General features: G+C 62.5%; 49 protein-coding genes, 1 tRNA gene and 3 pseudogenes (1 of these 53 running past the window's edge). 26 read left to right on the forward strand and 27 right to left on the reverse strand.

Translation table 11 applies throughout. The features are described 5' to 3' along the window. Nucleotides 1–778, reverse strand: the 5' portion of a protein-coding gene (locus tag BUA69_RS11615) for an N-acetyl sugar amidotransferase (protein ID WP_046136616.1). The gene continues 410 nt to the left of window position 1, outside the view; 778 of the gene's 1,188 nt are visible here — the first part of the coding sequence; it begins with the start codon at nucleotides 776–778; its stop codon lies beyond the left edge, outside the window. Between the two features lie 301 nt (nucleotides 779–1,079). On the opposite strand from BUA69_RS11615, the pseudogene BUA69_RS20760 reads away from it, so the two are divergent. Further along, nucleotides 1,080–1,210 (forward strand): annotated as a pseudogene (locus tag BUA69_RS20760) (IS3 family transposase); the annotation flags it as partial. A 370-nt stretch (nucleotides 1,211–1,580) separates the two neighbouring features. Here BUA69_RS20760 and BUA69_RS11620 read toward each other — a convergent pair. Together BUA69_RS11620 and BUA69_RS21435 are read right to left on the reverse strand one after the other, a co-directional pair. Continuing rightward, nucleotides 1,581–1,804: pseudogene (locus BUA69_RS11620) on the reverse strand (IS3 family transposase); the annotation flags it as partial. A 58-nt stretch (nucleotides 1,805–1,862) separates the two neighbouring features. After that, complete coding sequence (locus BUA69_RS21435; RefSeq protein WP_280136816.1) at nucleotides 1,863–1,985, reverse strand: hypothetical protein; 123 nt, start codon at nucleotides 1,983–1,985, stop codon at nucleotides 1,863–1,865. Between the two features lie 207 nt (nucleotides 1,986–2,192). Between BUA69_RS21435 and BUA69_RS11630 the strand changes: the two genes are divergently transcribed. From BUA69_RS11630 to BUA69_RS11650, 6 genes are all read left to right on the forward strand, one after another. After that, nucleotides 2,193–3,518 carry a hypothetical protein gene (locus BUA69_RS11630; RefSeq protein ID WP_143154493.1) on the forward strand — a complete coding sequence of 442 codons (1,326 nt, stop codon included), beginning with the start codon at nucleotides 2,193–2,195 and terminating at the stop codon, nucleotides 3,516–3,518. Between the two features lie 84 nt (nucleotides 3,519–3,602). After that, complete coding sequence (locus BUA69_RS11635; RefSeq protein WP_046136619.1) at nucleotides 3,603–5,537, forward strand: AAA family ATPase; 1,935 nt, start codon at nucleotides 3,603–3,605, stop codon at nucleotides 5,535–5,537. An 8-nt stretch (nucleotides 5,538–5,545) separates the two neighbouring features. Then, nucleotides 5,546–5,845, forward strand: coding sequence for a DUF6634 family protein (locus tag BUA69_RS21555; RefSeq protein WP_425283959.1), 300 nt, complete (start codon nucleotides 5,546–5,548; stop codon nucleotides 5,843–5,845). A 172-nt stretch (nucleotides 5,846–6,017) separates the two neighbouring features. Further along, a complete protein-coding gene (locus BUA69_RS11640; protein WP_052950717.1) occupies nucleotides 6,018–6,686 on the forward strand; it encodes a ParA family protein in 669 nt (222 codons plus the stop codon). Then, entirely contained in the window at nucleotides 6,679–6,891 is a 213-nt protein-coding gene (locus BUA69_RS11645) for a hypothetical protein (RefSeq protein WP_046136620.1), read from the forward strand. The genes BUA69_RS11640 and BUA69_RS11645 overlap by 8 nt, the downstream gene beginning before the upstream one ends. Nucleotides 6,892–7,032: 141 nt before the next feature. Continuing rightward, on the forward strand, nucleotides 7,033–7,365 hold the full coding sequence (locus tag BUA69_RS11650) for a helix-turn-helix transcriptional regulator (RefSeq protein ID WP_072866548.1): 333 nt from the start codon (nucleotides 7,033–7,035) through the stop codon (nucleotides 7,363–7,365). 304 nt (nucleotides 7,366–7,669) lie between these two features. Here the strand turns inward: BUA69_RS11650 and BUA69_RS11655 are convergent, their stop codons facing one another. From BUA69_RS11655 to BUA69_RS11665, 3 genes are all read right to left on the reverse strand, one after another. Continuing rightward, nucleotides 7,670–8,581 (reverse strand): site-specific integrase, encoded by a 912-nt coding sequence (locus BUA69_RS11655; RefSeq protein ID WP_143154494.1) that lies wholly within the window; start codon nucleotides 8,579–8,581, stop codon nucleotides 7,670–7,672. A gap of 218 nt (nucleotides 8,582–8,799) precedes the next feature. Then, nucleotides 8,800–9,957, reverse strand: coding sequence for a tyrosine-type recombinase/integrase (locus BUA69_RS11660; RefSeq protein ID WP_046136623.1), 1,158 nt, complete (start codon nucleotides 9,955–9,957; stop codon nucleotides 8,800–8,802). A 141-nt stretch (nucleotides 9,958–10,098) separates the two neighbouring features. After that, nucleotides 10,099–10,175: transfer RNA gene (locus tag BUA69_RS11665), tRNA-Arg, on the reverse strand. 629 nt (nucleotides 10,176–10,804) lie between these two features. Here BUA69_RS11665 and BUA69_RS21595 point away from each other — a divergent pair. Next, a pseudogene (locus BUA69_RS21595) lies at nucleotides 10,805–11,146 on the forward strand (transglycosylase SLT domain-containing protein); the annotation flags it as partial. A gap of 103 nt (nucleotides 11,147–11,249) precedes the next feature. On the opposite strand, the gene BUA69_RS11675 reads toward BUA69_RS21595, so the two are convergent. Next, nucleotides 11,250–11,627 (reverse strand): response regulator, encoded by a 378-nt coding sequence (locus BUA69_RS11675; RefSeq protein WP_072866549.1) that lies wholly within the window; start codon nucleotides 11,625–11,627, stop codon nucleotides 11,250–11,252. A gap of 231 nt (nucleotides 11,628–11,858) precedes the next feature. Between BUA69_RS11675 and polA the strand changes: the two genes are divergently transcribed. Next, nucleotides 11,859–14,768 carry a DNA polymerase I gene (gene polA / locus BUA69_RS11680; protein WP_046136625.1) on the forward strand — a complete coding sequence of 970 codons (2,910 nt, stop codon included), beginning with the start codon at nucleotides 11,859–11,861 and terminating at the stop codon, nucleotides 14,766–14,768. 173 nt (nucleotides 14,769–14,941) lie between these two features. Here the strand turns inward: polA and BUA69_RS11685 are convergent, their stop codons facing one another. From BUA69_RS11685 to BUA69_RS11735, 12 genes are all read right to left on the reverse strand, one after another. Further along, nucleotides 14,942–15,331, reverse strand: a complete 390-nt coding sequence (locus tag BUA69_RS11685) for a GIY-YIG nuclease family protein (RefSeq protein ID WP_342021276.1) — start codon at nucleotides 15,329–15,331, stop codon at nucleotides 14,942–14,944. Between the two features lie 697 nt (nucleotides 15,332–16,028). Next, nucleotides 16,029–16,460, reverse strand: a complete 432-nt coding sequence (gene tsaE / locus BUA69_RS11690) for a tRNA (adenosine(37)-N6)-threonylcarbamoyltransferase complex ATPase subunit type 1 TsaE (protein ID WP_046136626.1) — start codon at nucleotides 16,458–16,460, stop codon at nucleotides 16,029–16,031. Beyond that, entirely contained in the window at nucleotides 16,460–18,868 is a 2,409-nt protein-coding gene (locus BUA69_RS11695) for a sensor histidine kinase (protein ID WP_046136627.1), read from the reverse strand. The genes tsaE and BUA69_RS11695 overlap by 1 nt, the downstream gene beginning before the upstream one ends. A gap of 372 nt (nucleotides 18,869–19,240) precedes the next feature. Beyond that, nucleotides 19,241–20,644, reverse strand: a complete 1,404-nt coding sequence (ahcY, locus tag BUA69_RS11700) for an adenosylhomocysteinase (RefSeq protein WP_143154496.1) — start codon at nucleotides 20,642–20,644, stop codon at nucleotides 19,241–19,243. A 102-nt stretch (nucleotides 20,645–20,746) separates the two neighbouring features. Beyond that, nucleotides 20,747–21,250 carry a DUF2937 family protein gene (locus BUA69_RS11705; RefSeq protein ID WP_046136629.1) on the reverse strand — a complete coding sequence of 168 codons (504 nt, stop codon included), beginning with the start codon at nucleotides 21,248–21,250 and terminating at the stop codon, nucleotides 20,747–20,749. A 282-nt stretch (nucleotides 21,251–21,532) separates the two neighbouring features. Continuing rightward, nucleotides 21,533–21,754, reverse strand: coding sequence for a DUF559 domain-containing protein (locus BUA69_RS21560; RefSeq protein WP_160300156.1), 222 nt, complete (start codon nucleotides 21,752–21,754; stop codon nucleotides 21,533–21,535). Then, entirely contained in the window at nucleotides 21,723–21,920 is a 198-nt protein-coding gene (locus BUA69_RS21565; RefSeq protein ID WP_143154498.1) for an endonuclease domain-containing protein, read from the reverse strand. Before BUA69_RS21565 ends, BUA69_RS21560 begins: the two co-directional genes overlap by 32 nt. 148 nt (nucleotides 21,921–22,068) lie before the next feature. Continuing rightward, a complete protein-coding gene (locus tag BUA69_RS11715; RefSeq protein ID WP_046136630.1) occupies nucleotides 22,069–22,380 on the reverse strand; it encodes an HPr family phosphocarrier protein in 312 nt (103 codons plus the stop codon). Between the two features lie 7 nt (nucleotides 22,381–22,387). Further along, the gene (locus BUA69_RS11720) at nucleotides 22,388–22,789 is read right to left on the reverse strand and encodes a PTS sugar transporter subunit IIA (protein ID WP_046136631.1); all 402 of its coding nucleotides are present in this window, start codon (nucleotides 22,787–22,789) and stop codon (nucleotides 22,388–22,390) included. 178 nt (nucleotides 22,790–22,967) lie between these two features. Then, on the reverse strand, nucleotides 22,968–23,438 hold the full coding sequence (locus BUA69_RS11725) for an HPr kinase/phosphorylase (RefSeq protein ID WP_046136632.1): 471 nt from the start codon (nucleotides 23,436–23,438) through the stop codon (nucleotides 22,968–22,970). A 9-nt stretch (nucleotides 23,439–23,447) separates the two neighbouring features. After that, nucleotides 23,448–25,286 (reverse strand): sensor histidine kinase, encoded by a 1,839-nt coding sequence (locus BUA69_RS11730; RefSeq protein ID WP_052950718.1) that lies wholly within the window; start codon nucleotides 25,284–25,286, stop codon nucleotides 23,448–23,450. A gap of 7 nt (nucleotides 25,287–25,293) precedes the next feature. Next, nucleotides 25,294–26,010, reverse strand: coding sequence for a response regulator transcription factor (locus BUA69_RS11735; protein ID WP_046136633.1), 717 nt, complete (start codon nucleotides 26,008–26,010; stop codon nucleotides 25,294–25,296). A gap of 260 nt (nucleotides 26,011–26,270) precedes the next feature. Between BUA69_RS11735 and pckA the strand changes: the two genes are divergently transcribed. Then, a complete protein-coding gene (gene pckA / locus BUA69_RS11740) occupies nucleotides 26,271–27,860 on the forward strand; it encodes a phosphoenolpyruvate carboxykinase (ATP) (RefSeq protein WP_052950719.1) in 1,590 nt (529 codons plus the stop codon). Nucleotides 27,861–28,902: 1,042 nt separating this feature from the next. Here the strand turns inward: pckA and BUA69_RS11745 are convergent. Together BUA69_RS11745 and BUA69_RS11750 are read right to left on the reverse strand one after the other, a co-directional pair. Then, entirely contained in the window at nucleotides 28,903–29,784 is an 882-nt protein-coding gene (locus BUA69_RS11745; protein ID WP_052950299.1) for a cell wall hydrolase, read from the reverse strand. 394 nt (nucleotides 29,785–30,178) lie between these two features. Next, nucleotides 30,179–30,862, reverse strand: coding sequence for an HAD family hydrolase (locus tag BUA69_RS11750; RefSeq protein WP_046133378.1), 684 nt, complete (start codon nucleotides 30,860–30,862; stop codon nucleotides 30,179–30,181). 111 nt (nucleotides 30,863–30,973) lie between these two features. On the opposite strand from BUA69_RS11750, the gene BUA69_RS11755 reads away from it, so the two are divergent. Then, nucleotides 30,974–32,383 (forward strand): protein adenylyltransferase SelO, encoded by a 1,410-nt coding sequence (locus tag BUA69_RS11755; RefSeq protein WP_046133379.1) that lies wholly within the window; start codon nucleotides 30,974–30,976, stop codon nucleotides 32,381–32,383. Nucleotides 32,384–32,393: 10 nt separating this feature from the next. Further along, nucleotides 32,394–32,945, forward strand: a complete 552-nt coding sequence (locus tag BUA69_RS11760; protein WP_046133380.1) for a gamma carbonic anhydrase family protein — start codon at nucleotides 32,394–32,396, stop codon at nucleotides 32,943–32,945. Here BUA69_RS11760 and BUA69_RS11765 read toward each other — a convergent pair. Continuing rightward, the gene (locus BUA69_RS11765; protein WP_046133381.1) at nucleotides 32,942–34,354 is read right to left on the reverse strand and encodes a helix-turn-helix domain-containing protein; all 1,413 of its coding nucleotides are present in this window, start codon (nucleotides 34,352–34,354) and stop codon (nucleotides 32,942–32,944) included. The two genes, BUA69_RS11760 and BUA69_RS11765, sit on opposite strands and share 4 nt — an antisense overlap. Nucleotides 34,355–34,471: 117 nt before the next feature. On the opposite strand from BUA69_RS11765, the gene BUA69_RS11770 reads away from it, so the two are divergent. The 11 genes from BUA69_RS11770 to BUA69_RS11820 all read left to right on the forward strand — a co-directional run bounded on the left by BUA69_RS11770 (nucleotide 34,472) and on the right by BUA69_RS11820 (nucleotide 50,012). Beyond that, nucleotides 34,472–36,004, forward strand: coding sequence for an acyl-CoA carboxylase subunit beta (locus BUA69_RS11770; RefSeq protein ID WP_046133382.1), 1,533 nt, complete (start codon nucleotides 34,472–34,474; stop codon nucleotides 36,002–36,004). Nucleotides 36,005–36,015: 11 nt separating this feature from the next. After that, a complete protein-coding gene (locus tag BUA69_RS11775; protein ID WP_046133383.1) occupies nucleotides 36,016–37,995 on the forward strand; it encodes an acetyl-CoA carboxylase biotin carboxylase subunit in 1,980 nt (659 codons plus the stop codon). 156 nt (nucleotides 37,996–38,151) lie between these two features. Continuing rightward, a complete protein-coding gene (gene scpA, locus BUA69_RS11780; RefSeq protein ID WP_046133384.1) occupies nucleotides 38,152–40,272 on the forward strand; it encodes a methylmalonyl-CoA mutase in 2,121 nt (706 codons plus the stop codon). Continuing rightward, entirely contained in the window at nucleotides 40,269–40,682 is a 414-nt protein-coding gene (gene mce / locus BUA69_RS11785; RefSeq protein WP_046133385.1) for a methylmalonyl-CoA epimerase, read from the forward strand. Before scpA ends, mce begins: the two co-directional genes overlap by 4 nt. A 279-nt stretch (nucleotides 40,683–40,961) precedes the next feature. After that, nucleotides 40,962–42,290, forward strand: a complete 1,329-nt coding sequence (gene ugpB / locus BUA69_RS11790) for a sn-glycerol-3-phosphate ABC transporter substrate-binding protein UgpB (RefSeq protein WP_046133386.1) — start codon at nucleotides 40,962–40,964, stop codon at nucleotides 42,288–42,290. Between the two features lie 177 nt (nucleotides 42,291–42,467). Next, nucleotides 42,468–43,352 carry a sn-glycerol-3-phosphate ABC transporter permease UgpA gene (ugpA, locus tag BUA69_RS11795; protein ID WP_046133387.1) on the forward strand — a complete coding sequence of 295 codons (885 nt, stop codon included), beginning with the start codon at nucleotides 42,468–42,470 and terminating at the stop codon, nucleotides 43,350–43,352. 12 nt (nucleotides 43,353–43,364) lie between these two features. Next, nucleotides 43,365–44,213, forward strand: a complete 849-nt coding sequence (ugpE, locus tag BUA69_RS11800) for a sn-glycerol-3-phosphate ABC transporter permease UgpE (RefSeq protein WP_046133388.1) — start codon at nucleotides 43,365–43,367, stop codon at nucleotides 44,211–44,213. A gap of 6 nt (nucleotides 44,214–44,219) precedes the next feature. Continuing rightward, nucleotides 44,220–45,272: a sn-glycerol-3-phosphate import ATP-binding protein UgpC gene (locus BUA69_RS11805; RefSeq protein WP_046133389.1), complete on the forward strand. Its 1,053-nt coding sequence runs from the start codon at nucleotides 44,220–44,222 to the stop codon at nucleotides 45,270–45,272. Nucleotides 45,273–45,334: 62 nt separating this feature from the next. Then, complete coding sequence (locus BUA69_RS11810) at nucleotides 45,335–46,114, forward strand: DeoR/GlpR family DNA-binding transcription regulator (RefSeq protein ID WP_046133390.1); 780 nt, start codon at nucleotides 45,335–45,337, stop codon at nucleotides 46,112–46,114. A gap of 133 nt (nucleotides 46,115–46,247) precedes the next feature. Then, the gene (locus tag BUA69_RS11815) at nucleotides 46,248–48,917 is read left to right on the forward strand and encodes a bifunctional diguanylate cyclase/phosphodiesterase (RefSeq protein ID WP_244468667.1); all 2,670 of its coding nucleotides are present in this window, start codon (nucleotides 46,248–46,250) and stop codon (nucleotides 48,915–48,917) included. 54 nt (nucleotides 48,918–48,971) lie between these two features. Beyond that, on the forward strand, nucleotides 48,972–50,012 hold the full coding sequence (locus tag BUA69_RS11820; RefSeq protein WP_046133391.1) for a Gfo/Idh/MocA family protein: 1,041 nt from the start codon (nucleotides 48,972–48,974) through the stop codon (nucleotides 50,010–50,012). A 197-nt stretch (nucleotides 50,013–50,209) separates the two neighbouring features. Here BUA69_RS11820 and BUA69_RS11825 read toward each other — a convergent pair whose 3' ends face one another. From BUA69_RS11825 to BUA69_RS11845, 5 genes are all read right to left on the reverse strand, one after another. After that, nucleotides 50,210–51,040, reverse strand: coding sequence for a dipeptide ABC transporter ATP-binding protein (locus BUA69_RS11825; RefSeq protein ID WP_046133392.1), 831 nt, complete (start codon nucleotides 51,038–51,040; stop codon nucleotides 50,210–50,212). Beyond that, entirely contained in the window at nucleotides 51,037–51,885 is an 849-nt protein-coding gene (locus tag BUA69_RS11830) for an ABC transporter ATP-binding protein (RefSeq protein ID WP_052950300.1), read from the reverse strand. The genes BUA69_RS11825 and BUA69_RS11830 overlap by 4 nt, the downstream gene beginning before the upstream one ends. Before the next feature lie 4 nt (nucleotides 51,886–51,889). Further along, nucleotides 51,890–52,795 carry an ABC transporter permease subunit gene (locus tag BUA69_RS11835; RefSeq protein ID WP_046133393.1) on the reverse strand — a complete coding sequence of 302 codons (906 nt, stop codon included), beginning with the start codon at nucleotides 52,793–52,795 and terminating at the stop codon, nucleotides 51,890–51,892. Between the two features lies 1 nt (nucleotide 52,796). Beyond that, nucleotides 52,797–53,804, reverse strand: coding sequence for an ABC transporter permease subunit (locus tag BUA69_RS11840; RefSeq protein WP_046133394.1), 1,008 nt, complete (start codon nucleotides 53,802–53,804; stop codon nucleotides 52,797–52,799). A 188-nt stretch (nucleotides 53,805–53,992) separates the two neighbouring features. Then, entirely contained in the window at nucleotides 53,993–55,588 is a 1,596-nt protein-coding gene (locus BUA69_RS11845; RefSeq protein WP_046133395.1) for an ABC transporter substrate-binding protein, read from the reverse strand. A 210-nt stretch (nucleotides 55,589–55,798) separates the two neighbouring features. Between BUA69_RS11845 and BUA69_RS11850 the strand changes: the two genes are divergently transcribed. Genes BUA69_RS11850 through BUA69_RS11860 form a run of 3 tightly spaced genes read left to right on the forward strand, consistent with a single transcriptional unit; the run spans nucleotide 55,799 to nucleotide 57,645 of the window. Further along, nucleotides 55,799–56,188, forward strand: coding sequence for a VOC family protein (locus BUA69_RS11850; RefSeq protein ID WP_046133396.1), 390 nt, complete (start codon nucleotides 55,799–55,801; stop codon nucleotides 56,186–56,188). Nucleotides 56,189–56,191: 3 nt separating this feature from the next. After that, complete coding sequence (locus BUA69_RS11855) at nucleotides 56,192–56,692, forward strand: hypothetical protein (protein ID WP_046133397.1); 501 nt, start codon at nucleotides 56,192–56,194, stop codon at nucleotides 56,690–56,692. A gap of 26 nt (nucleotides 56,693–56,718) precedes the next feature. Continuing rightward, nucleotides 56,719–57,645, forward strand: coding sequence for an aldo/keto reductase (locus tag BUA69_RS11860; RefSeq protein WP_046133398.1), 927 nt, complete (start codon nucleotides 56,719–56,721; stop codon nucleotides 57,643–57,645). The last annotated feature ends 26 nt before the right edge of the window (nucleotides 57,646–57,671 follow it).

Consider the following 57,671-nt stretch of genomic DNA (forward strand, 5'->3'; position numbering starts at 1 on the left):
TCTGAATCAGAGCCACATTCTTTTTTACGTCCCAGGGAATGTACGACCCAAGGCAGACCGACTGGTACCGTATGCGGTTAAGATCGCGGGCGGCCGGATAGGTATATGGCTTGAGATCGCGCGCATCGAGATCGAAGTCGCCGCTGATCATGCCTTCCATGTCTTCCGCCGTGATCCCCAAATTCACGAACTTGTTGAACCGGGTTTCGTCGACACGTTCGATCTCGTCGTCGGCATAGTCGTAATATTGGGTGTATTCGGAAGACGGCTCGCCCCAGAACACCAGCGGCACGTCGAATTTTACAGCAATGTGCATGGGGTAGGAGAAAATTCCGGTGTGGCAATGCCAACAAAAGTCGCCCTTGCGCCTTAGCGACTCAAGCATCAACCGCTTCACAACGCGCCAGTTCGGCGTGAAGTTGAGAACGTCGACGCCCAGCTTCTTGAATGTCCTAGTATTGTTCTCGATAAGCGTCTCGCGCATGAACCCGTGGTCGAAACGCACAACGAGGGGCTTAATCTTGTACTCCTTCATCAAGTACAAAAGCGTATAGGTAGAGTCTTTTCCACCAGAAAACGGAATAATGCAGTCATAATCGTGTTTCCCACGATACTGTTCGATTAATTGATCGAGCTGCTTCTTCCGACTCGGCCAGTCAATCTTCTCATCCCGAACTTCTTTATTGCGACAGACATTGCACACGCCAGCCGGATCGAACTCAATAGTTTCGTACGTTTCGGGCAGCAGGCAGCTCCCGCATTTTTTCAGCTCAAGCATTTCGGCTCCAATAAGATCTGGTCGAACCTACGTCCCTACCCGGTCAGTCTTCAAGTGCGCTTTCGCGCCAATCGTGCAATTAGCTGCCGTTCCTACCCACAGAGCTTGATCGTGGCATGCCAAGGGCGAGCGCTACGACGTGTGCCTGGCACCTTGTTCGAAGGCCGCACTCGAGGCACCACCAGTGCGTGATTGCGGCCTTGTATCCAGATTTATGCAACTTCTTGTTTACAATCATACCCGAGAACACGCAAATCCTGACACCATCTGACGACTGAACTGGTCACCGATGCGCAGATCATGGCGTCGCGGAGCGCCAGACGGCCTGCTACACCACTCCGACCGGGAACATCAGAGCAGTTCCAGCGGCTGATGGCTGATCACGACATCACCTTCTCGATGATACGGAACGACAATTTCAGGGATAACGCGCGATAGTGTTCTCATTGCTCAAACCGAAGGCTCTGCCGGCCAAGTCTACCGCGCCAGGAGGCCTAGGCTAAGAGTTCGATGCCATACGAAGTGTCCTGCCGTAACTCATCATCATCGCCAAGGAAGAGATGACGAAGAACATGTACACCCCAAAAGTGCCCATGCTCTGGACCACAATGCCTGATCCCCATGCCAGAAAGTGATATGCCGCGATCGATACCGCGCATAGTCCTCTTAGTAGGTCGAGGCCTAAATTCCGATCAGGGGGGATTTTCGAGAGAAGCATTGTCGGTAGGTGTCCATTGTCGGATGATTTGGCACCGCTTGGATTGCGGATTAGCGGAGCGCCAGCCTCGTCGTTGAGTTGATGTTATGCGGTGACCTTGCAGTGCTGCAAGCGCCGAGGCTGGACAGTCTGGCGTTTGATCCCTTCCCTTCGCGCTGTTCGATGATATCTGCGGCCGCACCGAAGTAGGCGTCGACCGGAGTGAAGTCGTTCAGGCACGTATGGTAGCGCTGGTGGTCGTGGTTTTCGACGAAGGCGCTGATCGGGGCCTTGAGATCGGCGCGCAGGACGTAGTTTTCCAGCAGGATGGGTTCGTGAGGGTGCGTTCGTCGGGTGACGAGGTTGACAATCTCGAGCGGCTCGTCCTCACCCGCGATCATTCATTTTGAGTAGACGGTTTTCCAGCATCAGGTCAGCCACGCATTCCTTCAACGCGCTGACATCGCGGCGCAGGTCCTCAACCTCATCGCTGGTGACAGTGCCGGTCACTCCCAGTCGCGCTGGCCATAGCCATTGGCGACGCCTGTGGCAGAGCCCCTGGAATACGATCGCGGGCAGTCCGAAAACGATCACCCACCCAACACCCAGATTCACCCATCATTAACCATGCGATCGAGCAAGGCCTTGCAATATTAGGGATAATTCTCATCTTGATCACGTCGGTGCCAATTGGTCCGATATGGTCGGGACCGCTCTGTGCAAGGAGCGGCCGACAGGGGGTGTGCAAACCCAACTGTCGACCTGGCCATTCAACTCCTGCCTGAACAGGAAAATGAAATGGTTGATTACCGTTCTACCGACGCGCTTGCGTCGGGCAAGTCTTATTCCACTTTTTTGCCCTATCCGCCGCCGGTGCTGATCGCTGGTTTGATCCAGCATGAGCTGGTGTGTGCATCCACGCAGGTGAGTATCCTGCGCATCGTCGATGAGACGGGCAGCGCCAGCGTGGGCGACATTGTCGACGGGCTGGGCGAACATCCTAATCCGACTGGCGCCGTGCTGATCATGGTCGATCTGGGCATCCTCGCGATTACCTTTGCGGATGTAATCGACATGCATGCCTTGGTCAGTCGCGCGTCGCAGTTCCTCGCCCCGGATCACAGCGACATGACACAACCTACTGTATGGCATCCAACGCCACCGGTTTGCGAGGTCGCGCTGCCGGACGGCATTGAAGCTCTGCCGACCTCTCCCTTTGTGCCGGCAGTCACCGTGGCAACGGCTGAAGCCCGCCGTGGGCTTGGCAAGGTGGCGACACTCAACCGTCCTGGAGTTTATGCGCTCATTGGTCATCGCCAGATTTATGTTGGCGCCAGCGCCTCCGTTGGGACCCGTGTCGCATCTGGCCAACAGCCGATCGCCGACATCAAGAAAATTGTGGTGATTACCGACGCGAACAATGTCCTGAGCAATGAGTATGCGCTGGCCGCCGAGCGGATGCTCCACGCGCGCGTACATTCCACGGGCGCCTTTGATGTCATGAACGAGCTACCCATGGGCACAGGCATTGATGCGGAGCTCTATGGCCAGATCGATGCCTTTCTCGGTCAGGCCTGCCTGACCCTTCGCTATCATAACGTGCTGTTCACCGAGGGTACGGCGCGCTCCGTGCTTGCCGGTCCACGCCATGAGGCAGGCCGCGTCGCCCCGATGCGTCCGTTCAGCACAATCCCCGACGGAGAATGCGTCGAGATGTGCTTTGACGATGGCCTGGTCGCTTTGGCCGCCCATCAGCATGACGGTCGCTGGATCCTGTTGCAGGGCTCCGATATTCGCATTGAAACGGCGCCCAGCGCCAATTCATCCGTCCGCTTCCAGCGCGCGGCCTGGCTCCATGCCGGTCTGCTCAAACTCTCGCCCGATGGCCGCAGCTATGTGACGACGCGGGACCTGGTGTTCCGCAGCGGGAGCGGTGCTGCCCAGTTTTGCGTGGGCTCCAAGGGCCGCACGCGCGACAGCTGGCAGCCCATCGATGCCGATGATGGTCTTCATCCACATACGGCTGCGCTGATCGCCGCCTAGGGTCCGCCGCTCTTTCACCCCTTGTACTGTTCACGACGGATCGCCTCATCCTGCAGGCTGTCCGTCGCATGGAGTGCGCCACCTATGGCCGAACATGAAATCGACGACGACTATGATGCTGCCGCCCGCTTTGCACGCGACGTCCTCACCAAGCCGCCGCTCCACGCCGGCGAATGCCTCGCTCTCGAAGCGCTGCGCAAGGCCCTTCCTCGCAAGGCATATGAGATGACCGAGCACGGACCGCGCGTGTTCATCATCCAGGTGCCCGACGCCCATTGGGTCGAAGCCGTATCGAAGGCCGTTTCAACCCTTGCTAAATCCATTGTGGTGAAAACGGCCATCGAACGTAGCTCTGTCAGCAAGGTGGAGGTGCCAGTAGGCGCCGACGATTTACGCCATCTGCAGCGCGGCAGGTCAGTCGCGTTCATCTCACAGGATCCAACCGGCATCCTCGATCCCGCCGTGCTGGCTGCTGCCGATTTGACGGTCACCCTTCGGCCGATAGATGCTGCATTGCTACGCAAGGTCATCCGGCAGGTCAGCGGCAACATTGCTCGCGGGGTCACGGCCGAAATGGCAGCGTTGCCCTTGCGCGCGGTGATCAATGCCATACGCCCCGGCTTGTCTGCGCGCGACTGCGTAGCCAATCTCAGCCGGTCCATTGTTGTTGCGCCCATGAAAGCAGCTCCCTCTTCGGTTCCACTGCTGACCGAATTGCCGCTGACGGTGAACATGCGCCGCTGGGCCGACACGACATTGGCCGATCTTTCGGCAGTATCTGCGGGCCACCTCGGCGCAGAAGCTTTGGTCTATGGCGTGCTGGAGGGTCCCCCTGGAACCGGAAAAACGCTTCTGGCGCAGAGCCTTGCCCAGACATCAGGCTGGAATTTCGTATCCAGTTCGGTGGGCCAGTGGTTCACCACACGGGACGGCGCGCTAGGCGGTGTCGCCCGGAATATCAAAGACTTTATCGATACGGCTTTGGCCAGCGAGCCGGCCGTCGCTTTTTTGGATGAGCTCGACGGCTTGCCCGATCGGGCGCAACTTGACGCCCGTAGCCGGGACTGGTGGACGCCAGTTGTCACTTTATGCCTGACGGAAATCGATCGCCTGCGCGCATCGGGGAAAAGCGTTCTGCTGCTGGGCGGAACGAATTACTTCAATCGCTTGGACACGGCGCTGGTGCGGCCGGGGCGCCTCCAGAACAGGATCTCCGTACTGCCGCCCGCCACTCGCGAAGAGCTGGCCGAGGTGTTCCGCTTCTATCTTGGACCCGACCTGCCCGACACCGATCTTGTGGCCCTGGCACAGTTGGGGCTCGGTGCCACGCCGGCAATGGTACAAGGATGGACCAAGGATGCGCGCGCCGTAGCCCGCGGTGCGGGCCGATCGCTTGCATTGGCAGACCTTATGGCGCAGGTCGTGCCCAGCGACGACCGCCGGCCCGCCGACATCAAGGCCATTGCGCTCCACGAGGCGGGCCATGCACTCGTGGCGCACCGGCTCGGCCACGCCGTCGACATGATCTCCATCATTTCCCAGGGTCGTACCGGTGGATTCGTCAGCAGCAGCTTGCCAACGTCCGTCATGACTCTTGGGCATGTCCATGACGTTGCCACAGTGATGCTGGCGGGTCGTGCAGCCGACCTCACACTGGGTGGTGGCGCCAATACGGGTGCCGAGCACGATATCGAGCAGGCAACGCGCTTGCTGATCAACGCCTATGAAAAGCAGGGGCTGGGTGCCCATTTGCTCTATGCCCCGGCGATGTCTGCAAGGCCACTACCGGCAACGATCGCCACCGTGTCTGAAGACCTGGACCGGCTGCTCGGGCGTGCTGTTGCGATATTGAATGCGGAGCGCGACCTCACCCAACGGATGGCGAAACATCTGGTGGGCGTGCAGGTCATGACCGGTGACGAGGTCTTGGCCTTTCTCGGTTCACACCCCATCGCACCCAGTTTGCCTCTACGCTCGGGGCATGGCGACGACTACGCCGCTTCCCAGGCCTGCGCATAGGTGCAAGCATGGCAAGATTGTCTGACGACGCTGTGCTTAAGGGGTTACGGGCCGCCTTCGCTTTGAGGAACGGCGCCGTTCCGACCGAGACCGAGCTTGCTGAGGCTCCCGTTCTTACGGCGTGGGCCTTGGTCGACGCTGGGGCGGGGCTTCATCGGCTCGTCGGTTCGGTTCGTGGGCATCCCATTCTGGGTACGGGATGGTGTACGACGAGCGTCGTGCTCGCCCTCGACCCGGGGAGTGCTTGGGCAAGAACAGTGAGCCGGATGTATCGACTCGCCGATCCGTTGTTGCCACCCAACCAATAGGCCCGCCCGACAAAGGAAATGGTCCCAGTTGAGTCGTGTTTGGCGCCGGTGCTATCAAGCGAGCAGTCTAGCTCTCTCGCTTGATAGCAAGCTCGCTCCAAATCCCTTTCCATACATCGATTTGTTCCTTGCCAGGCTCGCGCCGACACTGGCGCAGCAAGGAACATCCTCCATGTTGAAATCTTCTCCTCGCATCGGCGTATCGCTTGCGCTTTGGGGCAAAGGCGGCGCCGCCAAGACCACTACCGCGCTCTCACTTGCCGGGTTGGCAACTGCCGAAGGCCTGCGCAGCATTGTGCGCGATGCCGATCCCCAGCGCTCGGCAAGCGCCTGGCATGCCTGCAGCTGCAACCCGAAATTCGCCGTCCACAGCGTGGAGGTGGCCGAGGTCGCAGCCCTCTTGCCCCGTGCCAAGGCGAACTACGACGTCGTCATCATCGACAACCCACCTTCGGGCTACGGCGGGTCGATCGCCATCGCCCGTGGGGCCGATACCTCGCTGGTCATCGCGAGGCCTTTTCAGTTTGACATCACTTTAGCGCTGGAGTGGATCAGCTTTCCGCAGCGTGCGGATGTGACGCCGCTGGTCGCTCTGACTGCGGCGCCCCCAACCCGCCTCGACGCTGATGCAGGCACAGTTCGTATTGCGCGCCGTCGTCTCGGGCAGGCAGGGGCGCAGGTCTGGCGCTACCAGATCAGTCATCGCTTGGCCCATCCCGAGCTTGTCGCACGCGGTATGACTATCACCGACCTTCCTGCAACCGCGCTGGCGCGCAGCGAATATGAAAGGCTTTGGTCTGCCATTTCCACTCGGATGAAAAAGGTGGCCCACATTGGATAGCCCCACCACTCCGACTGGCCGCGTCACGGCGATAGCCGCCGATCTGGCCGAGCCAGCCGAAAAGCTCTCGCAAATCTGCTATCGCCTCTCCCGCGCGAAGCGCAACCATCTGCATCGCTTCGCCCTTGACCGGAACACTAGCCTGCAGACTGTCATCGACGAGGCCATCGACGACTTCTTGGCAAAACACCAGGTCGAGATCTAAAAAAACGCTGTCATGCTGTCTTGCTAACTTGCTAGCAAGACAGCATCGACAGGTATCCCGGCGACGCCATCGGCGAAAAAGCGTTTGTGACTTTCATCATCCGACCGGATGCTAAGATCAGTATCTCCTGGATGACCGACCGTGACGCAGATTTATCTTACTCGCCGCCAAGTGGCTGAACTCTATCCGATTTCGGAGCACACATTGGCCAAGCTCGCGTATGCTGGACGCGGGCCGACGTTCTACAAACCAACGGACAAAATTCTCTATCGCCCCGAAGATATCGACGCCTGGATAGCGGCCTCGGTGGTCCTGCCAACGGACGCCAGCGTGCCACGCCCAGCGTCAAAGAAGCGACTGGCCGGTCGCGGCACATATGCCCGCACGGCGAGCTTTGATGCCCCTCAGCCGCCCGGTGGCGGACGCAAGTCCCTGCCGCCGTCGCCGAAGTCGGTCCTACGCAAGAAGGACTAACCTCCCGCAAGCCGCTGCAACCGTGAAACTTGGGCGGGTCGGAAACAATCAACCGATCTGCAGTGACCCGGCCATCCTCCCTGGAAGTCGTCAGTATGGCCTGATGCCGGGACATGTCATGCAAGGCCAATGCGTTCGCCAGATTCGTCGCAGCGACGCTGGCCAGTTAGGGGGCTACCACGTGACCTCAGCGCAATTGGCCCAGACGCGCTTTACGCGTCCGGGCCTTCAACATGGAGATCATCATGCGCGGCGGGTTTCATGACCAGAGTGTCGCGCCACCTCTGGCACGGAACAAATCCGACTAACGGATTTTCGGTGACGCAGGCTGCAATGGCGTTGCACGCGCATTTACCTTGTCGATCATGTCAACTGTGGCACCAATGGTGGCCGCGTGCTTCCAGCCAGAACTGCGCGGGGCGTAACTCCTGTTGGCCGTGCGCGTCGATCTGTGACCTGCAATCGCTGCGATTTCGGGGGCACTCTTACCGGCGGCTTTGAGATTGGCGATACCCTGATGGCGCGTTGTATAGAGCGCGCATGGCTCGATGCCGAGGCGAATGCAAGCGCGGCGCAGTCGATGCCCGAGGCGATCGATCAACAGATCGAGTTGCTCCTGGCTGGCCGTGGCGAAATCAGCAATCAACTGTTCTATCGAGGCAGTCTCGTCCTCCGAAATGCCTGCGAGATCCAACTCCCGGAAGTCCCCAAGCCCACGCTGGTTGGTCGTCTTGCGACTCCGCACAGTCAACAGGTCCCCCTCGATTGCGGCATCCGAATATTCTGACGGTCGCAGGACCAGCAGGATGCCATGGACCAGCAGGCGCACCAGCAGCCTGTCGTCCAGCTTTCCCCTCTGCCACAGGAAGGTGCATACCTTGCCCAGGTCGTCCTTTGTCACATTCTTGCGCTTCTTGGCCGAGGTGCGCGTCGGAGCGTCGGCCGGGCGCGGGCGGGGTCGGCAGGAAAGCGCCGCGCGATGGACCGCTTCCTGTTCGATACCGAGTTGGCCAAGATCGACCGCCGCGTCCACAGCCCATGTCAGGGCGGCGAAATATTTGCGAAGGCTGGCAGGCTTGTATTCGTCATGCAAGTCGCCGAGATAATTGATGGCTTCCAGCAGCGTCGCCTGACGCCCGAGGGCCTCGTCGGCCCGCCGCATCAGCATCGCCACCCGATCGGCATATTCGCTGACCGTACTCTCCTGCTGGGTCACCACAACGCCCAGCCCATCAACCCGATCCATGCCAATTTCCCCGTTACTCGACGGACTTCTCATCCGCTCGCAACACTGGTCGGGAGCTTGGCAAGGAACAAATCGGACGGCGGCGCTGTGAGGCGGCAACGCACAATCCGCTGCAGGTAACACTTTTCCCGCGCCAAAGGCGTTTGCGGGAAAAGTGTTACTTCGGCGCGAACCTGTGCATCGCCGCATCAAGAAGCGGACTTGCCAGCCTCAATTGCCTTGGCTTGCACAACTCCGGGCAGTGGCAGGAGACGAGAGCCGCCACGCTTCATGGCGCGCAAACGCGCAACGCTGTCATCGACCTTAGGATGGCGATAACGGAGCAAGCTTTTGACGTCGACATGGCCCGAAAAGTCCATCACCTGTTCGCTGGTCCAGCCAGCATCGAAGCAGCGCGAAATGGCTTCATGCCGGAAATCGTGCCAGCGCAGCGTGCCAACAGCGACGAGATCGAGGCGCCCCATGCTCCTGGCCCGCTTGGCGGCGCGTTTGCGGGCAAGTTCAAAGGCCTTTTTGAGCAAATTGCCCGTGACCTTGAAAATCTTGCCGCCCAGCTCACGACCAGGAAGCGCGTCGATGATCCTAACGGCCTTTTCCGTGAGCAGGAGGTAGCGGCCCCTCCCGTTCTTGGCATCGGCCAACCATACGGTTCCCTTGTTTCGCTCGTAGCCCTCCCATTCGATGCGCAGCATCTCGCTACGGCGGCACCCGGTTTCCAAGGCAAACTCGGCGGCAAGCGCGACGATGGGATTTTCCGCCATCACCAGTTCTGCAAACAGCAGAGCCTCTTCATCCTCCAGAATCCGGCGGATGCGCTCATCGATCGAACTGGGCGCTTTGATGCGTTCGAGAGGCGAGTGCCTCAATTCATATTTCCAGGCCGCAGCGGCGAAAATAGGCTTGAGCAGCCGAATGTCGCGGCCAACCGAGTTCGGCTTGACCTCCTCGAGACGATCGGCAATCCAGTCCTCAAACATGTCCTGTGTGGCATCCGACAATGCGGTCGAGCACAGGAGGGGATTCCTGCGGCGGAAGGCGCCCAGCCTATAGAGCTCGGACTGCGCGCCCTTGACCTTGCGTTTGCCGGTCTTGAGCGCAGCAATGGCGTCATCGATCACATCGCCAACAGAGGTGCGACGACTGATCAGACGATCAACTTTGTGCCCGAGGTTCTGGTCGCTGAGGACCGTCCTGACGAACTGGCGCGCGTCTTCGAGGTCATCGAAGGACGCGTTGTGCTGGGGAAAGCCCTTCTTGCGTATTTTGACCTGATAGGATGTCAGGCGTCCATCAGCGGAAATCCGCTCATAGATATAGTGTTCGCCTTCAAGTTTGACGGTCGGCATGGAGCATTTTCTTTCGCGTTATGGCGAAAGGCTCGTGCAAACTCTGGCAAGGAACAAATCGATTCGGGATAATTTTCTGGGGCGTTGTCCCAAAACCTGTCCCAAACTTAATGTGTTACATCAAGAACTTAGGGTAAGGTTTGGCGCACCCGGAGGAATTCGAATCCCCGGCCTCTGCCTTCGGAGGGCAGCGCTCTATCCAGCTGAGCTACGGGTGCATCCGGTGCGCGGAGCAGAACTCCGGCTGAATGGGCGCAACCTAACCAAAGCCGGGCGGGCGCGCAACGGGGTTCGCGGGAATTGTTGGCCGATGTGGCAACAACAGACGCCCGGGGATCGCGGCGGGGCAATCGGCGCCCATGGGCGGCCGGCCCTCCGGCAGGAAGCCGCGACAGGCGGATGCCCTGCTTTCCCACACGCAATCGCCAAATGCGGCCGTTTGCCTCGCTGATCGACAATCGCCCAATCTGGCCGTGACCAAGCCGCCAACAGCCCTTAAGAGAGCCGCATGCGGGCGCGAACGGGGCCTTGGCATCGGGCCAGCCCTGGATTTGCCATCAAGCTGCCCCGTTTCGGGCTTATCGCGCCATAAGGACATGAACAGGCCGCGCTTGGCGCGCCGCTGGCAAATGGGCAGAACATGAGCAAGACAGCGGCACTGGCAGGCCTCGCGGCAATCCTGACACTCAGCGTGTCCGGCTGCGCCATCAGCGGCATCAAGCCGGCGCCCGGTCCTGCGACTGCGGCCATTGCCGCGATGGCGCCCACCCAGCCCGGCCATGTGCCCGATGCGGCTGCGGTGCCGATGTTTTCCGATGCGGCGCTGGGCTATGTCGGCTCGCCCGGCCTTGATGGGCTGATTGCCCATTACGCCACCCAATATGCGGTGCCCGAGCACCTGGTGCGCCGGGTGATCGTGCGGGAAAGCAATTACAATTCGGCGGCGCGCAATGGGCCTTATTGGGGGCTGATGCAGATCAGTCATGCCACCGCCAAGGGCATGGGGTTCAAGGGCGCTGCCGGCGGCCTGCTCGATCCGGAAACCAATCTGCGCTACGCGGTCAAATACCTGGCCGGTGCCTATGTCACCGCCGGGGGTAACGAAGACCAGGCGGTGCGCTTCTACGCCAGCGGCTATTACTACGACGCCAAGCGCCTGGGCCTGCTTGAAAAGAGCGGGCTGCGCTGATCGGGCGTAAGGCGCTGAGGGCGCCGCTCGAGACAGCTGCCAGTTCAGCGCCAGGTCATCTAGTGCCGGGTCATCTAGTGCCGGGTCATCCAGTGCCGGGCCATCATCGCTCCGACAGCAAAGGCTCCAATTGGGCCTTGAGCTGGTGCTGGTCATAGGGCTTGTTCAGCCGCGGCAAGGCGCATTGCACGCCATCGGGCAGGTCGGCATAGCCCGTCGCCAGCAGGACCGGCAGGCCGGGAATAAGCGCCTGCGCCGCATGGGCAAGTTCCACCCCGGTCATGCCGGGCATTGCATAATCGGTGAGCAGCAGGTCGATACGCGCGCCGCTCTGCAGCAGCGTCAGGGCCTGCGCGCCCGAATAGGCCTCGAGCGCTGCGTGCCCCAGGTCCTGCACCATGTCGGTGGTGTTCATATTGATCAGCACGTCGTCATCGACCACAAGTATGGTCCATGGCGGTGCTGGCGTCACGCTCGTCACGTCGTCTCTCCTTGTTGTCACGCCCTGTTGTCACGCAGAGATCGCCCCGCGGCGCCAGCCAGGCTCTGGCACGGCCGGCGCCCTTGGTCACTGCGCTGGCGCGCCCTTATGTGCAACCAATGCGTAAAAACTGCCTTGGTTGCCCGCAGACGCCACAGAAACGCCCGCTGGCCCTTTTGGCAGCTGCCAATGTGCCCTAAAGTCCTCGCTCGCCTTATTGGGAATCGCTTCATGCATCTGCTGCTCGTCGACGGCTCGGGTTATATCTTCCGCGCCTTTCACGCCCTTCCTCAGCTCAATCGCAAGTCCGATGGCCTGCCCGTCGGCTGTGTCCAGGGCTTCTGCAACATGCTGTTCAAGCTGACCGAGGACCTCAAGGGCGAGGATCAGCCGACCCATATGGCCGTCATTTTCGATGCCAAGGGCAAGACCTTCCGCGACGATTTCTACCCCGAATACAAGGCCCACCGCCCGCCGGCGCCCGAAGAGCTGGTGACGCAATTCCCGCTGACCCGCGCCGCGACGCGGGCCTTTTCCATTCCCTCCATCGAAATGGAAGGCTGGGAGGCCGATGACATCATCGCCACCTATGCCTGCAATGCCCGCCAGGCCGGTTACAAGGTCACCATCGTCTCCTCCGACAAGGACCTGATGCAGCTGGTGGAGCCGGATGGCTCGATCCGCCTGCTCGATACCATTCCGCGCCCCGGCCAGCCACCACTGCGCTGGATCGGCATGGACGAGGTGTTCACCAAGTTCGGCGTTACCCCCGACAAGGTCATCGACGTGCAGGCGCTGTGCGGCGACAGCGTCGACAATGTGCCCGGCGTGCCCGGCATTGGTGTCAAGACTGCGGCCGAGCTGATCAACCAATATGGCGATGTCGAAAACCTTTTGGCCCATGCCCACGAGATCAAGCAGCCGGCGCGTCGGCAGAAGCTGATCGACAATGCCGAGATGGCGCGGATTTCCAAACGCCTCGTCACCCTGTCGCAGGACGTGCCGGTCGAGCTGCCGCTCGATGCGCTGGCGCGTGTGCCGATGGCGCCCGAAGCGCTGTTCCCTTTCCTCAAGGCGATGGAATTCGCCACCATCACCAAGCGCCTTGCCGGGCTGCTCGGTGCCGATCCCACTCTCTACGAGGCCGATCCGGAGCTGGCTGCCAGCGGCCGCGATCCGCGCAAGTCGGCCGATCTCTCGGTGGCCCGCGCCAAGCTGGCATCGCCGCAGGTGCCCGGCACCGGCCCGGCCCTGCACGCCCAGGAAGTGCACGCCAAGATCCGCGCCATCCCGGTCAATTACGACGATTACGAGATCGTCACCACGCCCGAGCAGCTCGATGTCTGGCTCAAGCGCATCATCGACAAGGGCCATGTCGCCATCGATACCGAAACCACCGGGCTCGATGCGCAGGCGGCCGATCTCGTCGGCATCTGCCTTGCCACCGAGCCCGGGAATGGCTGCTATATTCCGGTGGGCCATTCGCGCGGTGCCGCCAGCCTTCTGGAGGAAGGCGGGCTGGTCGAAGGCCAGCTGCCGATCCGGCTGGTGATCGATGCGCTCAAGCCGCTGCTCGAAGACAAGTCGATCCTCAAGATCGGCCAGAACACCAAATATGAAATCTCGATCCTGGCCCGCTATGGCATCACCATGGCGCCGATCGATGACACCATGCTGCTCTCCTATGCGCTCGATGGCGTGCAGTATAACGGGCTCAACGTGCTGGCCGATAACTGGCTGGGCCATACCTGCATTGCCTTCTCCGATCTCGCCGGTACCGGCAAGCACCAGAAGACCTTCGACCAGCTCGAAATCGCCCCCGCCGCACGCTATGCCGCCGAGGATGCCGATATTACCCTGCGCCTCTGGCATGTGCTGAAGCCGCGCCTCGCCGCCGAAAATGCCACGACGCTCTATGAAACCCTCGAGCGCCCCCTCGCCCCGGTGCTGTCGCGCATGGAGCAGCGCGGCATTTCGGTCGATCGGCAGATCCTGTCGCGGCTCTCCGGCGAATTCTCGCAGCGCGCCGCCGCCTTCGAGGCCGAGGCCCATGAGCTGGCCGGGCAGAGCTTCAATCTGGGTTCGCCCAAGCAGCTGGGCGAAATCCTCTTCGACAAGATGGGGCTGGAGGGCGGCACCAAGACCAAGACCGGCGCCTGGGCCACCGGCGCCGACGTGCTGGAAGACCTGGCGCTCAAGGGCGTGCCGCTGGCACGCACCATTGTCGACTGGCGCCAGCTGACCAAGCTCAAGGGCACCTATACCGATGCCCTGCCCGCCTATATCAATGCCCGCACCGGGCGCGTCCACACCTCCTATAGCCAGGCTTCGGTGCTGACCGGGCGCCTGTCGTCCAATGATCCCAACCTGCAGAACATTCCGGTGCGCACCGAGGACGGCCGCAAGATCCGCTCGGCCTTCGTCGCCGCCCCCGGCAAGATCCTGATTTCGGCCGATTACAGCCAAATCGAATTGCGGGTGCTGGCCCATATCGCCGATATCCAGGCGCTCAAGGATGCGTTCGAGGAAGGCCTCGACATTCACGCCATGACCGCGTCGGAAATGTTCAACGTGCCGGTCGAAGGCATGCCCTCCGATGTCCGCCGCCGCGCCAAGGCGATCAATTTCGGCATCATCTACGGCATCTCCGCCTTTGGCCTGGCCAATCAGCTGGGCATCGGCCGCGGCGAGGCCGGCGATTACATCAAGACCTATTTCGAGCGCTTCCCCGGCATCAAGGACTATATGGACGAGCAGCGCCGCCGGGTGAAAATCGACGGCCACGTCACCACCATTTTCGGCCGCAAGGTGCAGTTCCCCAATGCCAATTCGGCCAATCCGGCCGAACGCAGCTTTGTCGAACGCGCCTCGATCAATGCCCCCATCCAGGGAAGCGCCGCCGACATCATCCGCCGCGCCATGATCCGCATGGAACCCGCGCTCAAGCAGGCCAACATCGACGCCGACATGCTGCTGCAGGTCCATGACGAACTGATCTTCGAAGTGCCCCTGGGCACCGAAACTGCGGCCATGGCCGCGATCAAGACCGTGATGGAAGGCGCCGCCGAACCGGCCGTGCGCCTGTCCGTCCCGATCCAGGTGGACGCGCATGCGGCCCACAATTGGGACGAGGCGCATTAGGCAGGGCTCGAACGCCGCAGCGTGCGAATACCCACCGGGTCATCAACTCCCACCGGGTCATTCCGGCGCAGGCCGGAATCCATGCTGAGGCCCTGCCCATGCATCCAGTTCCGGGAGAGGCCACAGCATGGATCCCGGCCTCCGCCGGGAGGCATCGGGGATGGGAGTTCCGCTTAGACCTGCATCACCTCAGCCGACAAATCCCGCCAGTCGGGATTCATCTCGGTGATCAGCCGGATTTTCCATTCGCGCTGCCATTCCTTGATGCGTTTCTCGCGCTGGATGGCGGCCAGAGGATCCGCGTGGACCTCGTACCAGACCAGTCGTTCGACCTTGTGGCGGGCGGTGAAGCTCTGGGGAAAGGCATGGGTCTTGTGCTGCCAGATGCGCCCAGCGGGATTGCCGGTGACGCCGGTATAGAGCGTCCCGTTCTTCATGCTCGCCATCATGTAGACGATGAAGATCCTCCCCATGGCACAGTTGAACCACGCCACCACCGCCCCATCAACTCCCACCGGGTCATCACCCCCCACCGGGTCATTCCGGCGGAGGCCGGAATCCATGCTGAGGCCCTGCCCATGCATCCAGTTCCGGGAGAAGCCACGGCATGGATCCCGGCCTCCGCCGGGATGACATCGGGGATGGGGAGGCAGCGACAGTACCAGACGCCTAAGTGCCGGCTTCGCCGTTCCAAAACATCCGCGGCGTGCGCTGCGCCATCAACACCCACCGAGTCATCAATACCCACCGGGTCATTCCGGCGCAGGCCGGAATCCATGCTGAGGCTCAGCCCATGCATCCAGCATCGGGGAGACAACACAGCATGGATCCCGGCCTCCGCCGGGATGACATCGGGGGTGGGCAGCACGCAGCAGCGACAGTACCAGACGCCTGAGTGCCGGCTTCGCCGTTCCAAGACATCCGCGGCTTGCACTGCGCTATCAACCCCACCGGTTCATCAACCCCCACCGGGTCATTCCGGCGAAGGCCGGAATCCATGCTGAGGCTCAGCCCATGCATCCAGTTCCGGGAGAGGCCACGGCATGGATCCCGGCCTCCGCCGGGATGACATCGGGGATGGGATGATCATAATGCCGCGATGATCCAGTTTATCCCCGCCCGCCCCACATGACCGAAGAAATCCCCCTCACCGGCGGCGGCCGCAATGCGGTCAGCCGCTCGCGGCCCGGGCGCGAAAACTCCGCCTGATCGTTTAGGGCAGGCCCCTGCCGCTCCCGCCATCGCCGGTGAACGCCGCGCTCAGCGCCGGGTGATGGCGACCAGCCGGCCTTCGCCTCCGGGCGGAATGGCGAGCGCTACGATCAGCGTCGCCGCTGCCGCCAGTTCGGGGGCGCGCTCGGCCCATTCGACCAGCACGATAGAATCGGGATTGTCGAGCAGGCCCAGTTCATCGACCTCGCGCGGATCGCCCAGCCGGTACAGATCGGCATGCAGGATCTGCCCGATCGCGGCGTCATAGGGCTGTACCAGCGCGAAGGTTGGCGAGGGCACGTCGAGGCGGGGATCGCCGGTCAGCGCCCGGATGATGGCGCGGGCCAGGGCGGTCTTGCCGGCGCCCAGATCGCCTTCGAGCAGCACCAGGTCACCGGGCTTGAGGCTGGCGGCCAGTTCGCCCCCCAGCGCGTCGGTGGCGGCCGGGTCGGGCAGCAGGACGGGGGGTGGCGTGGTCATTATTCGGCGACGGCTGCCATGGCGCTGTCGCGCGGCAGATTGACCGTGATGCGGCTGCCGCGTGGCTCGCGGCGCTCGGCGGTGATGGTGCCGCCATGCAGGTTGACGAAGGTCTTGACGATGGCCAGCCCAAGGCCGGCGCCACGCTGGCGGGCGGTCGGCGCGTCGATACGGGTCAGGATCGCCGCCTTCATTTCATCGGTCAGGCCCGGACCTTCATCCTCGATGACGAACAGCACGCGATCGGCACGATGGGTCACCGATAGCCGGATTTCGCCGCCGGGCGGGGAAAAGCGGGCGGCATTGGACAGGAGATTGTAGAGAACCTGAACGATGCGGGTGCCATCGGCGATGAAGGGCGGCATGCCGCCTTCGACATCAACGACCAGATTGATCGGCTTCTCGCCCGAAATTTCGGGAAAGGTGGCCGAAAGCCCGGCCCGCGCCTTGTCGACCAGCGTGGTCACGTCCTGCAGTTCGGGCCGCAGCTCGGCAATGCCGGCATCGACCGAGGCGAGGTCGAGGATATTGTCGATCAGCACGCCCAGGGTGACGCTGGAGGCGCGGATATAGTCGATATAGGAGCGCTGCCGTTCATTGAGCGTGCCGGCATCGCTGGCCAGCAGGTCGGCAAAGCCGATGATATTGGTCAGGGGCGAGCGCAGCTCATAGGAGACATTCTCGACAAAGGCGTCCTTGAGCAGGTCGGCCGCCACCAGCGCATCATTGCGCTCCTTGAGCACCTTGGAATAGCGGGCGCCCTCGGTGACATCGAGGAAGGTCATCATCGTCTGCCCATCGGGCAGGCGGGTAATGGCATAGTCGAGCAGCTTGTCATCGGCGCGATTGATGCGGCCGGTGGTGTCCGAACGGGTCGGATTGAGATCGATAATGCCGCGCTTGAGTTCGCGCCAGATGCTGGCGCCGTCCTCGGGCATGGCCCGGCCGCAGGATTGGGCGATCTGGTCGATATGCGGGCTGGTCTCCAGCTCGCTCATCGGCACGCGCCACAGCTCGGACAGCCGCGGATTGCACAGGGTCAGCCGCCCATTGGTGCCAAACACCGCCACGGCTTCCGACAGCGCATTGATGGTTTCGCGCTGCACATTGGAGAAGGCCTTGTTGGAGCTCTCCAGCTTGAGGCGCTCGGTAATGTCCTCGAAGACATAGATCACCCCGCCACGCGGGCCGGCCGGGGCCGAGATCACCTTGATGCTGCGCCCGTCGGGCAGATGCCAGGGCTCGTTCTCGCGCGGCACGGTCAGGCTGTAGGAGGTCAGATGCTGCTTGCGCCAGACCTGGTAATCCACCTCGGCCGGCAGCATGCCCTGGGTGCGCAGCTTGTCGAGAATGGCGCGCTCGTCGAGCCCCAGCATCAGATATTTGGGGTCGAGATTCCACAGATTGGCATAGGCCTGGTTGAACTGGATCAGCTCGCGATTGGCATTGAAAATGGCAATCGGGGTGGTCAGCGCATCGATGATGCCGCTGATATGGGCCAGCCCGCTCTCGACCGGCTTGATCAGGTCGTCGACCGGCCTGAGATAGCCGGCGCGACCACCGGCAATGGGAAATTCGACCAGCTCGAAGCCGCCCTGGCCGGGCCAGGCGACCGGCAGGGTCACCGCCTTGCCACTGGCAGCACAATTGGCCAGATGCTGGCGCAATTGGCCATCGTCGAGCAGTTCGGCCGGCTCCAGATCATTGCCGCCCCGGCCCAGGGTCTTGGCCAGCGCCAGATAGGCGGCATTGGCATAGATCAGGCGATCATTGCCGTCGCGGGCAAAGGCCGGTTTGGTCAACAGCCCCAGAATGGTGCGGACGCTGTTGAGGTCGGTCTCGCTGGCCGGCAAGGCGGTGTCGTCGTCCGGCTGCAGGAATGCGGGGCGCAGGCGCAGCGCCGTGCCGCCGCCCAGCACCCAGCCATTGGCGCGGATGACCCGGCCATCCAGCGCATTGAGACTGACGGCGAAGGCATGGCCGTCGACGCGCAGCTCCTCGAGCATGGCGGCGAGGCGCTCGGCATCGGCCGGCGCCAGCCAGGTGCGGAATTGCAGAACGCTTTCGGGCTGGCGCCCCGGGGGCAGCACCGCTGCGGCCTGGCCCAAAAACTTCACCGCGCCGCCACCATTCTCGGTCCACAGCACCGTGACTTCACGGGTGCCCGAGAGCAGGGCTTCATATTCATCGACAAGCGCGCGGAGGCCGGCAATCTGCTCAGCCGATTTGAGCCGGGCCGACTTGCTGTCAGCCTGGCGATGGCGCAGCACGGCCATGGCGATCAGAGCAAAGCCACCCGCGCCCAGGGCAACGGCCAGCGGGGCGGCGCTGATAATGGGATGGGCGGCAATGCCGTCCTGCGCCAGGGCCGGAACCGCCGACACCAGGGCCAGCGGGGCGGAAACCAACCCTGCGAATCCCCAAGTCTTCCGGAAACCAACCGGCGCCATGCGCTGCCTCTTAATCATTTGTGTTTTGCCGCAAAACCGGCCGCAACAACCGGTACGCTCGCACTGGAAAGGTGGCGCACGCCGGACCAGGTGGTCCGATCGCCCCCATTCGTCAGCCCGAACCCCCAGGCCTCCCGAATCAGTTAACCATAGCGGCCGAGTGAATCGGCTAAAAGAGTCTTAATGGCAGTGCGTTCCCGGCAAATCACCCATTAGCCCACTTGACCCGGGAACGAAGCAGCAACAATCCGGTTACGCAAAAGCCCGCCGGCGGGTGCCGACGGGCTTTGCTTATGCCAGAGCTGCCCGGCAGGCCGGGCGGCGCCGCGCCTAGTAGCGGTATTCGCCGGACTTGAACGGCCCGTTCTGGCTGACGCCGATATAATCGGCCTGCGTCTTGGTCAGCTTGGTCAGCTTGGCGCCCAGCTTGGCCAGGTGCAGTTCGGCAACCTTCTCATCGAGATGCTTGGGCAGCACGTGCACCTTCTTCTCGAGCTTTTCGCCATTGGTCCACAATTCGATCTGGGCCAGGGTCTGGTTGGCAAACGAGGCCGACATCACAAAGCTCGGGTGACCGGTGGCATTGCCCAGATTGACCAGGCGCCCTTCGGACAGCAGGATCAGGCGCTTGCCATTGGGCTGCTCGATCAAATCGACCTGCGGCTTCACATTGGTCCACTTGAAGTTGCGCAGGCCCAGCACGTCGATTTCGTTATCGAAATGGCCGATATTGCAGACAATGGCCATGTCCTTGAGGTTGCGCATGTCGTCAACCATCAGCACGTCGCGGTTGCCGGTGGCGGTGACGACGATGTCGGCGCGGTGGGCAGCCTCTTCCAGCGTCACCACCTCGAAGCCTTCCATGGCGGCCTGCAGGGCGCAGATCGGATCGACTTCGGTCACCAGCACGCGGGCACCGGCGCCGCGCAGCGATTCAGCCGAGCCCTTGCCCACATCGCCATAGCCGCAGACGATGGCGACCTTGCCGGCCAGCATGACGTCGGTGCCGCGGCGGATGGCGTCGACCAGCGATTCACGGGTGCCGTACTTGTTGTCGAATTTCGACTTGGTGACGCTGTCATTGACGTTGATGGCCGGGAACGGCAGCTCGCCCTTGGCGTGCAGTTGATAGAGACGCATCACGCCCGTGGTGGTCTCTTCGGAAACGCCGCGGATGGCGTCCTTGATCCTGGAGAAGAAGCCCGGGGTCTGGGCCAGGCGCTTCCGAATCGTGGCGAAGAAGATTTCCTCTTCCTCATTGCCCGGCTTGTCGAGAATGGAAATGTCCTGCTCGGCCTTGGCGCCATTGAGGATATACATGGTGGCGTCGCCGCCATCATCGAGGATCATGTTGGGGGTGAGACCATTGCCCCAGTCCATCATGCGGTCGGTGAAGGCCCAGTATTCTTCAAGGCTCTCGCCCTTATGGGCGAAGACCGGGATGCCGGCGGCAGCAATCGCAGCAGCGGCGTGATCCTGGGTCGAAAAGATATTGCACGACACCCAGCGCACATCGGCACCGAGCGCGACCAGCGTCTCGATCAGGACGGCGGTCTGGATGGTCATGTGCAGCGAGCCGGCAATGCGCGCACCCTTGAGCGGCTGGGCCGCAGCATATTCCTCGCGGATCGACATCAGGCCGGGCATTTCGATTTCGGCGATGGTGATTTCCTTGCGGCCGAATTCGGCGAGGGAAATATCCTTGACCGCATAATCGGTGTTCTGGGTGGTCATGTCGGCTGCTCCGCGCATTAAATGTGTTGGCAGGGGTATACGCGGGGGCAGGCCCGGGATCAACTGAGATATAAAGAGAAGTTTATATCCCTTAGCGAGCCGTTAGCGATAAGCGTAACGCCGCCGCCGGAATGGCAGGGCCAGAAACCGCCACAGCCCCGACATCACCAGATAGCCGACAAGGAAGCCGCCACCGGCATAGAGCACGCCTTCCATGGTCACCGGCACGGCAGGCCGATAATTCTCGATGGTGCGCAGACCGATATCGGTATCCATATAGGCTGGCAGCAGCTGGAAGCGTTCGACCGGTCCGGCACTCTGGATGCGGGCCAGGGTGTCGCGCAGTTGCTGGTAACGGGTAAACGTGCCTGCCATGCTGTCGCCGCGCCCGGCGAGGAACGTGTCGCTGGAGGCGCCATAGCGCGCCAGCGCCTGCTCCCGGTCCAGCCCACCCATTGCTGCGGCGCGGTCGAAGTCCTCGGTAATCACCCGCAATTCATCCACCGCACCACCCAGGCGCTGGGAATATTGCTGCGCATATTCAGGGAATTGACTGAGGGTAATGGCCAGGCTCAGACCACCAATGCACGCCACGATCCGCCGCATGAAGACCTCTTGTTCGCGTCCCCGGAGATAGGAACACCGCCGCCCAGTCGCAACCAGGGGAGCCTGACACGCCATCAATGTCGGTTTTGCTAACGCGGTTCCGTGTTGCACCCGCTATTGATGCCGTCGCGTCCTCGCCGTCGGCACACCCACCGGCCGTCATTCCGGCGAAAGCCGGGATCCAGTGTCAAACCCACAGAATACTGGATCCCGGCTTTCGCCGGGATAACACCGTGGATGTGGAGAGTGTCGGGCGACGATGAGGGCGAATAGGGTACCACCTCAGCCTGCAACCCCTCCACCACCACCGGCCAGACTTCCCTCCCCCTTGTGGGGAGGGATTGAGGGTGGGGGTTCTTCCAGCAGTCCAAGAACCACGGTGATCACGCCTGCAATGTTCGCCATGACGTCACTATTGCTCACACGCAGAACACGATACCCCTCCTGCTTCAGGAACGCATCGCGCCAGCCATCATGTGCAAGCGCAGCAGCACCTGCCCTCAATGACCAGACACGAACGGTGGCAAACGAAATCAGCGTAGTAGGGACCGAGCGGCACCTGCCGGCGGAAATGATATCCCAGCGGCCTAAGCTCCCGCAGAGCATTCCAGAGTTTGGCCTCCGGCGTCGACATGATTTTCCGAAGCTGGCGCGCTCGCTGGACGCTCATAGACCCCCACCCTCAATCCCTCCCCACAAGGGGGAGGGAGGCGCATGACCGACCTCAGGGACAACTCAGGTTCGCAGCACCCACCGGCCAGACTTCCCTCCCCCTTGTGGGGAGGGATTGAGGGTGGGGGGCATCTGCCTGGAACGCCCTAACCCGCGATGCCGTCGCTGTCTTCGTCAAAGCCGTTATTGACCAGCTCGACAATGGCCTCCAGCGCCTCGCGGGCCTGCTTGCCGCTGGCCTGCACGAGGATGGTCGAGCCGGGACCGGCGCCCAGCATCATCAGCCCCATGATCGAATTGCCCGCCACCGACGTGCCGTCCTTGACGACCTGGATGGTGGCGTCGAAGCACTCGGCGGTGCGCACGAAGCGGGCCGAGGCGCGGGCATGCAGCCCCTTGCGGTTGACGATGGTCAATTGCTGCGCGACGGCCCGGCCGGTATTTGCGGCTGTATCCATCGCCGCCTCACCCAGCGCCGAGGATGGAATTGGCAACATTGATGTATTTGCGGCCGGCTTCCTGGGCCAGGTTGACCGCATCCTTGATATTCATGTCGCCGCGCACGCGCGCCAGCTTGACCAGCATCGGCAGATTGACGCCGGCAATCACCTCGACGGTACGGTTCTGCATCACCGAAATGGCCAGGTTCGACGGCGTGCCGCCAAACATGTCGGTCAGGATGATGACGCCAGCCCCATCATCGGCCCGGTCGATGGCCTCCAGGATGTCATTGCGGCGGTTTTCCATATTGTCGTCGGGACCAATGGCGATGGTTTCGCAGAAATCCTGCGGGCCGACGACATGCTCCAGCGCGGACTTAAATTCATTGGCGAGCGCGCCGTGCGTCACCAGAACCATGCCTATCATGCAATTTCCCCAGACCGCCGACCTGCACCTGCGTCAAGGCGTCGACGGCATGTCAGATTAACCAGCCCCCTGCCCCGGCATCTGCCGGTTCCGGCAGGAAACGAGACGACGCCGGCCACCCCCGGCCGGACGGGCGACAGTCTTGTCCTAGTGACCCGACGATTCAAGTGGTATTTTGTCACGCATCCACCGCTGTCGGGGCTAGCGCCCGCACCGCTTCCACCACCAGCAGCACCTGATGGCCCAAAGCGATGACGCCGGCCTGGGGCACCGGGGCCCGTGGCAGGCCGATTTCGAGGAGTTCGGTGCGCAGGGCATCCTCCTCCAGCATGCGGATGAAATCGGGAACGAGATCGATGACCAGATGCAGCGGCGCCGTGGCCTGCTGCGGCCGGCTGACAATGCCGCGACCGCGCAATTCGATCAGGCCGGCCAGCTGGGGCGGGGCCCGCATGGTCAGCGCCGAACCATCCACCAGCAGATCGACGCGATCGTCGGCAACCAGGAAAGCGGGCAATCCGCGGCCTTCCCAGCGATCCAGCAAGGCCAGCGCCAAAACCGACTTGCCGGCACCCGAGGGGCCGCGCAGCAAGACGCCGGCATCCCCCAATACCAGACCTGTGCCATGCACATTCTTCGGCTTGTCCATTGGGCCAGTCTATTTGCGGGCCCGCGGCAATACAACCGTGAACACCGCGCCGGGACCATCCTGGCGGTTGGCGGCCCGGATCGTGCCCTTGTGGGCCTCCACGATCTGCTTGGAAATCGACAGGCCCAGCCCCGAGTGATTGCCGAAATTCTCGGTATCGGGGCGGTCGGTATAAAAGCGCTGGAAAATCCGGGTCGCGTCGCCGGTAATGCCCGGGCCCTCGTCGCTCACGGTAATGGTGATGTATTCGGGGTCGGTCGCCATGGCCACGCGCACCGTGCTGCCCTCGGGCGAGAACGAGACGGCATTGTCGATCAGATTGGCAAAGACCTGCGCCAGCCGGCTCTCATGGCCGTTGGCGATGGCGGTGTTGCGCCCGGTGCGCTTGACCAGTTCGACCGCCACCTTGCGGTCCGCAGCCATGTCGGCATGCATCGAGACCATGGCCTCGGCCAGTTGGGCCACATCGACGCGCTCGGCGCTCTCGCGCGCCAGTTCGGCATCCAGCCGGCTGGCATTGGAAATGTCCGAGATCAGCCGGTCGAGCCGGCGCACATCGTGCTGGATGATGGCATTGAGCCGTTCGCGATCCTCCTCGCGCCTGGCGCGGGGCAGGGTTTCGACCGCCGAACGCAGCGAGGTCAGCGGATTCTTGAGCTCATGGGCCACATCGGCGGCGAAACGTTCGATCGCCTCGATGCGGTTGTAGAGCGCGTCGGTCATCTGCCGCAATGCCCCCGACAGGTGCCCGATCTCGTCGGGCCGGTCGGTGAAATCGGGGATTTCGGCGCGCGCATTGCCCGCCGTCTGCACCCGTTCGGCCGCTTCCGAGAGACGCCGCATCGGCCCGGCAATCGTACCGGCCAGCAACAGGGACAGCGCCACCTGCACGCCGGCGGCAATCAGCGCGATCCGCAGGATGCCCCAGCGTTCCTGTGAGACCACCGAATCGATATCGCCCGGGGCGGTCGAGAGCAGAATCACCCCGACAATGGCGCGCAGGCGCTGCACCGGCACGGCCACCGAGACGACAAGGCGCCCCTGTGCATCGACGCGCACAAAATCGGCGGGCGCCCCCTGCAGGGCGGAATCCACCTCGGGATAGCGCCGGCCTTCATCGATGCCGTAATCCTGATAGAGCGGGAAATTGTCGCCCGGCACCCAGGACAGGATGGCATTCCACCAGTCCCAGAGGAAGAAACTCGGACTCTTGTTGGGGTCCGCCGCGGCGCGGATCACTTCGCCCCGGCCATAGATGTTCTCGCTATCGAGGATCATCAGCCCGCCCTGGTCATAGATGCGGGCGCGGGTGCCGGTGGGCGTGATCAGATTGCGCAGGAGCGGGGCCACCCGCTCGGGATTGATCGGGAATTCCAGTGTCGGGTCGAAATAGGACAGCGGCGAAAACGCCCCGCCGCTCTGCAATTCGAGCAACCGGTCGGGATTGATCGAGATGACGTCGCTGTCGACGGTGGCCGAAGCGGCGATGGCGGCGGCGATGATTTCGCCCTGCACGCGCAGCGATTGCACGCGCGCGTCGATCAGGCCGGCACGCCACTGGTTGAGATAGAGAATTCCCACCACCAGCACCAGCAGGCCCGCCAGGTTGAGCGCAATGATGCGGCGGGTCAGGCTGGAGAAGATGGTAAAGCTCAGAAACCGGCCAATGGCGTGCCCGAGCTTGTAAAAGGGCGTGACCAGGGCGCGCCAGAACCGGCCGAGACGGACCGGCCGGGGCCCCGCCGCCGCGGCAGTGGCGCGATCAGGCTGGGGCGCAGCAGTGACATCGTCAGGCTGGGGCGCGTCAGCGCCCGCCTTGCCCTCGAGGTCCGGTTCAACAATAGCCACGGTCCGCTTATTGCTCCTTGAAGCGATAGCCGACGCCATAGAGCGTTTCGATCATCTCGAAGTCGTCATCGGTCGCCTTGAACTTCTTGCGCAGCCGCTTGATGTGGCTGTCGATGGTGCGATCGTCGACATAGACCTGATCGTCATAGGCAGCGTCCATCAGGGCATTGCGCGACTTGACCACGCCGGGGCGCAGCGCCAGGGCCTGCAGGATCAGGAATTCGGTGACGGTCAGGGTCACGCGCTGGCCCTTCCAGGTGCAGGTATGGCGTTCTTCGTCCATCACCAGCGAGCCGCGTTCGATCAGCGCCTTGCCCGGTCCCTGCTCCCCCGGGGCGCCGGCGGGTGCCGATGGATCGCGCGGGGCGGAGCGGCGCAGGATCGCTTTGACCCGTTCGACCAGCAGGCGCTGGCTGAACGGCTTGGTGATGAAATCGTCGGCGCCCATCTTGAGGCCGAACAATTCATCGATTTCCTCATCCTTGGAGGTGAGGAAGATCACCGGCACGTCCGATTTCTGGCGCAGGCGGCGCAGCAGTTCCATGCCGTCCATGCGCGGCATCTTGATATCGAGGATGGCCAGGTCCGGTTTGTCGGTGGTGAGGCCCTCCAGGCCCGACGCACCGTCGGTGTATGTGGCAACCTGATATCCTTCGGCCTCGAGCGTCAGCGACACCGAGGTCAGAATATTGCGGTCGTCATCCACCAGGGCGATCTTGGGCATATGGCTGCCTTTCTGTTTTGTTCTTCGGCCGGGCAAGCATTGCGGCGATCCGCTGCTTGCCGGCTGCGTGTTTGCAGGCGACAATTACGTGTTAAATAAGGCGTGGCCATGGGTTGTACCAGTGCCGCCGCGTCGATCTGCCCGATGCAACTTCCGTCTTACGACCGATTTCGGGATGGTTGGAGGCCACCCCAAGCGCCTATTTTGCACCCAGTTGAGCGCCAGGCAAAGCGGTTTGGCTTCACATCGGGAGTAATGAGATGAGCGTGTTCGACCACCAGGCACTGAGAAATCGGATTGCCGCCGGAGCCGGATCGACGTCGGTCAACGAGATCGCACCCATTCTGGTTGCGCGGGCCCTGGGCAAGGGCGATGCCGAGCTGACCGCCGATGGCGCCCTCAGCGTGCGCACCGGCGCCTTCACCGGGCGCTCGCCCAAGGATAAATTCATCGTCCGCGACGCGCTGACCGAGCAGAGCGTGTGGTGGGACAATTCGGGCGCGATGAGCCCGGCCCATTTCGACGTGCTGCTGGCCGATGCCGAGGCCGCGCTGGCCGGGCAGGACCTCTACCGGCAGGACCTCCTGGCCGGCGCCGATCCGCGCCACCAATATGGCGTGACCGTGCTGACCCCCAGCGCCTGGCATGCCCTGTTCATCCGCAACCTGTTGATCCGCCCCGGCGAAATGGTGGCCTCATCGGACAATCCGGTTGCCGTCACCATCGTGCACGTCCCCCATTTCAAGGCCGATCCGGCCCGCCATGGCAGCCGCACCGATACGGTGATTGCGCTCGACATGACGCGCAATATCGTCGTCATCGCCGGCACGCTCTATGCCGGCGAGATCAAGAAGTCGGTGTTCTCGCTGTTCAATTTCCATGCCCCGCGCCAGGGCGTGCTGCCGATGCACTGCTCGGCCAATCTCAGCGCCAATGGCGAAACCGCCCTGTTCTTCGGCCTGTCGGGCACCGGCAAGACCACGCTCAGCAATGACCCCAATCGCCCGCTGATCGGCGATGACGAGCATGGCTGGAGCGCCGATGGCGTGTTCAACCTCGAAGGCGGTTGCTACGCCAAGACCGTCAAGCTCAGCCCCAGCGCCGAGCCCGAAATCTTCGCCGCCACCAGGCGCTTCGGCACCGTGCTGGAAAACGTCGTTCTCGATGCGCACAAGGTCCCCGATTTCGACGATGTCTCGCTGACCGAAAACACCCGCGCGGCCTATCCGATCCATGTGCTGCCCTCAATCGCCAGGGGCAGCGTCGGCGGCACGCCGCGCACCGTGGTATTCCTCACCGCCGATGCCTTTGGCGTCCTGCCCCCGATTGCCCGGCTCACGCCCGAGCAGGCCGTCTACCACTTCCTGTCAGGCTATACCGCCAAGGTGGCCGGCACCGAGCGCGGCGTGACCGAGCCGCAGGCCACCTTCTCGGCCTGCTTCGGCGCCCCGTTCATGCCGCTGCATCCCAGCGTCTATGGCGAGATGCTGGCCGAGAAACTGCGCAGCAGCGGCGCTTCGGCCTGGCTGATCAATACCGGCTGGACCGGTGGTGGCTATGGTGTCGGCAAGCGCATCGACATCGCCTCCACCCGCCGCCTGCTCAACGCCGCCATCGATGGCACGCTGGATGGCGCGGCGACGCGCGTGGACGAGCTGTTCGGCTTTGAAGTGCCTCTGGCCGTGGAGGGCGTCGCGCCCCAGCTGCTGACGCCGCGCACCACCTGGGCCGATGCCGAGGCCTATGACCGCCAGGCCATCCACCTGGCCGGCCTGTTCCGGGCCAATTTCGAAAAGTTCGGCGACGCCAACGCCGCCGCCGGCCCCCGCCTGGCCCAGGCCGCCGAATAACGCCTGTCCTCCCAAGACGGTGACAGGGGCGCTCCCGAGCGCCCCTTTTGCTTTTGGCTGGTGGTTGCAGCCGCTGCCTCCGGGCTTGCCCCGAGGGCAGCCCGGTCGGTGCTGCGGGATGGGGGCAACAAGCTCCCCACCCCCACCAGCCGTCATCCCGCGAAAGCCGGGCCGCACCCCCAAACTGGACCCCGGCTTTCGCCGGGGTGACGCGGTGTGTGTGGATGCGCCGCCCCCTCAGTCATCGTCCCCTCCCCCTTCGAGGGGGAGGGTCAGGGTGGGGGTGCTGCGGTTGTCGCGCGGCCCGAGCGTGTGGAGCGCGCAGAACCCCCACCCTTGATCCCTCCCCTCAAGGGGGAGGGAGACGACTGCAAATTCGTCGTCAATCCGTCGGCCGGCCTCACACCCCATTGTGGGGGTGGGTCACCAAACCAGGCCCTCAACGCCGTCATCCCGGCGAAAGCCGGGATCCAGTTTCCTTATGCGCATCCCCAAACTGGACCCCGGCTTTCGCCGGGGTGACGCCGTGTTTGCGGATGCGCCGCCCCCACAGTCTGCGTCCCCTCCCCCTCGAGGGGGAGGGTTAGGGTGGGGGTGCTGCGGTTCCAGTACGCTCGACGATTGAAAAGACCGCGCGTGCGCCTCACCAACATCCCCCAAACAAAACTTATCCCCCTCCTTCCACACCTCCCGCATACTCACCCCATTCCCGCACTTCTACTGCGCGGTCGCGACGAACGGTCGGTGCGGGGAATGCCGGTGGGGTGGGAGTCGTCCTGCCCCGGTGGGCGACACCGTCAGTATCGGCTGAAAAACCGCCGCCCCTGGTTCGGTCCCGCAAAAAATACCGGCGCGATGGCGAGGCTCTTGCCTCATTTCATTGCGGACTACCCGCTCGGGGCAAAAGCCTCGCCATCCCCGCACTTCGGATACGAAGTGCCCCGCAGTCGCGGGCCAGGACCAAAGCAATTCAACCACCCGGCTGCTGGCCGGGCGGGACTTCTGCCTGTCGAAAATGGAGAGGAGCTTGGCGGCGCGAACCTTAGTTCGGCGAATAGAAGATGTGCGAGCCGATCTGGGCGACCTGATTGTAGATATTGGACCAGGACGGGCTGACATTGGTGGTGTGATAGAACAGCGCCGTGCGCGGCAGCATGTCGAGCTTCTGGCCGGTCGCATATTGGGCATAGACAGCTTCGGCGAGGGCCGTGGAGCGGGCCCAGGCACGGCGTTCACCCGGCACATCGGCGCGGCCGTCGCAGGCAAAGGTAAACTGGCAGCGATAGCGGCCCTTGTCGGCATTCTGGTAGATCACGCCGCACAGGGTTTCGGGATATTTGTCCGAGAGTGCGCGGTTGACGATGACGTTGGCCACGGCCATCTGGCCGGCTTCGCTTTCGCCGCGCGCTTCATGATAGATCGCCTGGGCCAGGCAGCCGCGTTCGGTATTGGCCTGCTCGACGCGCTTGGTGGTGGGCATGAAGCCATTGTCGACATAACGCGCCAGCAGCTGGGGATTGAGTTCGCCTTCGACCGAGCGTTCGAGCGGGCTGGTGAAGCTGGCAATGGCCGAAAGCGCACCATTGCCGCCACCGAGCGAACCGCGGGCAATGTAGCTCATCAAGGTCCGGCTGTTCAGTTCGCCCGACGCGTCGGTGCCAAACACATTGGCACTGCGCAGCGCCTTCTGGCGTTCAACGTAATTGTGCAGCAGTGCTTCGCTCAGCACCTGCTCGCCGGGTGCCGGCGCCACGACGGTGGGACCGATGGCCGGCTGGGCGCGCACGGCGATCAGATCGGCCGGCACCTGCATCGGCAGGACACTGGCAACACGAACGGATTGGGCATGGGCAGGGGCAAGCGTAATGATCAGCACGAGCGCAACGGCACACAGGCCAAGGACATGCGAAACCGCACGCGCCATGGTGGCTTGCCAAGATTGACTCAATGCCCCGTCCTTACCCCTGGGCCGCGTCCGGTCGTATCCGGCGGGCCTTCTTGTCGAGTTCTGTGCAGAACCCCCGTCTCATCGGCCGGCACACTAGCCGAGAGTGTCACCGCGGGAAACCCAAAATTTACGGCTGGTTAACTATGGCCGTTAGCTTCTTAAAGTACGGTTAACCGAGGCGAGGCCGCGTGAAAACCCATAGATTGCAAAGCCTTGCAGGGTGGCAAAGGGGGGCTTAACCGGATCGATACAAGTTTAAGGAGTTAACACATGCCCGATGCACTTCTTGGGGACAGTGTTGCGGCGGCGAAACAAAAAGCCCCGGAACAGGTCCGGGGCTCATCAATTCTTAACACTCAAGCGGCGCGCTTCACGGCGCGCGGAAGGCTGCCAGGCGCACGTGATCGAGGCTTTCCATGATGGCGATGCCGAGTGCGCGGATCTCGTCGCTGGGATGAACCAGGTCGGGGACCATCACCGTCTGCATGCCGGCGGCATGGGCGGCGCGCACGCCAGCATGACTGTCCTCCAGCGCCAGGCAATGCAGCGGATCGACGCCCAGCCGGCGCGCCGCCGTCAGATAGGGCTCGGGATGTGGCTTGGGATTGACCACGTCATCGCGGGTCACGATGGTGGCAAACATGTCGATCAGCCCGGCTGTGCCGAGATGGCTATGGGCATGGGGCTGGCGCGACGAGGTAGCAATTGCCGTGGGAATCTTGCGGTCGCGCAGTTCGGCCAGGATTTCGCGCGCCCCGGTCTTGACCGGCACTCCGGAATGCATGCGCTCGCGCATGATCACCCGGCACTTCTCATCGAACAGCGTATAGGGAAACGCCACGCCATAGGCCTCGACCAGCAATCTGTTGGTGGCCTCGTGGCTGGAGCCGACCATCGACATATGGACCGCATCGGTCATTTCGAAGCCGAGATCGGTACAAACCTCGAACACGATGGTGCGGAACACGCTTTCGGTATCGAGAATGGTGCCGTCCATGTCGAAGATGACGGCCTGGAAGGGCTGCAGACGCAGGGAGTCGAGATCGGTTTTCATCCTGTTCGATATAGGGCGATTTGCCCGCTGACGCCAGCGTCCCCATGGAAAGGCAGCCTTGCACCCGCCATCCGCTGGCGCGGCGGCAGAGCAGTTGATAGCCTGCGCCCCATGTTCGCATTCAAGCCAGCCAAGCAGCACGAAATTCTGGGCGACGCCTTCTATGACCGCGTCGCGCCAGCTATTTTTCCGCAGACCATCCTGCGCCATCGCGACCAGCGCTGGGCGCGCCGGGTCGGGCTGGACGGGTTCGGCGACGAACAATGGATCGAGCATTTCGGTCGCTTCAAGCCATTGCCGGGTTCGCTCGAAGCGCCGCTGGCGCTGCGCTATCATGGCCATCAGTTCCGCAGCTACAATGCCGATCTCGGCGATGGCCGCGGCTTCCTGTTTGCGCAGGGCTATGACCTTACCGATGGTCGCCTGCTCGATTTCGGCACCAAGGGCTCCGGCCGCACCCCCTGGTCGCGCGGTGGCGATGGTCGCCTGACGCTCAAGGGCGGGGTGCGTGAAATCCTCGCCACCGAAATGCTCGAGGCGCTGGGCGTCGATACCTCCAAGAGCCTGTCGCTGATCGAGACCGGCGAAGAACTCTATCGTGGGGACGAGCCATCGCCGACCCGCGCCGCAGTGCTGGTCCGGCTCAGCCATAGCCATATCCGCATCGGCACCTTCCAGCGCCTGGCCTATCTCGATGATGCCGAGGGCATTGCCCAACTGCTCGATTACACCATCGCGCACTATTACCCCGAACTCGCCACTGCCGCCGACAAGCCAGCGGCGTTCCTCGAAGCCGTGGTGCGCAATGTCGCCCGGCTGGGTGCGCAATGGATCGCCGCCGGCTTCGTGCATGGCGTGCTCAATACCGACAATATCAACGTTACCGGCGAGAGCTTCGACTACGGTCCCTGGCGGTTCGTCCCCACCTATGACCCCAATTTCACCGCCGCCTATTTCGACGAGACCGGGCTCTATAGCTTCGGCCGCCAGCCCGATACGCTGGCCTGGAACCTGACACGGCTGGCCGAATGCCTGCTGCCAATCTCGAGCATCGAAGCGCTGGAGCCGGCGCTCAATCAGGTCTGGCCCGAATTCCGCGCCGCCCTGCCCCAGGCCATGCTGGCGCGACTGGGCCTACGCCCATGCAATGTCGACGCCGATAGCGACTTCGTCACCACGCTGTTCGGGTTCCTCTCGGCCACGCAGGCGCCGTATGAACAATTCTTCTTCGATTGGCGCGGGGGCGCGCTGAGCGCCGAACGCGCGGCGCGCAGTCCATCGGCCCATCATTACGCCAGCGAAGCCTTCCGCCCCCTGGCTGACGCGCTTGAGGCCTATCAGCCGAGCGCGACGGTCAATCTCGATCACGCCTATTTTGCCCGGACGACGCCCCGCACCATGCTGATCGATGAGGTCGAGGCGATCTGGGCACCGATCGCAGCAGCCGATGATTGGTCATTATTCCAAAGCACACTGGCCGAGATCGCTGTAATGCGCGATGCCTATGGCCTTGCGGACTGAGGAGACCAAAATGCCCATTTACGCCCTTGATGGCATCGCGCCCGAGATTGACGCCGACATCGCCTGGATCGCTCCCAGTGCGGTTCTGGTCGGCAAGGTCGTGATCGCTGCCGATGTCGGCATCTGGTTCGGCGTGGTGGCGCGGGGCGACAATGAACCCATCACCATCGGCGCCCGCTCCAATGTGCAGGAAAACGCCGTGCTCCATACCGATATGGGCTCGCCCCTGAGCATCGGGGAAGGCTGCACCATTGGCCACAAGGCCATGCTGCATGGCTGCACCATTGGCGATAACACGCTGATCGGCATGGGCGCCACCGTGCTCAACGACGCGAAAATTGGCAGCAATTGCCTGATCGGCGCCGGTGCGCTGATCACCGAAGGCAAGGTCATCCCCGACAATTCCCTCGTCATCGGTGCCCCCGGAAAGATCATCCGCAGCCTCGACGACGCCGCTATCGCGGGCCTGCGCCGTTCCGCCGACGGCTATGTCCGAAATGCCCGACGGTTTGCCGCCGGACTCGAGGAAGTCACCTGGCCGGCAGCGTTCGATCCGGCCTAGCCGATATCATAGGGCACGATCGAGCGACGATCCGTGTTGACGGTGATGCTGGCGGCCAGGGGCGGGACGGCGCGTTGCGGGCAGGCGCGGCGTTCGCAGATGCGGCAGGAGATGCCGATGGGATCGAAGCTGGCGCGGGCCAGATCGAGATCTTGGGCATAGACCAAGCGGCTGGCATGGCTGGCTTCGCAGCCCAGCGCATAGGCATAGCGGCGCGTGGTGCCGTGATAGCCGCCACTGCGCTTTTCGGTGGACCAGGCCAGGCACAGATAGCGATTGCCATCGGGCGTCTCGGCCAATTGCCTTATGATCTGACCATGCGCCTCGAAGGCCCGATGCACGTTCCATAATGGGCAGGCACCGCCGAAGCGAGCGAATTGCAGGGCAGTCGCCGAATGGCGCTTGGTGATGGTCCCGGCCGCGTCGACCCGGGCAAAGAAGAACGGCACACCACGCTCGCGGGGACGCTGCATGGTAGAAAGGCGATGCGCGACCTGTTCCAGACTGGCGCCAAACTGGTGCGCCAGTTCCTCGATGTCATAGCGTTGGGCTTCTGCCGCCTTGAGGAAGGCCCCATAGGGCATTTGCAAGGCCCCGGCAAAATAGTTCGACAACCCCATGCGGCAGATCGAGCGCGCTTCGGCCGTCTTGAAATTGGCGCCATCCAGAAGGAGCGACAGCAGTGTGGTCTGCTCCATGCCCGCCAGATGACCGGCGATCTGGAAGAACTGGGTCGAGGGCTCCAACCGGGCATTGATCGCCAGTGTGCGCGTCGCACGGTCGAAATCACGGATCAGATCGGGCCGGGTCGGCACTATCAGCGCCACGCGCAAATCGTGGGCTTCGGCGCAATAGGCGATCAACCGGCGCAGGCGATCGGGACCGCACTCGCCGATCTCGTCCGCCAGCGCCTCGGCAGCGCGGTCAAGTGGATCGATGTAATTGTCGGCATAGTGGAAAAAGTCGCGGACCTCTTCATAGGCCGTCTGAATACCGCTCTGGGGATCGCGGGTGAGCACGGCATCAACGCTGGCGAGGCGCTCATTGGTTTTGCGATAGCTCTCGTAGAGCTGCAGCATCGCCCGCGCCATATCCGGCGCATTGGCAGCGACGGTCTTGAGCTCCTGCAGATTGGGCACTGCCTCGCCAAATACCGGATCGGCCAGCGCCTCGCGCAGATCGGCCAGCAAACGATCGGACGCGTCGGTCATCAGGCTCGACAGATCGAGATTGAAACCATCGGCCAGCGCCAGCATCACCGCCGCCGTCAGTGGGCGCTGGTTGGACTCGAGCTGATTGACATAGGAGGTAGAAATCTCCAGCCGCGCCGCCAGTTCGCCCTGAGTCAGCTTGTGCTGAATGCGCAGCGCCCGCAGACGTGCCCCGGCAAAGACCTTGCGTGCCGCCATTTCACAAATCCACAAAATCACAATCGATGACTTGTGCGATTGTAACAGCAACGCCTTTTGCTGTCTTGGGCGATGGCCCGCAACGCGCTAGGGTCGCGCACGACAGACGGAGTGCCCATGCAAAAGATCATTGCCGAACTGGAAGACAAGCGCGCCCAGGCGCGGCTGGGTGGCGGACAGCGGCGCATCGACACGCAGCACTCCAAGGGCAAGCTGACCGCCCGCGAACGGCTCGACGTCTTGCTCGATCCCGGCTCGTTTGAAGAATACGACATGTTCGTCACCCATCGGGCGACCGATTTCGGCATGGCCGAGACCATCATTCCTGGCGATGGCGTGGTCACCGGCTGGGGCACGATCGAGGGCCGTCTGGTCTATGTGTTCAGTCAGGATTTTACCGTGTTCGGCGGCTCGCTGAGCGAGACTCATGCCAAGAAAATCTGCAAGATCATGGACCTGGCGCTGCAAAACGGCGCGCCGGTCATTGGGCTCAATGATTCCGGTGGCGCGCGCATTCAGGAGGGTGTGGCCTCGCTGGGCGGTTATGCCGATGTGTTCTGGCGCAATGTGCAGGCCTCGGGTGCGGTGCCGCAGATTTCGGTGATCATGGGCCCCTGCGCCGGTGGCGCGGTCTATTCGCCGGCAATGACGGACTTCATCTATATGGTGCGAGACACGAGCTACATGTTCGTGACCGGGCCGGATGTGGTGAAAACCGTCACCAATGAAACAGTGACCCAGGAAGAGCTGGGTGGCGCCTCCACCCACACCAAGATCTCCTCGGTGGCCGATGCGGCCTTCGAGAACGACATCGAAACCTTGCTGGAAGTGCGCCGCCTATTCAGCTTCCTGCCGCTGGCCGCCGGGCAGAAACCACCGCGCCGGCCGACGCACGAGCCCATCGTGCGCGACGATGCCAGCCTCGACACCATCATCCCCGACAGCGCCAACAAGCCCTATGACATGCGCGAAGTGATCGAGAAGGTCGCCGATGAAGGTGATTTTCTGGAACTCCAGAAGGATCATGCCGGCAATATCCTCATCGGCTTCATCCGGCTCGACGGCGAAACCGTGGGTGTCGTCGCCAATCAGCCGCTGGTGCTGGCGGGGTGTCTCGATATCAATGCCTCCAAGAAAGCCGCGCGCTTCATCCGCTTCTGCGACAGCTTTGAAATTCCCATCCTGACCCTGGTCGACGTGCCGGGTTTCCTGCCCGGCGTGGCGCAGGAGTATGGCGGCATCATCAAGCATGGCGCCAAGCTGCTGTTCGCCTATGCAGAAGCCACCGTGCCTCTGGTCACCGTCATCACCCGCAAGGCCTATGGCGGCGCCTATGACGTGATGGCGAGTAAGCACATCAAGGCTGACGTCAATTACGCCTGGCCCTCCGCCGAAATCGCGGTGATGGGCGCCAAGGGGGCGACGGAAATCCTCTACCGCTCCGAACTCGGCGACAAGGACAAGATCGCGCAACGCACCGCCGACTACGAGGCGCGGTTTGCCAATCCCTTCGTCGCGGCCGAGCGCGGCTTTATCGACGACGTGATCATGCCCCACGGCACGCGACGGCGGGTGATCCGCGCCTTCTCGACGCTGCGCCACAAGACGCACAGCATGCCGAAGAAGAAGCACGACAATATTCCGCTGTGAGGAGCCAAGAGATGATCACCAAACTCCTCATCGCCAATCGGGGCGAGATTGCCTGCCGGGTTATCAAGACGGCTAAGAAGATGGGCATCGCGACGGTGGCGGTTTATTCCGATGCCGACCGCGAGGCGCTGCATGTGCGGATGGCGGATGAGGCGGTCCATATCGGTCCGTCGCCGGCCAAGGACAGCTATCTGCAGATCGACAAGATCATTGCTGCCTGCAAGCAGACCGGCGCGCAGGCGGTGCATCCGGGTTATGGATTTCTGTCGGAGAACCCAAGATTTGCCGAGGCATTGGAAGCGGCTGGACTGATTTTTGTCGGGCCACCGGTGAAGGCGATCGAGGCGATGGGGGACAAGATCACCTCCAAGAAGCTCGCGGCGGCTGCTGGGGTTTCGACCGTACCGGGCCATATGGGCCTGATCGATGATGCCGAACATGCGGTGACGATTGCGCAGTCCATCGGCTATCCGGTGATGATCAAGGCCTCGGCTGGCGGCGGCGGCAAGGGCATGCGCATTGCCTGGAACGATGCCGAGGCACGCGAGGGTTTCGAGCGTTCCAAATCGGAAGCCGCGTCCTCGTTTGGGGATGATCGCATCTTCATCGAGAAGTTCGTCACCGAGCCGCGCCATATCGAGATCCAGCTGATCGGCGACCAACACGGCAATGTGCTCTATCTCAATGAGCGCGAATGCTCGATCCAGCGGCGCAACCAGAAGGTCATCGAGGAGGCCCCCTCGCCTTTCCTCGACGAGGCCACGCGCCAGGCGATGGGCGAGCAATCGGTCGCGCTGGCCAAGGCCGTTGGCTATACCAGCGCCGGCACGGTCGAATTCATCGTTGACCGGGATCGCAAGTTCTATTTCCTCGAGATGAATACCCGTCTGCAGGTGGAGCATCCGGTGACCGAACTGATCACCGGGCTCGATCTGGTGGAGCTGATGCTGCGCGTCGCCAATGGCGAAAAGCTGCCGCTAAGCCAGGAGCAGGTGCAGCGCAATGGCTGGGCCATTGAAAGCCGGCTCTATGCCGAAGACCCCTATCGCAATTTCTTGCCGTCGACGGGTCGGCTGGTGCGGTATCGGCCGCCGGCGGATCCCGGTGGCGCGGCTCCAAACGTTCGAAATGACACCGGCGTCTATGAAGGCGGGGAAATCTCTACTTTCTACGACCCGATGATCGCCAAGCTCTGCACGTGGGCCCCCACCCGCATCGAAGCCATTGATCTGATGGCCGAGGCGCTCAACACATTTGAGGTTGAGGGTGTCGGCAATAACCTGCCGTTCCTGTCGACCGTGATGGATCAGCAGCGGTTCCGCGCGGGGCAATTGACCACCGGCTACATTGCCGAGGCGTTCCCCGAGGGCTTTCACGGCGCTACTTTGTCCGATGAACACCTGCAGGACGTCGTCGCTGCGGCTGCCATGATGACAGCGATCACCCAGACCAGAATAGGCATGCCCGCCGATGACGTTGTGGTGGTGGTTGACGGTCACCAGTTTCCTGTCCGGACGCTTGGGCCAGATGCAGACAACTTGTGGGAACTTGGCCTGTTCGGCGCTGCGCCACAGCTGACATTTGCTTGGCAACCGGGTGAAACCATCGCTCGGGTCCAATGGTCGGGCGGCAGATCGGAAACGCTGAAGGTCAACCCAACCACCTCCGGGTTCCGCATCCGTTATCGCGGGGCCGACCACAAAGTGCTGGTGCTGCGCCCCCATGTCGCCGCCCTTCTCAAGCATATGCCGATCAAAGTACCGCCCGACATGAGCAAATTCCTGCTCTGCCCCATGCCGGGACAAGTGGTGCGCCTCGATGTCGCTGAAGGCGATATCGTCGAGGATGGGCAGACGCTCGCCATTGTCGAGGCGATGAAGATGGAAAATGTGCTGAAGGCCGAGAAACGCGCCAGAGTGAGCAAAATCCACGCTGTTGCAGGCGCGGTGCTGGCGGTGGATCAGGTGATTTTGGAATTCGAGGCGGTGTGATGGGGTTTGATATCTCCGCACATGCTGAATGGCTCCTCGCCCTTCGAGGGGGAGAAGGGCTGCGAGAGCCCCGATATCCGGGGCTGTCCGACCCCCACCCCGGCTCCCCCTTGCAGGGGGAGGAGCCGGTCGGTGTTGGCGAAACGGCGGTGGCCCATGTCTGAAAAACCCAACTTCGCCCACTGGGCCACCCTCGCCCAGAAGGAACTCCGCGATACGCCGCTGTCGTCGCTCGACCGCGACTATGGTGGCATCCCGGTGCGGCCGGTCTATTTCGGCGATGCGCCGGAGATCCCGGGCGTCGAGCCGTTTACCCGCGGCGTTCGGGCGACGATGTATGCCAACCGGCCATGGACGATCCGGCAATATGCCGGCTTCTCCACGGCGCGGGAAAGCAATGCGTTCTATCGGCAGGCGTTGGAGAAGGGGCAGAAGGGGCTGTCGGTTGCCTTCGATCTGGCCACCCATCGTGGCTATGACAGCGATCATCCGCGTGTCGTCGGCGATGTCGGCAAGGCTGGGGTGGCCATCGACAGCGTCGAGGACATGAAGATCCTGTTCGATGCCATTCCGCTCGATCAGATGAGCGTGTCGATGACCATGAATGGCGCGGTGATCCCGGTGCTGGCCATGTTCATTGTGGCGGCCGAGGAACAGGGCGTGCCGCAGGCCAAGCTCGACGGGACCATCCAGAACGACATCCTCAAGGAGTTCATGGTCCGCAATACCTATATCTATCCGCCCGAGCCTTCGATGCGGATCGTTGGCGACATCATCGCGCATACGGCGCGGCATATGCCGAAATTCAACTCGATCTCGATCTCGGGCTATCACATGCATGAAGCCGGGGCGACGGCCGTGCAGGAGCTGGCCTATACGCTCGCCGATGGCATGGACTATGTCCGCGCGGCGCAGGCCAAGGGGCTCGATATCGATGCCTTTGCCGGACGGCTGAGCTTCTTTTTCGGCATCGGCATGAACTTCTTCCTCGAGGTCTCCAAGCTGCGCGCGGCGCGGCAATTGTGGAGCGAGATCATGACCGGGCTGGGGGCCAAGGACCCGCGCTCCAAGATGCTGCGTACCCATTGCCAGACCTCGGGCGTCTCGCTGACCGAACAGGATCCGCATAACAATATCGTCCGCACCACCATTGAAGCTCTGGCGGCGACGCTGGGCGGCACGCAGAGCCTGCACACCAATTCGTTCGATGAGGCCATCGCGCTGCCGACCGAATTTTCGAGCCGGATTGCGCGCAACACCCAGCTGATCCTGCAGCATGAAAGCCGAATTACCGATGTGGTCGACCCGCTGGGCGGCTCCTATTATGTCGAGGCGCTGACGGCGCAACTGGTCGAGGGGGCCAGGGCGCTGATCGGCGAGGCCGAGGCCCAGGGCGGCATGACCAAGGCGGTGCAGGCCGGCGGGCCAAAGCTCGCCATCGAAACCGCCGCCGCGCAACGCCAGGCCCGGGTGGATCGTGGTGAGGATGTCATTGTCGGCGTCAATCGCTACCGGCTCGATAGCGAAGCCGGCATCGAGGTGCGCGAGATCGACAATGCCAAGGTGCGCGACGAACAGATCGCCCGGCTCAATGAAATCCGGCGCAACCGTGACGAGGCCCGCTGCCAGTCCATGCTCGCGGCGATCCGCGAATACGCGGCCAAGGACGAGGGCAATCTGCTGGAGGCAGCGATCGAAGCGGCACGGGCCCGCGCCACGCTTGGCGAAATCAGCGCAGCGATGGAAGACGTCTTCGGACGGCATGCGGCCGTTACCCGCGTCATCTCGGGCGTCTATGCCGGCGGCTATGCCGGCGATCCCGAATATGCCGCTATTGCTGGTCGGATAGCGGAATTCAAGGTGGCGCGTGGGCGCTCCCCGTCGATCTTCATCGCCAAGATGGGCCAGGATGGCCATGATCGCGGCGCCAAGGTGATTGCCTCGGCCTTTGCCGACCTGGGGTTCGATGTGCATCTGGGATCGCTGTTCGAAACCGCCCACGAAGTTGCGGCGCATGTGGACGAATTGCAGGTTGATGCCGTTGGCGTCTCCTCCCTCGCGGCGGGACACAAGACGCTGGTGCCCGAACTGATCGGCGCGCTCCGCGATCGCGATCTAGGGGACGTCATCGTGGTGGTGGGCGGGGTCATTCCGGAGCCCGATTATGAGTTTCTCTACGACAAGGGCGTCGCGGAGATCTTCGGGCCCGGCACCAATGTGCTGTCAGCTGCCTTCTCGGTACTGAGCCAGATCGAAGGAAGGTTGAGCAATCGATGATCGGTCGTCTCAATCATATCGCCATCGCCGTCCCCGATCTCGCGGCGGCATCGGCAAAATATCGCGACCTGCTCGGCGCCAAGGTCGGAGCGCCCCAGGCGCTGCCCGGGCATGGTGTCACCGCCGTGTTTGTCGACACCGGCAATACCAAGGTGGAATTGCTCGAGCCCCTGGGCGAACTGTCCCCGATCGCTGCGTTTCTCATCAAGAACCCTTCGGGTGGCATGCATCACATCTGCTTTGAGGTGGCCGATCTCGCGGAGGCTGCTGCAAAACTTGTGGAAGGCGGCGCGCGCATTTTGGGCGATGGCACGCCCCGGATCGGGGCGCATGGACTGCCGGTGCTGTTTCTGCACCCCAAGGATTTCGATGGAACGCTGATCGAACTGGAACAGCTGCAGAGCCCCTAAACGCCGGGCCTACTGTCATAAAACCGTCATCTAGCCTTCACACGAACGTCAACCGCCCCCACTAGACGAAACCGGCGATCGGGCTCGCACATAGCGTGTGAACCGATAAACGCGTATACTAGGTTTCGGATTGCTGTCGGTTTGGTTTCGTCTGATTTCGTCTTGACCCAGAAAATCATATCTGACTAGCTGTCATAAACCTGATCGAGCCCATTCCAAGAGGTCTGGCAGGTACGCGGATTTCTTGTTGTGGGAAGTCCGATTCAAAGGGAGACATCAATGCTACGCATCACCGCCGCGGCAGGGCTTGCAGCCTTGGCCGTCACGCTGACTAGTTCGGTTGCCATGGCGCAGACCGAAATCGCCTGGTGGCACGCCATGGGCGCCGAATTGGGCGAAAAGCTCGAATCGATTGCTCAGGGCTTCAATGAGAGCCAGTCCGACTACAAGATCGTGCCGGTCTTCAAGGGGACCTATCCCGAGACGCTGACTGCCGCCATTGCCGCATTCCGCGCCAACGAACAGCCTGCCATCGTGCAGGTCTTCGAAGTGGGCACCGGCACCATGATGGCTGCCAAGGGCGCCGTCTATCCTGTCTACCAGCTGATGGCAGACCAGGGCGAGCCGTGGGATGTCTCGGGCTTCCTGACCCCCGTCACCGGCTATTACTCCGACACCGATGGCAACATCCTGTCGATGCCGTTCAATTCCTCGACCCCGATCATGTACTACAACAAGGACGTGTTCGAAAAAGCCGGTCTTGACCCGGAAGTGGCCCCCAAGACCTGGGCCGAAGTCGAGCAGTTCTCGCAGAAGATCGTTGATTCCGGCGCAGCCAAATGCGGTTTCACCACCGCCTGGGTGTCCTGGATCCAGACCGAGAACCTCTCGGCCATCCATGACCAGCCGTTCGGCACGCTCGAAAACGGCTTTGGCGGCCTGGGCACCGAGTTCACCTTCAATGGCGACGTTCAGGTCAAGCACTGGGACAACCTCAAGAAGTGGGCGGATTCCGGTCTGTTCCAGTATGGCGGCCCCGTTGGCGGCTCGGATGCTCCACCGAAGTTCTATGCGCAGGAATGCGCGATGTTCATGAACTCTTCGGCTGGCCGTGCCGGCGTTATCCTGAACTCCAAGGACTTCACGCCGGGCTTTGCTCCGCTGCCCTATTATGACGACGTGACCACCGATCCGAAGAACTCGATCATTGGTGGCGCGACGCTGTGGACCCTCAATGGCCGCAGCCCGGAAGAATATGCTGGCGTTGCCAAGTTCTTCACCTATCTCAGCCAGCCTGAAATTCAGGCCGACTGGCACCAGTTCAGCGGCTATCTGCCGATCACCAATGCTGCCTATGACCTGGGCAAGGAACAGGGCTATTACGCCGCCAATCCAGGTTCTGACATTGCGATCAACCAGATCACCCGTGGCACGCCCACAGCGAATTCCAAGGGCATCCGTTTCGGCAACCTGACCCAGGTCCGCGACGTGGTCGACAGCGAATTCGAAGCTCTGCTGTCTGGCCAGAAGAACGCCCAGGAAGCCCTGGATGCTGCCGTCGAACGCGGCAACCAGATCCTGCGCGATTTCGAAGCTGCCAACAGCTAAGGCTCGTCAATGGGGACCCGGGTTCGCCCGGGTCCCTCACCTTCAACCCTGCGAAACTTCTCCCTAGCCCTCCCGTATCCCGGGAGGCATGAGCCGACACTGGTGCCCTGCACCGGATTGCGGGCGTTGACCCTCCCTTTGGGAGGGCTTGGGAGCAGGTTCGAGCGAGGCGGCTCGATGCAAACCAAGCGAACTATCTTTCCAAACAAACTGCTGCCCTATCTGCTGCTGACGCCGCAACTGGCCATTACCATCATCTTCTTCCTGTGGCCGGCCGGCCAGGCCCTCAAGTCATCCTTCGAGCGTGAGGACCCATTCGGGTTCAAGACCACCTTTGTATGGTTCCATAATTACGCCCGCCTGTTTTCCGATCCCGAATATCTCAACTCCGTGTGGCGGACCGCGATCTTTGCGGTGTCGGTGACGGCAATCTCGATGAGCGTGTCGCTGCTCCTGGCGGTGGCGGTCAACCGGCTGCTGCGCTCGGGCAAGTTCTACACGACACTGCTGGTCTGGCCGTATGCCGTGGCTCCGGTGGTTGCGGGTATCCTGTGGTGGTTCATGTTCAATCCCACCATCGGCATCCTGCCCTATCTGCTCGACCAGTTCGGCATCAACTGGAACCATCGCATCAATGGCTCCCAGGCGATGATCCTGGTGGTGATCGCGGCCGCCTGGAAGCAGATTTCCTACAATTTCCTGTTCTTCGTCGCCGGGCTGCAATCGGTGCCCCAATCGCTGACCGAGGCGGCGGCCATCGATGGCGCCGGTCCGTTCAAACGGTTCTGGACCATTGTCTTCCCGCTGCTGTCGCCGACGACGTTCTTCCTGATGATCGTCAACATCAACTACGCCATGTTCGACACCTTCGGCACCATCGACGCCACCACGCAGGGTGGCCCTGCCGGGGCGACCAATACGCTGGTCTACAAGGTTTATGCGGATGGCTTCCTGGGGCTCAATATCGGCTCTTCGTCGGCCCAGTCCGTCATGTTGATGCTGATCGTCATTGCCCTGACCGTGATCCAGTTCCGCTGGGTCGAGCGGCGCGTACAGTACTAGGAGCGCTCAATCATGGTTGAAAACCGGCCTTTCCTGACGTTCCTGACCCATATGGTGCTGATCGTCGGCGTCGTCGTGGTGGTATTCCCGGTCTATCTGGCCTTCATCGCCTCGACCCATGGTTCGGGGGATTTTCTGAGCGGCGTGCCACCGCTGCTGCCCGGCCCGCATCTGATTGACAATTATTACAAGATGCTGACCACCGGCCTGTCCTCGGCCGGGGCACCGCCGGTGTGGATGATGATGATGAACTCGCTGGTGATGGCCCTGACCATCGCCGTGGGCAAGATCGCCATTTCGATCATCTCGGCCTATGCCATCGTCTACTTCAAGTTCCCTTTCCGGCTGCTGGCATTCTGGGCGATTTTCCTGACCCTGATGCTGCCGGTGGAAGTGCGCATTATCCCCACCTTCAAGGTGGTGGCGGATCTGGGCATGCTCAATTCCTATGCGGGCCTCGCCATTCCCCTGATCGCCTCGGCGACCGCGACCTTCCTGTTCCGCCAGTTCTTCCTGACGGTGCCGGATGAATTGATGGAAGCCGCCCGTGTCGACGGTGCGGGGCCGATCAAGTTCTTCCGCGATATCCTGTTGCCGCTCAGCCGGACCAATATCGCCGCGCTGTTCGTCATCCTCTTCATCTATGGCTGGGTGCAGTATCTGTGGCCGCTGCTGGTGACCACCGATCCGAAATATTACACCATCGTCATGGGCATCAAACGGCTTGCCGCCGTGGCCGACAGCGACCCGCTGTGGAATCTGGTCATGGCTGCCGTGATCCTGGCCATGCTGCCCCCCGTCCTCGTCGTCATCTTCATGCAGCGCCTATTCGTCAAAGGCCTCGTGGAAACGGAGAAATAAGATAAAATGGCAACTCTGGACCTCAAGGGCGTCAAGAAAACCTATCCAGGCGGTGTCGCCGCCGTGCATGGCGTGGACCTGGAAATCGCCGATGGTGAATTGGTGGTACTGGTCGGCCCGTCGGGCTGTGGCAAGTCAACGCTGCTGCGGATGATCGCCGGCCTGGAATCCATCACCGAGGGCACGATCTCGATCGCCGGTGATGTGGTCAACCGCAAGGAACCGGCGGAGCGCGACATCGCCATGGTGTTCCAGAACTATGCGCTGTATCCGCATATGAGCGTGCGCGGCAATCTGGAATATGGCCTCAAGAATCGTGGCACACCCCGCGAAGACATCGACCAGCGCGTGGCGGAAGCGGCGCGGATCCTGGAGATTACGCCCTTCCTTGATCGCAAGCCGCGCCAATTGTCGGGTGGCCAGCGCCAGCGCGTCGCCATGGGGCGGGCCATTGTGCGCAAGCCCAAGGCGTTCCTGTTCGACGAACCGCTATCCAACCTCGACGCCAAGCTGCGCGGTCAAATGCGCATTGAAATCAGGCGCTTGCAGCGCACGCTGGGCACGACCAGCGTCTATGTGACCCACGACCAGCTCGAAGCCATGACCCTGGCCGACCGGCTGGTGGTGATGAATGCGGGACGCATCGAGCAGGTTGGCAAGCCGATCGAGCTTTACGATCGGCCAGCTTCGCTGTTTGTTGCTGGTTTTATCGGCTCGCCGCCGATGAATCTGTTCGAGATCGACAAGTTGCGGTCACTGCCCGGCGCCGAGGCGCTGCAGACCCTGCCAGCGGGCACCGGCATTGTCGGGGTGCGCCCCGATACGGTCGCCCTAAGCCAGGCAAACGGCCCCAGCATCAAGCTGACCGGCACGATTGAGCTGATCGAGCCTGTGGGTGGCGAGAGCCATCTCTATGTGCGCTGCGAGGGGATCAATCAGATCGTGACCATCGTCGCACAGGGCCGTACCGGGCTGACAGAAACCAGCATGCTGGACTTCTGGCTGCCGCAAGCTGGTTTCCATCCCTTCAACATTGAAACCGGCAAGCGGCTCGCCTGAGCCCCTGCTAGAAGCTTTCGTTTTGATCGTCCAAAGAGCAAAGCGAAGGCAGAGGCAATACGATGGCGGGATTGAGCGAACGACATCGACGGATCCTGGAACTGGCCCAGCGCCAGGACCGGGTGACCGTTGACGACCTGTCGAGCCATTTCGGCGTCTCGGTGCAGACCATCCGCAAGGATCTCAATGAACTGTGCGACCAGCGGTTGCTGAAGCGCGTGCATGGGGGCGCGGAACTGCCCTCGGGGATCGAGAACCTGCAATATGAACAGCGCCGCCAGATTGCGGCAGTGGAAAAGGACGCAATCGGTCATGCCGCGGCGGCACTGATCCCCAATGACGCGTCGCTGTTCATCAATATCGGCACCACCACCGAGGCCGTCAGCCAGGCGCTGCTGGATCATTCCGGGCTGCTGGTGGTGACCAACAATATCAATGTCGCCAACCGGATGCGGGTCTATCCGCAATTCGAAGTGATCATTGCGGGCGGCGTGGTGCGCGCTTCGGACGGCGGCATTGTCGGCGAGGCGGCGGCGGCGTTCTTCTCCCAGTTCAAGGTGGACTATGCCGTTATCGGCGCTTCGGCGCTGGACCAGGATGGTGCCCTGCTCGATTACGATTATCGTGAGGTGAAGGTGGCGCAGGCCATCATCGCCAATGCACGACATGTGATCCTGGTCGCCGATGCCGGCAAGTTCGCCCGCTCGGCGCCGGTGCGCATCGCCCGCCTCGATCAGATCGGCACCTTCGTCACCGATCGCAGCCCGTCAGCGGCGTTTACCGCGCTCTGCGCTGCGGCAGGGGTAAAGCTGGTGGAAGCCGGCAGCGACCCAGCCCCATAGGAACGGGTGGCCGGCGTTTTCTGCGCGTTTACCACGTGACCAGCTTAAATTCCGCTTAAGCCAATAATAAACCGGCGGCGCCTAGATTTCGACCAGTTCGGGCCGTGGGGGCCCATGGCCGGAACGCGACACGGTGACCAACAAGACCTCAGCTTCCCAGGACAGTCCGCTCAACTGGCTCCGGCCGACATTGCTGCCGGCCATCCTCGCGCTTGGCGTGATCGTGGCGGCGGGCTTGTATATCGATCAGCAGAGCGGGGTCTTGACCGAGCAGCGGATGCGCAGCAGCGCGATGGACAAGCTATCGCTGATCCGCGCCAAGCTCGAAGGCAATATCAACGGCAATATCCAGCTGGTCCGCGGGCTGGTCTCCACCATTTCCACCGAGCCCGACATGGACCAGGAGCGTTTTTCAGCGCTGGTTTCCAACCTGTTCGAGGAGCGGACGCAGTTGCGATCGGTGGCTGCAGCACCCGACCTGGTGGTTTCTGCCACCTATCCGATTGCCGGCAATGAAAAGGCCATCGGCCTGGATTACCGGCTCAACGACAATCAACGGGACGCGGCATTGCGGGCGCGCGACACCGGCCGGCTGGTGCTGGCAGGTCCGGTCGACCTGGTTCAGGGCGGGCGCGGTTTTGTCGGCCGCTTCCCGGTGTTCGTCGATCAGGGATCGCGCCGCTTCTGGGGCGTGGTATCGGCGGTGATCGACGTTGAGCGGCTTTATGCCGATAGCGGCCTGCTCGACCCGGATTTGCCGATCGAGATCAGCATAACCGGCAAGGACGCGACCGGGGGCGGCGGCACCCGGTTCTATGGCCCCGACCTCAGCAACAGCAACCCGGTCTGGGCCAATGTGGTCCTGCCATCGGGGTCGTGGGAAATTGCCGCAATTCCCAAGGACGGCTGGGACAGTATGCAGAACAGCATCTGGTGGCAACGCCTGGCCATGCTGGCGGCGGGCGCGCTGATCCTGTTTCCCATCATCATCACCAGCCGCCTGGTGGCGGAGCGCCAGCAGCATTTCCGCGACCTCAAGCAGCGCGAGGCCGAGCTGGCGCGCCTGTCCCGCCGGCTGGGCCTGGCGCTGGACACATCCAAGGTCGGTGTCTGGGAAATGGATATCGTCAGCCGGGAGCTGGTGTGGGACGACCGCATGAACGAGCTCTATGGCCTGCCGTCAGATGGCGGCGAGCGGGGCTATCTCGACTGGACAACAGCGCTGCACCCCGAAGACCTCGCCAAGGCGGAAGAGGATTTCGCCCGGGGCCTGCGCACTGGCCGCTATTACTCGGAATTCCGCGCCGTGCAAAAGGATGGCACGGTGCGCAGCATTCGCGCCATCGGGGCGGTCTACGCCGATGCGGGCGCCTCGGCCAAGATCGTCGGCGTCAACTGGGACGTGACCGCCGACGTGGCGCTGAACGAGGCGCTGAAGCGGGCAAAGCTGCAGACAGAAGCGCGCAATAGCGAACTTGAGATCGCGCGCGTGCGCATCGAGCACAATGCCCTGCATGACAGTCTGACCGGCCTGCCGAACCGACGTTATCTCGATGATGTCCTCAGGCGCCATGCGATATCGGGCTATCTGGCAAGTGGCAGCGTGGCGCTGCTGCATATGGATCTCGACCGGTTCAAGCAGATCAATGACACGCTCGGCCATGCAGCGGGCGATGCCATGCTGATCCACGCGGCAACGGTGCTGCGGGCCAATTGCGGGCCGGACGAATTTGTGGCGCGCATTGGCGGCGACGAATTCGTCGTGGTGCTCTCGGCTGCGGATGGCGATGCGGCGCTGGCAAGCATGGCGGAGCGCATCGTGCGGCAGATGCACCGGCCGGTGCTCTATGAGGGGCATGAGTGCCGGTTCGGTGTCAGCATCGGCATCGCCGTGGAGGAAGGCGCGGATATCGACGTCAAGCGCCTGCTGATCAACGCCGATATCGCGCTCTACCGGGCCAAGGCGCGCGGACGCAACCGCTTCGAGTTCTTCAGCGAGGCGCTGCAGGCCGAAGTGGTCAATACCAAGCGCGTCGCCGACGAGATTCTCAACGGGCTGGAGCGCAATGAGTTCGTGGCGCATTACCAGCCCCAGTTCGACGCCCATACGCTGGATCTGGTGGGGGTCGAAGCGCTGGTCCGCTGGAACCACCCGACGCGCGGCATCCTGGCACCCGACGCGTTTCTGGCGATCGCAGAAGAACTCAACGTGGTGGCGACGATCGACCGGCTGATGCTCAACCAGGCTCTGGCCGATCTGCGCGTCTGGGACGAGGCGGGGATCGAGGTGCCGCGGGTCTCGGTCAATGTATCGCTGCGGCGCCTGCATGACGAGGACCTGATCGCAGGCCTGCAACTATTGGGCATCACCCCGGGGCGGATTGCGTTCGAACTGGTGGAATCGATCTATCTCGATGACGGCGACGCCATCGTCGGCTGGAATATCGACCAGATCAAGGATCTGGGAATCGATGTGGAGATCGACGATTTCGGCACCGGCTATGCCTCGATCGTGTCGCTGCTCAAGCTCAATCCCAAGCGGCTCAAGATCGACCGGCAGTTCATCGCCCCGATCATCAGCGAACTCGGGCAGCGGCGGCTATTGTCCTCGATCATCGATATCGGCAAGTCCATGGGCATCGAAGTGGTGGCCGAGGGAGTCGAAACCATGGAGCATGCGCGGGTGCTGCGCGATCTGGGTTGCGACATCGTGCAAGGCTATGCCTTTGCCCGACCGATGGGCGCCGAGGCCCTCACCAACTTCATCGCCGAACAGAAGTGGCGGCACGCATCGCAAGCCTGACCCATTTGTGCTAATGGCTTGATCGGACAGCTTTATCCGATGGAGGGGGATGGCATGGACAAGCGTTTCGGCCTGGGGATCGTGGGCGCGGGCATGGGGGCCAAGCCGCATGCACTGGCGCTGCAGGCCCTGCGGGACAGCGTCGAGGTGCGCGGTGCCTATCGCCGCGACAGCGCCAAACGCGATGCATTCTGTGCCGAATATGGCTTCCCGGCCGCCGAGAGCTATGCGGCAATGCTGGCCGATCCGGAAATCGAGGCGATCCTCGTGGTCACCCCGCCCAACGCGCGCGCCGATATCGTTGCGGCGGCGGCGCAGGCCGGCAAGCACGTGCTGATGGAAAAGCCGGTGGAGCGCAGCACCGCAGCGGCAGAGCGGATTGTCGCACATGCCGAGGCGGCGGGGATCACCCTGGGCGTGGTGTTCCAGCACCGGTTCCGGGCTGCCTCGATGGCGCTGGGCGAGCGGATTGCCTCGGGGGCCTTCGGCAAGCTGCAGGTGGTGCATCTGGTGGTGCCGTGGTGGCGGCCGCAGCTGGGCTATTACGACCAGCCCGGACGCGGCACCCTGGCCCAGGACGGCGGTGGCGTGCTGATCACCCAGGCGATCCATTCGCTGGACCTGATGCTGAGCCTTGCCGGCCCGGTGGCGGACGTGACGGCGCTGGCCGCGACCACGGGCCTGCACCAGATGGAGACGGAAGACTTCGTTTCGGCGGGACTGTCATTTGCCAATGGCGCGGTGGGCGGGCTGATGGCGACGACGGCCAATTATCCCGGCGGCCCCGAGAGCCTGACGCTCAATTTCGACCGGGCCAGCGCCACGCTGGCGGCGGGGACGCTGACCGTGCGCTGGATGGATGGGCGGACCGAGGAAGTGGGCGAGCCCAGCCAGGGCGGCGGCGGAGCCGATCCGATGGCGTTCCCATTTGACTGGCACAAGGCACAGATCGCCGATTTCGCGGCGGCCGTTCGGGAAGGGCGCCAGCCGGCCTCGACGGGGGCAAGTGCGCTGCGCGTACATCGGTTGATCGACGCGATCATGGCTTCGGCGCGGTCGGGGACGCGGGTATCGGTGGCTGCTGAACGCGGATGAACGGCGTTTGAACCGACCCTGCGGGTGCAGACGGTCAAGGAAGGAGAGTCCCGCCGGCGCGGGAATGCCTCCCGGGGGGGGGTGAGCCGTTTGGTGGACCCTGGTCCCGTGGGCGGTGAAGGGCCCTCACCCGATCCCGGAGGGTCGACCTCTCCCCGGCGGGGAGAGGTGCGGTTGGAGCGGCGTTCCCCGCTGGCCTAGGCCAGCGCCGCCTTTTTGGCGAGCCGGGCCTTGATGCTGGGGACATCGGCGCGGGGCGTGGCGGCGAACAGGGTCTGCGTATAGCTGTGCTGCGGGTTGTTGAAGACCGCATCGCGGGTGCCGTATTCGACCACTTCGCCGAAATACATCACCATGACTTCATCAGCGATGTAACGCACCACGCTGAGATCGTGGCTGATGAACACATAGGTCAGACCGAACTCGTCCTGCAGGTCCTTGAGCAGATTGAGGATCTGCGCCTGCACCGACAGATCGAGCGCCGAAACCGGCTCGTCGAGCACGAGGAAGGACGGGTTGAGCATCAGCGCGCGGGCAATGGCGATGCGCTGGCGCTGGCCGCCCGAGAACATGTGCGGATAGCGGTTGAAGTGCTCGGGCCCGAGGCCAACCTTGATCAGCATGTCCATGGCCTTCTGGCGGCGCTGGTCGGCCGACAGATCGGTATTGAGCAGCAGCGGCTCGGCCAGCACTTCACCGATCTTCTGGCGCGGATTGAGCGAGCCATAGGGATTCTGGAAGACGATCTGCACCTTCTGGCGCATCACCTTGGAGACGCCATGGCTGGCATCGACCTTGTCGCCATCGATCAGGATTTCGCCCGAACTCTGCTGGTCGATCAGGGTGATCATGCGCGCCAGGGTGGACTTGCCGCAGCCGCTTTCGCCCACCACGGCCAGGGTCTTGCCCTTTTGCAGCGTGAAATTGACCGACTTGACGGCATGGACCACCTTGGCGGGGCGGAACAGGCCGCCGGAGCTGACATATTTGCGATTGAGATCGCGGACTTCGAGGACGGGTGTCGTCATTGGGTGCCCCCCAGTTCGGCGGCAAAGTTGAAATCGGACACGGTGGGCAGACGATCCCCCACGGCGTTTTCGGGCAGAGCCGAGAGCAGCGCGCGGGTGTAGTTCGACTTGGGGTTTTCAAACAGGGTCAGCACATCGGCCTCTTCCATCTTGTGACCCTTGTACTGCACGATGACGCGGTCGGCGGTCTCGGCAACCACGCCCATGTCATGGGTGATCATGATCAGGCCCATGCCGGTATCGACCTGCAGCTTCACCAGCAGATCGAGGATCTGTTTCTGGATGGTCACGTCGAGCGCGGTCGTCGGCTCGTCGGCGATCAGCAGCTTGGGATTGCAGGAAATGGCCATGGCGATCATGACGCGCTGGCACTGGCCGCCGCTCATCTGATGGGGGAAAGCCCCCAGGCGTTCGGCGCCATCCTTGATGCCGACCAGATGCAGCAGTTCGACCGTGCGATCGCGGGCGGCGCGACCGCTCAGGCCCATATGCTTGGCCAGCACTTCCTCGATCTGGAAGCCCACCGTGAAGCAGGGATTGAGGCTGGCGACCGGCTCCTGGAAGATCATGGCAATATCCTTGCCGATGATCTTGCGCTTGTCGGCCGGCGACATGGCGAGCAGGTCGAGGCCTTCAAACTCCAGCTTGTCGGCGGTAACCGTGGCAGTGGAGGGCAAGAGCCCCATCACCGCCAGCATGGCCACGGATTTGCCGGACCCCGATTCCCCGACAATGGCCAGGACTTCGCGGGCGTCGACCGCCACATCGATGCCGTCGACGGCCTTGAACAGGCCGGCAGAGGTATCGAAGGAAACGGTCAGGTTCTTGATATCGAGCAGAGCCATGGCGTCAGCTCCTCTTAAGCTTGGGATCGAGAGCGTCGCGCAGGCCGTCGCCCACCAGATTGATCGCCAAGACGGTGATCAGAATGGCCAGGCCCGGGAAGGTGACGATCCAGGGAGCGCTGGTGATGAATTCACGCGCGCTGGCCAGCATGGTGCCCCATTCGGGGGTCGGCGGCTGGGCGCCCATGCCGAGAAAGCCGAGCGCGGCCGCATCGAGAATGGCGTTGGAGAAGGACAGCGTCGCCTGCACGATCAAGGGACCCAGGCAATTGGGCAGGATGGTCTTGAGCATCAGGCGCAAATGGCCGGCACCGGCCATCTTGGCCGAGGTGACGTATTCGCGGTTCTTTTCGGCCATCACCGCGGCACGCACCAGGCGGGCGAAGTGGGGCTGCAGGACCAGCGAAATGGCGAGCATGGCATTGAGCAGGCCCGGCCCCAGAATAGCCACCAGCACCAGGGCCAGCAGCAAGGATGGGAAGGCCAGGATCACGTCCATGACGCGCATGATGACATTGTCGACCCAGCCGCCGAAATAGCCGGCGAGGACGCCCAGCACGATGCCGACGCTGGAGGCGATCGCCACCACGATGGCGCCGATGGAGAGGGAATAGCGCGCGCCATGGATCAGGCGGGAGAGAATGTCGCGCCCCACCTCATCGGTGCCAAGCAGGAAGGCGGTGGAGCCCCCTTCATACCAGAACGGGGGCGCCTTGAAAGAAGCACGGAACTGCTGATCGGGTGGATAGGGCGCGATCCAGGGCGCGAACACGGCGATCAGCACCAGCGCGATGATGACGCCGAGGCCGATGACAGCGCCACGATTGGCGGAGAAATAGTACCAGAACTCGGCCAGACCACTGGTCTTGAGGGCGGAAACCGGCGCGGGGCTATTGGTGATTTCGGTCATGTTACTGCACCCTGATCCGTGGGTTGATGACGGCGTAGAGCACATCGACGATCAGATTGACCGCCATGACGATGCAGGCGATCAGGAACAGGCCGGACTGCACGGCGACATAGTCGCGCTTGAAGATGGAGTCGATCATCCACTTGCCGATGCCCGGCCAGGAGAAAATGGTCTCGGTCAGGATGGCGCCACCCAGCAGCAGGCCCACCTGCAGGCCGATGGTGGTGACCACCGGGATCAGGGCATTGCGCAGGGCGTGGACACTGACGACGCGGCGGCTGGACAGGCCTTTGGCCTTGGCGGTGCGCACGTAATCCTCGCCCAGCACTTCGAGCATGGCCGAGCGGGTCTGGCGGGCAATCACCGCCAGCGGAATGGTGCCCAGAACGACGGCCGGCAGAATCAGATGGCGGAGCGCCGAGACGAAGGCAGGCCAATTGCCATGCAGGAGCGTATCGATCAGCATGAAGCCGGTAATCGGCTTGAGGAAGAAGCTCAGCGCGATGCGGCCGGAAACCGGGGTCCAGCCCAGATAGGCGGAGAAGAACATCATCAGCAGCAGGCCCCACCAGAAGATGGGCATGGAATAGCCGGTGAGCGCGACGCTCATGGCGATCTGGTCGATCCAGGAGCCGCGCTTGACCGCGGCCAGCACGCCGGCGGGAACGCCGACGCCGATGGCAAAGATCATCGCCACCATGGCCAGTTCCACCGTGGCAGGGAACAGGGTCATGAACTCGTTGAGGACGGGGCGCTTGGTGGCCAGCGAGGTGCCGAAATTGCCCTGCAGCAGATTGCCCACATAATTGAAATATTGCTGCCAGATCGGCAGGTTATAGCCGAATTGCTCGCGGAGGATTTCGTAGCGTTCCGGGCTGACGCCGTGTTGGCCGGCCATGGCGAGGATGGGGTCGCCGGGCAGAACGCGGACGAAGGCGAAGGCGCAGATTGAGATGCCGATCAAGGTCGGCACGATGAGCGCCAGTTTGCGCAGGATGTAATTCAGCATTTGCGGGTCATTTACCCCTGTAAGCCGAGCAGCCCCGGCATTGCGGGGCAACGGGCTAAGTTTCCTGAAGTGGCTGGGCGGTTGACGGAGGCCGTTGGCCGGCTCTCATTGCCCTGCTCTTTAAATTGACTGGAGCCCCGGTCCGATAAAAACCGGACCGAGGCTCCTCAATTTGTGTTGATCAACGCTTATTCAGTGACGTCGACGTCCTTGAAGCTGTGATTGCCAAGCGGGCTCATGGTGTAGTTGAGAACGCGCTTGTTCATGGGCATGAAGACCTTGGAATGGGCCAGCGTCAGAGCCGGTTCATCAGCCTTGAAGATGACCTGAGCCTCTTCGTACAGAGCCGTACGTTCGGCCTGGTCGGAGGTGGTCTTGGCCTTCTGGATCAGCGCTTCGAATTCATCGTTGCACCAAGCCGAGTAGTTCGACACGCCGATGGCCGAGCACGAGAACAGGGTGGCGAAGAAGTTATCCGGATCACCATTGTCGCCGGTCCAGCCGATCTGGAACGGACCCTTGCGGTCGGTCTGCTTGCCGCGCTCGCGGTATTCAGTCCACTCGTAGGAGACGATATTGGCGGTGACGCCGATGGCAGCCCAGTCAGCCTGAATGAGTTCAGCAACGCGCTGCGCATTCGGGTTGTAGGGACGCGACACGGGCATGGCCCAGAGGTCAGTGGTCAGGTTGGTAACGCCGGCTTCCTCGAGCAGCTTCTTGGCCGCTTCGGGATCATAGACGTCAGCCGCGATGGAGTCGTTGTAGGACCACATGGTCGGCGGGATCAGGTTCTTGGCGTCCTGGCCAGCACCCTGGTAGACGGCTTCGATGATCGCAGCCTTGTCGACAGCCATCGAGAGCGCCTTGCGCACATTGACGTTGTCGAACGGCGCTTCGGTCACGTTGTAGGACATGTAGCCGATGTTCAGGCCTTCCTGCTCAAGCACGACGAGGTCGTCATTGCCCTGCAGAACGGCGATATCGGCGGGTGCCGGGTAGGGCATGATATCGCATTCGCCGGCGATCAGACGCTGGGCACGCACCGAGGGATCGGTGGTGATGGCGAAGATCAGATCGTCGAGATTGCGCTTGCCATCCCAGTAGTCGGGGAAGGCCTGGTAGCGGATGACGGTGTCGAGCTGGTAATCGACCAGCTGGAACGGGCCGGTGCCCACTGGCTGGGTCGAGAAGGCTGCCAGATCGCCCGAAGCTTCGAGCTGGTCGGCATATTCCTTGGATACGATCGAGGCAAAGTCCATTGCCAGGTTCGCGATCATCGGCGAGTTTGGCTCGTTGAGCACGAACTTGACGGTCAGATCGTCAACGGCGACGATTTCCTTGATGTATTTGGGCATGTCCATGCCCTGGAAATAATCCCAGGTCATGCCATCGAGGTAAGCGAACCAAGGATTATCTTCCTTGTACTGGCGCTCGAAGGTGAAGATCACGTCCGACGCGTTGAGATCGCGGGTCGGGGTGAAATACGAGGTGGTCTGGAACTTGACGCCCGGACGCAGCTTGAAAGTGATCTCAAGGCCATCTTCCGAAACTTCCCAGCTTTCGGCCAGCGCGGGCTCAACCGCGGTACCGCCCGGAACGAATTCTACGAGGCGGTTATAGATGGTGTGCGAGGAGGCGTCGAAATCGTTACCGCCGGTGAGCGGGCCTGGATCGAAATGGGCAGGGGATGCTTCCGAGCAGTAAACCAGCTGTTTGGCCTGGGCTGCGCCCGCAGCCAGCGCCATAATGGCGGTCGCTGTGAGCAGCGTTTTCATCAATTTCATGATTGTTCTCTCCCAAAGATATGTACGCACCCGGTTTGCCAGCCGGGGCTTGGGCGTCAACAAAGCGTAGAATCCAAAATAGCGCAATGGGGAGTTTGACCAATTGGTCAATCCGATGACGCCGGGAACAACTTTCCAAGACTATCGACTGTCGTAGAACGGGGTGTGCACGTCTTGACGTCATCGGCGGGGCGATGATCCATACATGGCATGACCCTAGCCCTCGCCACCATGACCCTGGTTGTCGCCGATTATGACAGCGCAATTGCGTTCTATTGCCAACGCCTGGGATTCACGCTGATCAGCGATACAGCGCTGGATGCAGGCAAACGCTGGGTCGTGGTGGGGCCGGAAGGGGGCGGCGCGCGGCTGCTGCTGGCCCAGGCCGTCGGGCCGACCCAGCAGGCGGCTATCGGCAACCAGACGGGAGGCCGGGTGATGGGCTTTGTCGAAACTGACGATTTTGCCGGTGAACATGCGGCGATGCTGGCGCGCGGCGTGCAGTTTATCGAGGCACCCCGGGATGAGGCCTATGGCCGTGTGGCCGTGTTCATCGACCTTTATGGCAATAAGTGGGACCTGATCGAGCCCAAGGGGTAGACGATGCGCATCAGTCTCATCATCGGCATGCTGCTGGGCGCGGTGCCGGCAATGGCGCAGGAAGCGGGGTGGCATTATTCGCCGCTGCCGGGAGAGGGCGACCGGGCGAGCCTGGGCTGTGCGCTCAATTCGACGCCCGAACAGTTCGCGTGCCTTGCCGCGCGCTGCGAGGATGACTTCAGCACCGGGGTGCATGTGCATACCGGACGGGACGCCGGCGATATCGGGGAATGGCGCATCACCATCGACAAGGAAGATCGCGGATTTACCGCCCTGGCGGACGGAGCGCCCTATGGGGCGCGGATCTCCGGGGACATCGACTGGCTGCTGGATGGATTGCGCCATGGCGCCACGGCCTATCTGCACCCGGTCGAGGGGCCTGCCCTGCCGCTTAATTCCATTCCCCTTTCCGGCTCGCTCCATGCCATCACTACGGCCCTGGCACTGTGCGCGCCGCGTCTGCCGGCCAAGCCCGTCGAACCGAATGCGCGCCCAAGCGTTTAACGTCGAGACCAATCAGGAGAGCCATCATGGACCGTCGCCCGCTCGGACGCAGCGAACTCGTCATCGAACCCCTGGTGCTGGGGGGTAATGTGTTCGGCTGGACGGTCGACCGGGACCAGGGCTTTGCAGTGCTCGACGCCTTTGTCGGCGAGGGCTTTACCGCCATCGACACGGCCGACGTCTATGGCAAGGGCAAGTCGGAGACGATGATCGGCGAATGGCTGAAGGCCCGCGGCAATCGCGAGGGGCTGCATATCTTCACCAAGGTCGGCAGCGAAATGGCGCCGGACAAGAAAGGCCTGAAAGCGGGCTATGTGAAGGAAGCCGTCGAAGCATCGCTGCAGCGGCTGCAGACCGATTATATCGACCTCTACCAGAGCCATAGGCCCGATCCGGAGACACCCCATGAGGAAACGCTGGAGGCCTATGACGGGCTGATCCGGGCCGGCAAGGTGCGGGTGATCGGCTCGTCCAATTTCACCCCGGCAATGATCCGGGCAGCCCATGAAACAGCGGTGATCAAGTCGCTGCCACGCTACGAGACCGAGCAGCCCGAATACAACCTCTATGACCGCAGCACCTATGAGGGCGAATTGCAGGATCTCGCCGTGGCCGAGAATATCGGCATCATCCCCTATTTCAGCCTGGCGGCCGGTTTCCTGACCGGCAAGTACCGCTCGGCGGCCGATTTTGGCAAAAGCCAGCGCGGCGGACGGATGGAGCGCTATCTCAACGACAAGGGCTTCCGGATCCTGAAAGCGCTGGATGCAGTGAGCGCGGCCAATGAGGCGACCCCGGCGGAGGTGTCGCTGGCCTGGCTGGTGGCGCAGAAGGGTGTCAGCGCGCCGATTGCCTCGGCCACCTCGGTGGAGCAGGTCAAGAGCTTGGCCAGGGGCGTCAGGCTGAAGCTGAGCGAGGCGGATCTGCGCACGTTGACGGAGGCGGGGAAATAGGTTCGCGCCGGGGGCCACGGAAAAGC

The organism is Devosia limi DSM 17137 (assembly GCF_900128975.1).
GTDB classification, from domain to species: domain Bacteria; phylum Pseudomonadota; class Alphaproteobacteria; order Rhizobiales; family Devosiaceae; genus Devosia; species Devosia limi.

Bases quoted from the DNA above. Each gene is read 5' to 3' on its own strand.
- BUA69_RS11635 (WP_046136619.1), top strand. From the start codon at position 3,603: ATGGCCGAACATGAAATCGACGACGACTATGATGCTGCCGCCCGCTTT.
- BUA69_RS21555 (WP_425283959.1), top strand. From the start codon at position 5,546: ATGGCAAGATTGTCTGACGACGCTGTGCTTAAGGGGTTACGGGCCGCC.
- BUA69_RS11640 (WP_052950717.1), top strand. From the start codon at position 6,018: ATGTTGAAATCTTCTCCTCGCATCGGCGTATCGCTTGCGCTTTGGGGC.
- BUA69_RS11660 (WP_046136623.1), bottom strand. From the start codon at position 9,957: ATGCCGACCGTCAAACTTGAAGGCGAACACTATATCTATGAGCGGATT.
- polA (WP_046136625.1), top strand. From the start codon at position 11,859: ATGCATCTGCTGCTCGTCGACGGCTCGGGTTATATCTTCCGCGCCTTT.
- BUA69_RS11685 (WP_342021276.1), bottom strand. From the start codon at position 15,331: ATGGATTCCGGCCTCCGCCGGAATGACCCGGTGGGGGGTGATGACCCG.
- tsaE (WP_046136626.1), bottom strand. From the start codon at position 16,460: ATGACCACGCCACCCCCCGTCCTGCTGCCCGACCCGGCCGCCACCGAC.
- ahcY (WP_143154496.1), bottom strand. From the start codon at position 20,644: ATGACCACCCAGAACACCGATTATGCGGTCAAGGATATTTCCCTCGCC.
- BUA69_RS11705 (WP_046136629.1), bottom strand. From the start codon at position 21,250: ATGCGGCGGATCGTGGCGTGCATTGGTGGTCTGAGCCTGGCCATTACC.
- BUA69_RS21565 (WP_143154498.1), bottom strand. From the start codon at position 21,920: ATGAGCGTCCAGCGAGCGCGCCAGCTTCGGAAAATCATGTCGACGCCG.
- BUA69_RS11715 (WP_046136630.1), bottom strand. From the start codon at position 22,380: ATGGATACAGCCGCAAATACCGGCCGGGCCGTCGCGCAGCAATTGACC.
- BUA69_RS11720 (WP_046136631.1), bottom strand. From the start codon at position 22,789: ATGATAGGCATGGTTCTGGTGACGCACGGCGCGCTCGCCAATGAATTT.
- BUA69_RS11725 (WP_046136632.1), bottom strand. From the start codon at position 23,438: ATGGACAAGCCGAAGAATGTGCATGGCACAGGTCTGGTATTGGGGGAT.
- BUA69_RS11735 (WP_046136633.1), bottom strand. From the start codon at position 26,010: ATGCCCAAGATCGCCCTGGTGGATGACGACCGCAATATTCTGACCTCG.
- pckA (WP_052950719.1), top strand. From the start codon at position 26,271: ATGAGCGTGTTCGACCACCAGGCACTGAGAAATCGGATTGCCGCCGGA.
- BUA69_RS11745 (WP_052950299.1), bottom strand. From the start codon at position 29,784: ATGGCGCGTGCGGTTTCGCATGTCCTTGGCCTGTGTGCCGTTGCGCTC.
- BUA69_RS11750 (WP_046133378.1), bottom strand. From the start codon at position 30,862: ATGAAAACCGATCTCGACTCCCTGCGTCTGCAGCCCTTCCAGGCCGTC.
- BUA69_RS11755 (WP_046133379.1), top strand. From the start codon at position 30,974: ATGTTCGCATTCAAGCCAGCCAAGCAGCACGAAATTCTGGGCGACGCC.
- BUA69_RS11760 (WP_046133380.1), top strand. From the start codon at position 32,394: ATGCCCATTTACGCCCTTGATGGCATCGCGCCCGAGATTGACGCCGAC.
- BUA69_RS11765 (WP_046133381.1), bottom strand. From the start codon at position 34,354: ATGGCGGCACGCAAGGTCTTTGCCGGGGCACGTCTGCGGGCGCTGCGC.
- BUA69_RS11770 (WP_046133382.1), top strand. From the start codon at position 34,472: ATGCAAAAGATCATTGCCGAACTGGAAGACAAGCGCGCCCAGGCGCGG.
- BUA69_RS11775 (WP_046133383.1), top strand. From the start codon at position 36,016: ATGATCACCAAACTCCTCATCGCCAATCGGGGCGAGATTGCCTGCCGG.
- scpA (WP_046133384.1), top strand. From the start codon at position 38,152: ATGTCTGAAAAACCCAACTTCGCCCACTGGGCCACCCTCGCCCAGAAG.
- mce (WP_046133385.1), top strand. From the start codon at position 40,269: ATGATCGGTCGTCTCAATCATATCGCCATCGCCGTCCCCGATCTCGCG.
- ugpB (WP_046133386.1), top strand. From the start codon at position 40,962: ATGCTACGCATCACCGCCGCGGCAGGGCTTGCAGCCTTGGCCGTCACG.
- ugpA (WP_046133387.1), top strand. From the start codon at position 42,468: ATGCAAACCAAGCGAACTATCTTTCCAAACAAACTGCTGCCCTATCTG.
- ugpE (WP_046133388.1), top strand. From the start codon at position 43,365: ATGGTTGAAAACCGGCCTTTCCTGACGTTCCTGACCCATATGGTGCTG.
- BUA69_RS11805 (WP_046133389.1), top strand. From the start codon at position 44,220: ATGGCAACTCTGGACCTCAAGGGCGTCAAGAAAACCTATCCAGGCGGT.
- BUA69_RS11810 (WP_046133390.1), top strand. From the start codon at position 45,335: ATGGCGGGATTGAGCGAACGACATCGACGGATCCTGGAACTGGCCCAG.
- BUA69_RS11820 (WP_046133391.1), top strand. From the start codon at position 48,972: ATGGACAAGCGTTTCGGCCTGGGGATCGTGGGCGCGGGCATGGGGGCC.
- BUA69_RS11825 (WP_046133392.1), bottom strand. From the start codon at position 51,040: ATGACGACACCCGTCCTCGAAGTCCGCGATCTCAATCGCAAATATGTC.
- BUA69_RS11830 (WP_052950300.1), bottom strand. From the start codon at position 51,885: ATGGCTCTGCTCGATATCAAGAACCTGACCGTTTCCTTCGATACCTCT.
- BUA69_RS11835 (WP_046133393.1), bottom strand. From the start codon at position 52,795: ATGACCGAAATCACCAATAGCCCCGCGCCGGTTTCCGCCCTCAAGACC.
- BUA69_RS11840 (WP_046133394.1), bottom strand. From the start codon at position 53,804: ATGCTGAATTACATCCTGCGCAAACTGGCGCTCATCGTGCCGACCTTG.
- BUA69_RS11845 (WP_046133395.1), bottom strand. From the start codon at position 55,588: ATGAAATTGATGAAAACGCTGCTCACAGCGACCGCCATTATGGCGCTG.
- BUA69_RS11850 (WP_046133396.1), top strand. From the start codon at position 55,799: ATGACCCTAGCCCTCGCCACCATGACCCTGGTTGTCGCCGATTATGAC.
- BUA69_RS11855 (WP_046133397.1), top strand. From the start codon at position 56,192: ATGCGCATCAGTCTCATCATCGGCATGCTGCTGGGCGCGGTGCCGGCA.
- BUA69_RS11860 (WP_046133398.1), top strand. From the start codon at position 56,719: ATGGACCGTCGCCCGCTCGGACGCAGCGAACTCGTCATCGAACCCCTG.